Annotated in this window: 51 protein-coding genes (2 of these 51 only partly in view); 20 read left to right on the top strand and 31 right to left on the bottom strand. The window is 57.7% G+C overall.

Annotation, left to right across the window (positions count from 1 at the left end; genetic code table 11):
* The 6 genes from AC14IB_RS06460 to AC14IB_RS06435 form a co-directional block, all read right to left on the bottom strand.
* Nucleotides 1–103 carry the beginning of a class I SAM-dependent methyltransferase gene (locus AC14IB_RS06460; protein WP_484231105.1) on the bottom strand. 728 nt of this gene lie to the left of the window's left edge, so the window shows 103 of its 831 coding nt (coding positions 1–103); the start codon lies at nucleotides 101–103; its stop codon lies beyond the left edge, outside the window.
* Nucleotide 104: 1 nt separating this feature from the next.
* Entirely contained in the window at nucleotides 105–1361 is a 1257-nt protein-coding gene (locus AC14IB_RS06455) for an FAD-dependent oxidoreductase (RefSeq protein WP_484231104.1), read from the bottom strand.
* Between the two features lie 20 nt (nucleotides 1362–1381).
* Nucleotides 1382–4858, bottom strand: a complete 3477-nt coding sequence (locus AC14IB_RS06450; protein ID WP_484231103.1) for a PAS domain-containing hybrid sensor histidine kinase/response regulator — start codon at nucleotides 4856–4858, stop codon at nucleotides 1382–1384.
* 67 nt (nucleotides 4859–4925) lie between these two features.
* The gene (gene lipB / locus AC14IB_RS06445; RefSeq protein WP_484231102.1) at nucleotides 4926–5573 is read right to left on the bottom strand and encodes a lipoyl(octanoyl) transferase LipB; all 648 of its coding nucleotides are present in this window, start codon (nucleotides 5571–5573) and stop codon (nucleotides 4926–4928) included.
* Entirely contained in the window at nucleotides 5573–5857 is a 285-nt protein-coding gene (locus AC14IB_RS06440; protein ID WP_484231101.1) for a YbeD family protein, read from the bottom strand. Before AC14IB_RS06440 ends, lipB begins: the two co-directional genes overlap by 1 nt.
* 14 nt (nucleotides 5858–5871) lie before the next feature.
* Nucleotides 5872–7023, bottom strand: a complete 1152-nt coding sequence (locus AC14IB_RS06435) for a D-alanyl-D-alanine carboxypeptidase family protein (protein ID WP_484231100.1) — start codon at nucleotides 7021–7023, stop codon at nucleotides 5872–5874.
* Between the two features lie 106 nt (nucleotides 7024–7129).
* On the opposite strand from AC14IB_RS06435, the gene AC14IB_RS06430 reads away from it, so the two are divergent.
* The 5 genes from AC14IB_RS06430 to AC14IB_RS06410 all read left to right on the top strand — a co-directional run bounded on the left by AC14IB_RS06430 (nucleotide 7130) and on the right by AC14IB_RS06410 (nucleotide 12156).
* The gene (locus tag AC14IB_RS06430) at nucleotides 7130–7714 is read left to right on the top strand and encodes an ANTAR domain-containing response regulator (RefSeq protein ID WP_068860497.1); all 585 of its coding nucleotides are present in this window, start codon (nucleotides 7130–7132) and stop codon (nucleotides 7712–7714) included.
* A gap of 220 nt (nucleotides 7715–7934) precedes the next feature.
* Entirely contained in the window at nucleotides 7935–9206 is a 1272-nt protein-coding gene (locus AC14IB_RS06425; protein WP_484231099.1) for a CmpA/NrtA family ABC transporter substrate-binding protein, read from the top strand.
* Between the two features lie 124 nt (nucleotides 9207–9330).
* Nucleotides 9331–10107, top strand: coding sequence for a nitrate ABC transporter permease (gene ntrB, locus AC14IB_RS06420; RefSeq protein WP_484231127.1), 777 nt, complete (start codon nucleotides 9331–9333; stop codon nucleotides 10105–10107).
* A gap of 14 nt (nucleotides 10108–10121) precedes the next feature.
* Nucleotides 10122–10922 (top strand): ABC transporter ATP-binding protein, encoded by an 801-nt coding sequence (locus tag AC14IB_RS06415; RefSeq protein WP_484231098.1) that lies wholly within the window; start codon nucleotides 10122–10124, stop codon nucleotides 10920–10922.
* A 34-nt stretch (nucleotides 10923–10956) separates the two neighbouring features.
* Nucleotides 10957–12156: a hypothetical protein gene (locus tag AC14IB_RS06410; RefSeq protein WP_484231097.1), complete on the top strand. Its 1200-nt coding sequence runs from the start codon at nucleotides 10957–10959 to the stop codon at nucleotides 12154–12156.
* 172 nt (nucleotides 12157–12328) lie between these two features.
* On the opposite strand, the gene AC14IB_RS06405 is transcribed toward AC14IB_RS06410, so the two are convergent.
* A complete protein-coding gene (locus AC14IB_RS06405; RefSeq protein ID WP_484231096.1) occupies nucleotides 12329–14062 on the bottom strand; it encodes a bifunctional protein-serine/threonine kinase/phosphatase in 1734 nt (577 codons plus the stop codon).
* Nucleotide 14063: 1 nt separating this feature from the next.
* Nucleotides 14064–15632 carry an MFS transporter gene (locus tag AC14IB_RS06400; protein ID WP_484231095.1) on the bottom strand — a complete coding sequence of 523 codons (1569 nt, stop codon included), beginning with the start codon at nucleotides 15630–15632 and terminating at the stop codon, nucleotides 14064–14066.
* Between the two features lie 53 nt (nucleotides 15633–15685).
* Here AC14IB_RS06400 and AC14IB_RS06395 point away from each other — a divergent pair, with 53 nt between their 5' ends.
* From AC14IB_RS06395 to AC14IB_RS06375, 5 genes are read left to right on the top strand one after another with little or no spacing between them, the layout of a single operon-like run.
* The gene (locus tag AC14IB_RS06395) at nucleotides 15686–16912 is read left to right on the top strand and encodes an NAD(P)/FAD-dependent oxidoreductase (protein ID WP_484231094.1); all 1227 of its coding nucleotides are present in this window, start codon (nucleotides 15686–15688) and stop codon (nucleotides 16910–16912) included.
* Nucleotides 16896–19637 (top strand): molybdopterin-dependent oxidoreductase, encoded by a 2742-nt coding sequence (locus tag AC14IB_RS06390; protein WP_484231093.1) that lies wholly within the window; start codon nucleotides 16896–16898, stop codon nucleotides 19635–19637. The genes AC14IB_RS06395 and AC14IB_RS06390 overlap by 17 nt, the downstream gene beginning before the upstream one ends.
* Nucleotides 19634–22183 (top strand): nitrite reductase large subunit NirB, encoded by a 2550-nt coding sequence (nirB, locus tag AC14IB_RS06385; protein WP_484231092.1) that lies wholly within the window; start codon nucleotides 19634–19636, stop codon nucleotides 22181–22183. The genes AC14IB_RS06390 and nirB overlap by 4 nt, the downstream gene beginning before the upstream one ends.
* Nucleotides 22180–22530, top strand: coding sequence for a nitrite reductase small subunit NirD (nirD, locus tag AC14IB_RS06380; protein ID WP_484231091.1), 351 nt, complete (start codon nucleotides 22180–22182; stop codon nucleotides 22528–22530). The genes nirB and nirD overlap by 4 nt, the downstream gene beginning before the upstream one ends.
* Before the next feature lie 52 nt (nucleotides 22531–22582).
* Nucleotides 22583–23383: a crotonase/enoyl-CoA hydratase family protein gene (locus tag AC14IB_RS06375; RefSeq protein ID WP_484231090.1), complete on the top strand. Its 801-nt coding sequence runs from the start codon at nucleotides 22583–22585 to the stop codon at nucleotides 23381–23383.
* 9 nt (nucleotides 23384–23392) lie between these two features.
* Here the strand turns inward: AC14IB_RS06375 and AC14IB_RS06370 are convergent, their stop codons facing one another.
* From AC14IB_RS06370 to AC14IB_RS06335, 8 genes are read right to left on the bottom strand one after another with little or no spacing between them, the layout of a single operon-like run.
* On the bottom strand, nucleotides 23393–24337 hold the full coding sequence (locus tag AC14IB_RS06370) for a septal ring lytic transglycosylase RlpA family protein (protein WP_484231089.1): 945 nt from the start codon (nucleotides 24335–24337) through the stop codon (nucleotides 23393–23395).
* A 17-nt stretch (nucleotides 24338–24354) separates the two neighbouring features.
* Entirely contained in the window at nucleotides 24355–25392 is a 1038-nt protein-coding gene (mltB, locus tag AC14IB_RS06365; RefSeq protein WP_484231088.1) for a lytic murein transglycosylase B, read from the bottom strand.
* A gap of 12 nt (nucleotides 25393–25404) precedes the next feature.
* Entirely contained in the window at nucleotides 25405–26553 is a 1149-nt protein-coding gene (gene rodA / locus AC14IB_RS06360) for a rod shape-determining protein RodA (RefSeq protein WP_484231087.1), read from the bottom strand.
* Nucleotides 26553–28451 (bottom strand): penicillin-binding protein 2, encoded by a 1899-nt coding sequence (mrdA, locus tag AC14IB_RS06355; protein WP_484231086.1) that lies wholly within the window; start codon nucleotides 28449–28451, stop codon nucleotides 26553–26555. Before mrdA ends, rodA begins: the two co-directional genes overlap by 1 nt.
* Before the next feature lie 33 nt (nucleotides 28452–28484).
* Entirely contained in the window at nucleotides 28485–28952 is a 468-nt protein-coding gene (gene rlmH, locus AC14IB_RS06350) for a 23S rRNA (pseudouridine(1915)-N(3))-methyltransferase RlmH (protein ID WP_484231085.1), read from the bottom strand.
* The gene (gene rsfS, locus AC14IB_RS06345) at nucleotides 28952–29323 is read right to left on the bottom strand and encodes a ribosome silencing factor (RefSeq protein ID WP_484231084.1); all 372 of its coding nucleotides are present in this window, start codon (nucleotides 29321–29323) and stop codon (nucleotides 28952–28954) included. The genes rlmH and rsfS overlap by 1 nt, the downstream gene beginning before the upstream one ends.
* On the bottom strand, nucleotides 29320–29979 hold the full coding sequence (nadD, locus tag AC14IB_RS06340; RefSeq protein ID WP_484231083.1) for a nicotinate-nucleotide adenylyltransferase: 660 nt from the start codon (nucleotides 29977–29979) through the stop codon (nucleotides 29320–29322). Before nadD ends, rsfS begins: the two co-directional genes overlap by 4 nt.
* A 15-nt stretch (nucleotides 29980–29994) precedes the next feature.
* Nucleotides 29995–31251 carry a glutamate-5-semialdehyde dehydrogenase gene (locus AC14IB_RS06335; protein WP_484231082.1) on the bottom strand — a complete coding sequence of 419 codons (1257 nt, stop codon included), beginning with the start codon at nucleotides 31249–31251 and terminating at the stop codon, nucleotides 29995–29997.
* Between the two features lie 162 nt (nucleotides 31252–31413).
* Here AC14IB_RS06335 and AC14IB_RS06330 point away from each other — a divergent pair, with 162 nt between their 5' ends.
* Together AC14IB_RS06330 and AC14IB_RS06325 are read left to right on the top strand one after the other, a co-directional pair.
* Nucleotides 31414–32529, top strand: coding sequence for an META domain-containing protein (locus tag AC14IB_RS06330; RefSeq protein ID WP_484231081.1), 1116 nt, complete (start codon nucleotides 31414–31416; stop codon nucleotides 32527–32529).
* Nucleotides 32529–33038 (top strand): hypothetical protein, encoded by a 510-nt coding sequence (locus AC14IB_RS06325; protein WP_484231080.1) that lies wholly within the window; start codon nucleotides 32529–32531, stop codon nucleotides 33036–33038. The genes AC14IB_RS06330 and AC14IB_RS06325 overlap by 1 nt, the downstream gene beginning before the upstream one ends.
* On the opposite strand, the gene AC14IB_RS06320 is transcribed toward AC14IB_RS06325, so the two are convergent.
* The 4 genes from AC14IB_RS06320 to leuS are packed head-to-tail and all read right to left on the bottom strand — an operon-like array spanning nucleotide 33007 to nucleotide 38018.
* Nucleotides 33007–33807 carry an acyl-CoA thioesterase gene (locus AC14IB_RS06320; protein WP_484231079.1) on the bottom strand — a complete coding sequence of 267 codons (801 nt, stop codon included), beginning with the start codon at nucleotides 33805–33807 and terminating at the stop codon, nucleotides 33007–33009. The two genes, AC14IB_RS06325 and AC14IB_RS06320, sit on opposite strands and share 32 nt — an antisense overlap.
* A gap of 16 nt (nucleotides 33808–33823) precedes the next feature.
* Entirely contained in the window at nucleotides 33824–34846 is a 1023-nt protein-coding gene (gene holA, locus AC14IB_RS06315) for a DNA polymerase III subunit delta (protein ID WP_484231078.1), read from the bottom strand.
* Nucleotides 34843–35373: an LPS-assembly lipoprotein LptE gene (locus AC14IB_RS06310; protein ID WP_484231077.1), complete on the bottom strand. Its 531-nt coding sequence runs from the start codon at nucleotides 35371–35373 to the stop codon at nucleotides 34843–34845. Before AC14IB_RS06310 ends, holA begins: the two co-directional genes overlap by 4 nt.
* 29 nt (nucleotides 35374–35402) lie before the next feature.
* Nucleotides 35403–38018, bottom strand: a complete 2616-nt coding sequence (gene leuS, locus AC14IB_RS06305) for a leucine--tRNA ligase (RefSeq protein ID WP_484231076.1) — start codon at nucleotides 38016–38018, stop codon at nucleotides 35403–35405.
* Nucleotides 38019–38132: 114 nt separating this feature from the next.
* Between leuS and AC14IB_RS06300 the strand changes: the two genes are divergently transcribed.
* The gene (locus AC14IB_RS06300; RefSeq protein WP_484231075.1) at nucleotides 38133–38897 is read left to right on the top strand and encodes a YdcF family protein; all 765 of its coding nucleotides are present in this window, start codon (nucleotides 38133–38135) and stop codon (nucleotides 38895–38897) included.
* A 21-nt stretch (nucleotides 38898–38918) separates the two neighbouring features.
* Here AC14IB_RS06300 and AC14IB_RS06295 read toward each other — a convergent pair whose 3' ends face one another.
* Genes AC14IB_RS06295 through AC14IB_RS06280 form a run of 4 tightly spaced genes read right to left on the bottom strand, consistent with a single transcriptional unit; the run spans nucleotide 38919 to nucleotide 43313 of the window.
* Nucleotides 38919–40139 carry an ABC transporter permease gene (locus AC14IB_RS06295; protein WP_484231074.1) on the bottom strand — a complete coding sequence of 407 codons (1221 nt, stop codon included), beginning with the start codon at nucleotides 40137–40139 and terminating at the stop codon, nucleotides 38919–38921.
* Nucleotides 40136–40882 carry an ABC transporter ATP-binding protein gene (locus AC14IB_RS06290; protein WP_484231073.1) on the bottom strand — a complete coding sequence of 249 codons (747 nt, stop codon included), beginning with the start codon at nucleotides 40880–40882 and terminating at the stop codon, nucleotides 40136–40138. The genes AC14IB_RS06295 and AC14IB_RS06290 overlap by 4 nt, the downstream gene beginning before the upstream one ends.
* On the bottom strand, nucleotides 40882–42084 hold the full coding sequence (locus AC14IB_RS06285; protein WP_484231072.1) for an efflux RND transporter periplasmic adaptor subunit: 1203 nt from the start codon (nucleotides 42082–42084) through the stop codon (nucleotides 40882–40884). The genes AC14IB_RS06290 and AC14IB_RS06285 overlap by 1 nt, the downstream gene beginning before the upstream one ends.
* Entirely contained in the window at nucleotides 42081–43313 is a 1233-nt protein-coding gene (locus tag AC14IB_RS06280; RefSeq protein WP_484231071.1) for a TolC family protein, read from the bottom strand. The genes AC14IB_RS06285 and AC14IB_RS06280 overlap by 4 nt, the downstream gene beginning before the upstream one ends.
* Nucleotides 43314–43563: 250 nt before the next feature.
* Between AC14IB_RS06280 and zigA the strand changes: the two genes are divergently transcribed.
* Complete coding sequence (zigA, locus tag AC14IB_RS06275) at nucleotides 43564–44784, top strand: zinc metallochaperone GTPase ZigA (protein ID WP_484231070.1); 1221 nt, start codon at nucleotides 43564–43566, stop codon at nucleotides 44782–44784.
* 9 nt (nucleotides 44785–44793) lie between these two features.
* Here the strand turns inward: zigA and AC14IB_RS06270 are convergent, their stop codons facing one another.
* Nucleotides 44794–45735: a TIGR01777 family oxidoreductase gene (locus tag AC14IB_RS06270; protein ID WP_484231069.1), complete on the bottom strand. Its 942-nt coding sequence runs from the start codon at nucleotides 45733–45735 to the stop codon at nucleotides 44794–44796.
* A gap of 109 nt (nucleotides 45736–45844) precedes the next feature.
* Here AC14IB_RS06270 and AC14IB_RS06265 point away from each other — a divergent pair, with 109 nt between their 5' ends.
* Nucleotides 45845–46840 carry a CobW family GTP-binding protein gene (locus AC14IB_RS06265; RefSeq protein ID WP_484231068.1) on the top strand — a complete coding sequence of 332 codons (996 nt, stop codon included), beginning with the start codon at nucleotides 45845–45847 and terminating at the stop codon, nucleotides 46838–46840.
* Here the strand turns inward: AC14IB_RS06265 and lnt are convergent.
* Genes lnt through AC14IB_RS06245 form a run of 4 tightly spaced genes read right to left on the bottom strand, consistent with a single transcriptional unit; the run spans nucleotide 46820 to nucleotide 50768 of the window.
* Entirely contained in the window at nucleotides 46820–48334 is a 1515-nt protein-coding gene (lnt, locus tag AC14IB_RS06260) for an apolipoprotein N-acyltransferase (RefSeq protein WP_484231067.1), read from the bottom strand. The two genes, AC14IB_RS06265 and lnt, sit on opposite strands and share 21 nt — an antisense overlap.
* A 21-nt stretch (nucleotides 48335–48355) precedes the next feature.
* Complete coding sequence (locus tag AC14IB_RS06255) at nucleotides 48356–49186, bottom strand: HlyC/CorC family transporter (protein WP_484231066.1); 831 nt, start codon at nucleotides 49184–49186, stop codon at nucleotides 48356–48358.
* Nucleotides 49186–49725: an rRNA maturation RNase YbeY gene (gene ybeY / locus AC14IB_RS06250; RefSeq protein ID WP_484231065.1), complete on the bottom strand. Its 540-nt coding sequence runs from the start codon at nucleotides 49723–49725 to the stop codon at nucleotides 49186–49188. Before ybeY ends, AC14IB_RS06255 begins: the two co-directional genes overlap by 1 nt.
* Nucleotides 49722–50768: a PhoH family protein gene (locus tag AC14IB_RS06245; protein WP_484231064.1), complete on the bottom strand. Its 1047-nt coding sequence runs from the start codon at nucleotides 50766–50768 to the stop codon at nucleotides 49722–49724. The genes ybeY and AC14IB_RS06245 overlap by 4 nt, the downstream gene beginning before the upstream one ends.
* Before the next feature lie 161 nt (nucleotides 50769–50929).
* Here AC14IB_RS06245 and AC14IB_RS06240 point away from each other — a divergent pair, with 161 nt between their 5' ends.
* Genes AC14IB_RS06240 through AC14IB_RS06225 form a run of 4 tightly spaced genes read left to right on the top strand, consistent with a single transcriptional unit; the run spans nucleotide 50930 to nucleotide 53898 of the window.
* Nucleotides 50930–51919 (top strand): alpha/beta hydrolase, encoded by a 990-nt coding sequence (locus AC14IB_RS06240; RefSeq protein ID WP_484231063.1) that lies wholly within the window; start codon nucleotides 50930–50932, stop codon nucleotides 51917–51919.
* A gap of 32 nt (nucleotides 51920–51951) precedes the next feature.
* A complete protein-coding gene (locus AC14IB_RS06235) occupies nucleotides 51952–52743 on the top strand; it encodes a TrmH family RNA methyltransferase (protein ID WP_484231062.1) in 792 nt (263 codons plus the stop codon).
* A 15-nt stretch (nucleotides 52744–52758) separates the two neighbouring features.
* The gene (locus AC14IB_RS06230) at nucleotides 52759–53682 is read left to right on the top strand and encodes a glutathione S-transferase family protein (protein WP_484231061.1); all 924 of its coding nucleotides are present in this window, start codon (nucleotides 52759–52761) and stop codon (nucleotides 53680–53682) included.
* 12 nt (nucleotides 53683–53694) lie between these two features.
* Nucleotides 53695–53898, top strand: coding sequence for a tautomerase family protein (locus AC14IB_RS06225; RefSeq protein ID WP_484231060.1), 204 nt, complete (start codon nucleotides 53695–53697; stop codon nucleotides 53896–53898).
* On the opposite strand, the gene AC14IB_RS06220 is transcribed toward AC14IB_RS06225, so the two are convergent.
* Nucleotides 53855–54661 (bottom strand): alpha/beta fold hydrolase, encoded by an 807-nt coding sequence (locus AC14IB_RS06220; protein WP_484231059.1) that lies wholly within the window; start codon nucleotides 54659–54661, stop codon nucleotides 53855–53857. The genes AC14IB_RS06225 and AC14IB_RS06220 overlap by 44 nt on opposite strands.
* 1 nt (nucleotide 54662) lies before the next feature.
* Nucleotides 54663–56069 (bottom strand): tRNA (N6-isopentenyl adenosine(37)-C2)-methylthiotransferase MiaB, encoded by a 1407-nt coding sequence (gene miaB / locus AC14IB_RS06215; protein ID WP_484231058.1) that lies wholly within the window; start codon nucleotides 56067–56069, stop codon nucleotides 54663–54665.
* 119 nt (nucleotides 56070–56188) lie between these two features.
* On the opposite strand from miaB, the gene AC14IB_RS06210 reads away from it, so the two are divergent.
* Nucleotides 56189–56698 carry the 5' end (the start) of a lytic transglycosylase domain-containing protein gene (locus tag AC14IB_RS06210; protein WP_484231057.1) on the top strand. It continues 1434 nt past the right edge of the window, so only the first 510 of its 1944 coding nucleotides appear in the window; its start codon is at nucleotides 56189–56191; its stop codon lies off the right edge, out of view.

The following is a 56698-nucleotide window of genomic DNA, read 5'->3' as shown; positions in this document are numbered from 1 at the left end:
TGATGGGCGCCCCATCGGGCCGTTGCCAGCAGCCGAGATTGGTCCATGCCGGCGCTGGCATGGCGTCATCGAGTAGGGTGTGTGCAATGGCGAATGTGGCCATTTCAAGCCGGTCGAGAGGTCGGCAGCACCGCTGCGACGGCTTGTGCCGAGCGGACGGCGGACTCCAGCAGCGGCACACCCGGGTAGGCCCAAGAGCCACAAAAAAAGACGCGACGGTCGGGTTCGGCGTGCAGTTCAGCGAGGGCGGTTTGCACACTGCGCGTCCCCGCATGAACGACCGCACGAGCTAACGGAACACGGGCAATGACGTGCTCGGCCTCAGGCTCGAACGCGGGGTTCCATGTCTGTAGTACCGGCGGCGCGTTATGCAGCGACGGCTCAACCGCATTCACAAGGACTGTGAACATGGGCTCAGTGAACTGGCGGTCCATTTGAAAGTTGAGCGCGCTCCACTCACTGCGACGGCGGGGTAAGAAGCGCGTATCGCTATGCACCCACAGCTCGCCGTGATCGAAGCGAACATCAGTCAATAAGGCGCGCTCGTGGCCATACTCCGTGGCGTCCAGAAAATCGATCTGGTTCGCTTGGGTGGCCACAATGACGCGGTCAAAATCGGCCTGCTCACCGCGGGCATTGGTGACGCGCAACGAGTGTGGCTGATGGTCGTTGCGGGTAACCGACGTCACGGGGCTGCCACTGATAAAGTGAAGGCCGCGAGCTAGGCCGTCGACCAGTGCGGGGGTGCCGCCCGTGAGTCGGCGCAAGGTACTGCCATGCAAGATGGTATCCACCAAGAGCATGAGGTCGCGCGCTGGCCACGCCATGAGATGCGCTTCTCGGCAGGTGCAAATCGTGGTCAAAATGGGCAGCATCAAGCCGCGCCAAAACAGCGGTTGGAATTGCTCCTCAGCGAGAAACTGTTGCAGCAAGCGCGTGTCGTTTGGGCTATTGCGCAGTCGCTCGGTGGCTGCGCGCAGTTGCCGCAGGCCTTGTGCCAGCATCAGGGTTTTGCCATTGAGATGACGCCAGGAGCCAATCCAAGGCCAATTCACGCCGGGCAACCGGCTGCTGCGAAACCAGGTGCTGCCATCATCCCAGCTACAAGAGGTGAAGGTATCGACGGGGAAGCTGCTCACGCCGACTTGCTCGGCCAGTGTCAGCACACTCTGCCAAGCCAAGGGGCTCATGACGCGTAAAGGCACGTCCACCAAGCCGCCATGAATGTGCAGGCTGTGGGCATCCATGCCGCGTTGCGGATGCGCTTCAAATACCGTCACGCGATGACCCGCTAAGAGCGCTAATCTCGCGGCGGCCAAGCCCGCCATGCCGCTACCAATAACGGCAATTTGTTCACTCATGCCCAGCATACTCCGGAGCGTTAGCGCCGCTGCGCACTCAGGAACGCGCGCAGAGCGGCAGGTTTGATGGGCTTGCGGAGCAGGCCTAAGCCCGCCTCACGAACGCGATGGGCTACTGCATCGGTATGGTCTGCGGTCACCAAAGCGCCTGCGCGTCCCACACTGAGTTCGCATAGGAGCAACAAGCCGTCTTCATTGTCGGTAAGATGATAATCGGCCAGTACCACTTGTGGGTCTTTTTCTTGCAGCAGTTGTTTCGCAGTTGGCCCATCCGGCGCGAGAAATACGGTACAGCCCCAGCGACTGAGCAAGGCACTCATGCCGGCCAGTATGTCGGGCTCGTTATCAATGCAAAGTACACGCAGGCCTTGCAGGTTACCTTCTTGCTGAAGGTCAGCAGCCAACGGGTGTTTATGGCTAGGTGTGTGGATGGCTTCGGGCATCAAAATGCTGAAGCAGGCGCCGCGTCCCGGTGTTGAACGAACGGTGACGGGGTGCTGCAGTAGACGAGCCATGCGGTCAACAATCGCTAGCCCTAGCCCCAGACCTTTTTCGCCCCAGGGTGACGCTTCTCCACCGCGTTGAAACTCTTCAAATATATGCGCTTGTTTGCCGAAAGGAATTCCCGGGCCTGTATCCAATACATCAACACGCCAAGTCGATTGACCATTCGTTTGACGCGCACGGAGTCCAATCAAGACACCACCTTCTCGGGTGTAGCGTAGGGCATTATTGATAAAGTTTTGCAGGATACGACGTAGCCATTGCCGGTCGCTGACCACCCAAACCGGCGCTTCCGGCAAATGAAGACGCAATTGCAAGTGGCGTTGCTGGGCCACAGGCCGCACCTGCTCCGCCAACTCGCGCAAAAGGTCGCTAAGGGCAATGGGTTCTTGATGTGGATTGAGTGCACCTGCATCCAGCCGTGAAATATCGAGCAATGCCGAGAGCAGCTCCTCGGCACCGCGTAAAGAGCTATCCACTTGTTTGGCCAGTTGTTGGGCGTCCCCACTCAGGGCGGGATGCAGGCTGAGCGCGGATGAGAATAGTCGTGCCGCATTCATGGGCTGAAGTAAGTCATGGCTGGCAGCCGCTAGAAAGTGAGTTTTAGACTGATTAGCGTGTTCGGCCTGCTGCTTAGCTTGTTGCTGGGCTATCAACGCGGCTTCCAGCTCTGCGGTTCGTTGAGCCACCCTCAGTTCCAGTGCTGCTTTGGCCTCTGAAAGCGCGCTCTCGGTGAGCTTAAAGTGCGTGATGTCGGCGAAGGTGGTAACAAAGCCGCCGCCCGGGATGGGCTGGCCACGAAGTTCAAGGACTTTGCCATCGGCGCGCTGACGCTCGACCACATGAGCACCGCCGTTGCGCATGTGATCCAGTCGTTTCTTGACGTGCGCATCAATATCGCCAGGACCACACTCGCCGCGTTGGGCGTTGTAGCGAATGAGATCAGCCACTGGGCAGCCGGCGTAGACCATGCCTTCAGGGTAGTCAAATAGCTCTAAATAGCGGCTATTCCACGCCACCAGCTTCATCTCAGCATCGACCACGCTGATGCCCTGCTCAATGTGCTCCATCATGGTGCTCAGCACGCCACGATTAAAGCGTTGTAATTGCGAGCTTTGGTCAAGCAATGCTACGACCTGGCCGATTTCTAGGCCGGAGCCGCGCAATGCAGTGGTCAACAAGGTGCGTGCCGATGAAGTGCCCATCGCGCCTGCCAAGAGTCGCTCTGAAAACTGCACCCAGCCCCGGCTGGCAGGCCGACGCAAATCTAAGTGCTGCATGCGTCCACGAGCAAATTGCTCAAAGGCTTGCTGTGTCGCCTCTTGGCCTAGAATGCGAGCAACTAAGGTGTGAAGTTCACGGAGGGGTAGTCGATGCCATTCGGCCGTGTGCAGATTGTCAGCCTCATCCGCGTAGGGATCTAAAAAGGGGGCTGCCTCCAGTTGCTCACGAATGCTGGGTCGGAACCGTAATGAAACGAGTACGAACAACGAAATATTGATGAGCAGCGACCAAAAAACACCGTGCGTCAGGGTGTCCCAGCCGGTGAGGCCAAACAGGGCGTAAGGCTTGAACCAATCGACACCGAATAGACCGTGAGTTAGCCAGTCATTATCAAAGCCGAGTGCGGGCAACAAGGCCGGTAACATCAGTGTATATAGCCAGATGGCGAAACCAGCGATGAGGCCTGCCATGACGCCCTGCCGAGAGCCTCCTCGCCAAAATAGCCCCCCGATCAATGCGGGGGCAAATTGCGCCACGGCGGAAAAGGCTAGCAAGCCCACGGATGCGAGTTGAGAAAACTCGGCTAGCAAGCGGTAGTAGCCATAGCCGAGGAGTGCCAACGATAAAATGGCCCAGCGCCGAATCCATAGAAGTAAGCGTGGCATCGGCTGCCGTCCAAAACGGCCAAAACGCAGGAGCAAAGGCACCACGAGATCATTGCAAATCATTGTAGATAACGCGACAGAGGCGACAATCACCATCCCAGCGGCTGCTGAAAATCCGCCAATAAACGCCAGCATGGCTAGCGCCTCTTCGCCGAGCATGAGCGGTAAGGCCAACACAGCCGTATCTGGGTGTATGCCAGCCAAGCGTGGGTCTAGCAAAGCCATGCAGGCAATCGGCAGTACGGCAAGCGTAATCAGCAGGAGATAGAGGCCAAACCAGAGTGGCGCTTGACGCACTTGTCTAACATCGTGGCACTCCACGACGGCCACGTGAAATTGTCGGGGTAAACACATCATGGCTAAGAAGGCGAGTAAGAGCTGTGCCATGAAGCCAGTAGGGAGGTTGCTGGGGCGCAGGAGTTGATTGAGACGAGCATCAGCTTGCCAGCCGGCCGGAAGTGCTTGCAAGCCACGCCAAGCAAGCCATGCAACGGCCAGTAAAGCGATCAGTTTCACCAGCGATTCAAAGGCAATCGCGAGCATAAGCCCGTGGTGGTGTTCCGTCGCGTCAATGTGGCGTGTACCAAAAAGCATAGCGAGTAGGGCCAGTAAAAGACTGGTCCAAAGTGCCGTATCGTTAGTAGGGAAGGCTTGGCCCAAACCGCCTGCACTCAGGACATCGACACTCATGGCCACGGCCTTCAGCTGTAAGGCGATATAGGGGAGGGCGCCGATAATGGCGACCACAGTGACCATCGCTGCCAGTAATTGTGCTCTGCCGTAACGCGCCGCAATGAAGTCGGCAATGCTGGTGATGGAGCGTGATTTACTGATGAGCACCATGCGCTCGAGCAGGGAGCGACCAAAGACAATAAACAGCAATGGCCCTAAGTAAATGGGTAGGTAGGCCCACCCGCCAGTGACGGTAGCGCCCACGGCACCATAAAACGTCCACGATGTGCAATACACGGCCAAGGTAAGGCTGTAGAGCAAGTTTTTGTGGGAAGTGGATAGGCTTTGGCTACGTTCATCACCCCAATAAGCGATAACAAACAGCAGGCTGATATACAGCAGCGAAATAAGCGGCAGCAGCCAATGTGGCATGCCTAACTCCCCAGCGACAGCCGTTGAATAGATTCTCTGCGACTATGGTGTAAGGCTGCGCGAGCGTCTAGCCCGTGGGGCTTAGACGAAAGTCGAGTTGTGGGAGGTATTGCTGAAGCCCACCCACGGCGGCAGCACGCGCTTGGGCCATCAGAGTCGCGTGAGCCGGCACAAAGTCGCGTAATTGGCACATGCTCAGTCCCGCATAGCCGCAGGGATTGATGCCACGAAAAGGGCTGAGGTCCATGTCGACATTGATTGAAAAGCCGTGATAGCTACAGCCGCGTCGAATGCGCATGCCTATCGAGGCAATTTTGCGACCGTCAACGTAGACCCCATGCGCCGAGCGATCGGCGACTGCCGCGATGCCAAAGCTGCGTACAGCCGCTGTTAGGCCATCTTCAACGGCCTCGACAAAGTGCCGAGTACTGATGCCTAGCCGGTCAATATCCACTAACAGGTAGCCCACGAGCTGCCCCGGACCGTGGTAGGTGACTTGCCCGCCGCGATCGGATTGCACCACCGGAATATCGCCCGTGAGCAACAGGTGCTCGGGCTTGCCTGCCTGACCTTGGGTGTAAACCGGCGGATGGTCGAGCAGCCATAGTTGGTCTGGGCTGCTTTGATCTCGCGTTTGCGTGAGGTCTTGCATGGCCCGCCAGATGGGCTCGTAATCTCGCCGCCCTAGCCAGCTCGTGTGCAAGACCGCGCGCATCAGAGCACCTTCTTGATCATCGGTTCGGCGGCGAGATCCGCGTAGAGACCGTTGATCTGCTCCTTGCGCTCGACGCGGAATAGCGCCCGTACGGACACATAGGTGCCCTTGGATGACGGCACGATATCGAGGCTGGCCGGGTCAAAACCAGGCACATGGCGACAAATGATGTCGGCGACTATTTGCGCCATCGGGAAGCGGGTTTCCCCCATGACCTTGAGCGGATAGTCCATGGGGAACTGCCAGAGTTCCTCATGCAAAATATCAGTTGGTTTGCGTTCCATAGCGAATCTCTCGTTTAGAACAAGTTGCTCAGGAAGCGCTTCAAGTGGTGCCACAGGCGAACCACGAAGTTGGTTTCCTCCACAGCTTCCATGGCGACCACATCTTGTGTGGCGATGGTTTTGCCATCCAGCGTCACCACGACTTCACCGACTTTCTGACCCTTGGCAATGGGGGCTTCCAGGTCGGGCATCAAGCGAGTCACGGCTTGGACTTTGTCTTTCTGGCCACGGGGCAGGGTGATAGACAGATCACGATCCAGACCGGCTTTGACGAGGTCTTCCCGACCAAACCACACCTGCGCGTCGCCCAGCACTTTGCCTGCAGCCAGCGGCTTAATGGTCTCGTAGCTGCTAAAGCCCCAGTTAAACAGCGCGCGTGTTTGATCGGCGCGGGCCTGCATACTGTTGGTGCCCATGACCACTGAAATCAAACGCATATTGCCGCGCTTGCTGGAGGCCACTAAGCAGAAGCCGGCATTTTCCGTGTGACCCGTTTTCAGGCCATCCACCGTGGGGTCGGTGTAGAGCAAGGCGTTACGGTTGCCCTGCTTGATGTTGTTGTAGGTGAATTCTTTTTCCGCGTAGATCGGGTAGTACTTGGGGTTATCGCGAATGATGGCCTGAGCCAAAATCGCCATGTCACGCGCGGTGCTGAGGTGGGCGGGATCAGGCAGGCCAGTGGCATTCATGAAATTCGTGTTTTTCATGCCCAAGCGTTTAGCTTCTGCATTCATGATTTCGGCGAACGCAGGCTCTGAGCCGCCAATGTGCTCTGCCAAAGCTTTCGAGGCATCGTTGCCGGACTGAATAATGACGCCACGAAGCATGTCGATGACGGAGGCAGAGCCGTTCAATGGCAGGTACATGCAAGACTCGGCACTGGTGCCGCGACACCACGCATGCTCGCTGACCAACACAGGGTCCGACTCTTTTAGGCGACCGTTCGCCAATGAATGCTCAACAATATAGCTGGTCATCATTTTGGTGAGTGACGCCGGCTCAAGTTGCACGTCGGCATTGCTGGCGGCCAGTACGCGTCCTGAGTCAGCGTCCATGACCACATAGGATTTGTTTTCCAGTGCAGGCGGGGAGGGCACAACAAAGGCGTTAGCAAAGCCACTGCTTAGCAATACAGCAAGGAAGGTCGTGGAGAGGATGCGGTTCATCTGAAGGGTCCGAACTAGTGATCTGAATGCAGTCATTCTAATGCAGGTAAAACAGCGATGGCACAGCGATTGCTTAGCTTCGGCAAAATAGCCAAAGGTTTTTCTGATGTTGCGTGTGCTTTTACTCGGTGAGCCTGGTACTCGCTCCGATTCGCTCGGGCGCTTGCTGCTGGACGCTGGGCACGCGGTGGAAACCTTGCCCGCGTCGCGCCTGATGCATCTCGAAGCATTGGTGACGGCCATGCGCCCCAATGTGGTGCTTGTCGACTACACCGACCCCTTACGCGACAGCGTGGAGCAACTCTGCTATGCCCCGTTCGGGCTCGACACCCCCTTGTTGTTATTAGGCCAAGGCTTAGATCAAGGCTTATCGCAGCGCGTCAGTCGTGCGGGATTCGCGGTTTACACGGGCTTTGGCAGTGATGTGGTGCATTTGGCGGCCTTGCTGCCGGTCTTGGATGTACTGGTGTCGCGCGAGCGCACCTTGCGTGACGAGGTCGACAGCTTGCGACAGGCATTGAGTGATCGGCGGGATATTGAGCGTGCCAAAGATTGGCTAAGCGATAGTCGCAAATGCAGCTCCCAGGCGGCTTTCGAAGCATTGCGGCAAAAAGCGATGGAGCGCGGTGAGAGCTTGGGGCATGTGGCTCGGCTGCTCTTGGCGAAGGCCGGCGACATCAGCCCGGGATAGCACTAAGCCATTTTTTGTAGAGTTGGCACAGTTTCTGCTTTAACTCAGATGTGCAGTTCAAGCCTGTACAAGCGACAACGGGTTCCCTCACGTTGTCGTCACAATTTGACTGATGTGACTCGGTAACGAGTGACATTTCGGACAACGGCGTCCGTATCGCGAAAGCGGTGCGGGCGTTTTTTTTTGAATTGAAGAAATGGCCCACAGGCGGAGTACGGACATGAGTGAAGACAGCAAATCAGTCGCCGAGACCTTAGTCAGCAATCGCCGCGACTTTATCAAAAATAGTGCATTTTTTAGCGCTGCAACCCTGGCGGGAGGCGTGGGTATGACGGTATCAAGTGGGGCGTGGGCTGCCGGTAGCGACAAGCCTGAAAAAACACAGGTGAAAGTGGGTTTCATTCCCCTCACTGACTGCGCCTCCATCGTGGTGGCGGCTGCGATGGGTTTTGATAAGAAGTACGGCATCGAGATTATCCCGAGTAAAGAAGCAAGCTGGGCCGGTGTGCGTGACAAATTGGTGAATGGCGAATTGGATGCGTCGCATGTGCTGTATGGCTTGATTTACGGGGTGCAGCTGGGCATTGGCGGCATCAAAAATGACATGGCCGTGCTCATGGGCCTAAACAATAACGGCCAGGGTATTACGCTATCGCGTCAGTTGTTGGATCAGGGCGTGAAGGATGGCCCATCGCTGGCCAAACACATTAAAGCCAACCCGCGCGAATACACCTTCGCCAACACCTTCCCGACCGGAACGCACGCCATGTGGCTGAATTACTGGCTGGCCTCGCAGGGCGTGAACCCGATCAAGGATGTTAAGAATATCGTGGTGCCGCCGCCCCAGATGGTCGCCAACATGCGCGTCGGCAATATGGACGGCTACTGCGTTGGTGAACCGTGGAATGCCCGCGCCATTGCCGACAATATTGGTTTTAGCGTGGCCACCTCGCAGGATGTTTGGGCGGATCATCCGGAGAAAGTGCTGGGCGCAACCGCGGCGTGGGTTAAAGAAAACCCCAACACGGCACGCGCTTTGATTGCGGCGGTGCTGGATGCGTCGCGTTGGATCGACAACCCCAAAAATCGCCCGTTGGTGGCCAAATTGATCTCGGATAAGTCGTATGTGAATGCCCCTGAAGCAGTCATTGCCGGTCGATTCCTGGGTCAGTACGACGACGGCATTGGGCGCAAGTGGCAGGACAAACACAGCATGGCGTTTTTCCGCGATGGCCAGACCAATTTCCCCTACCTGTCCGATGGCATGTGGTTCCTGACTCAGCACAAACGGTGGGGCCTGCTCAGCACTGATCCGGATTACCTCGGCGTGGCTAAGCAGATCAACCAAATCGATTTGTACAAGCAAGCGGCCGCCATGGCGCGGGTGCCTGTGCCCAAGCAGGTGATGCGTAGCAGCAAGTTAATTGATGGCAAGGTTTGGGATGGCAAAGACCCTAAAGCCTATGCCGCGAGCTTCGCTATTCGCGCCTAAAGCGAACGACTTAATAACGAAGTGGAACCGTTATCTGCGAGGGCGTTTGCGCCCTCGCTGGGAGAGATTTATGTTGAAATTTTCTGCGGCACTGCCGGCCAATATCGCCGCTGAATCCATCCGCATGCGCCGGCGTAAATTGCAGGCTCACGCCATGCAGGTTTTGCCGCCTCTGTTGGGCGTCTTACTGTTCCTCCTGGCCTGGCAAATGCTGGCAGGCTTTCGCAGTGACCTGCCGGGCCCCGGAGCAACGTGGGATGCGGCACTCACACTTTTTGCGGACCCCTTCTATGAAAACGGCCCGAACGACATGGGCATTGGCTGGAACGTGCTGCACTCGCTGGCCCGTGTGGGTCTGGGTTTCGGCATGGCCGCTGTGGTGGGCATTCCCTTGGGCTTTATTGTGGGCCGATCGGCGTTTATCTCCGGCATGCTGTCGCCCATCATGGGGCTGTTAAGGCCGGTATCGCCATTGGCCTGGCTACCCATTGGCTTGCTCGTCTTTCAGAAGGCTGAGCCGGCGTCGATCTGGGTCATCTTCATCTCCAGTATCTGGCCGATGATTCTCAATACCGCTGCCGGTGTGCGCCAGGTGCCGCAGGAATACCTCAATGTGGCGCGCGTGCTCAACCTCAGTGAGTGGAAGGTACTCACCACCATTCTCTTTCCTGCCGTACTGCCTTACCTGCTGACGGGTGTTCGACTGGCTATTGGTGTGGCGTGGCTGGTGATTGTCGCTGCTGAAATGCTCACCGGCGGCACCGGGCTGGGCTTCTGGGTGTGGGATGAGTGGAACAACTTAAACGTGGCACACATTCTGATCGCGATTTTTGTGGTCGGCCTAATTGGTCTGCTGTTGGAACAGACGCTGGTGTTGTTGGCCCGTCGTTTCGAATACTGAGCCGGAGAATAGTCATGAGCTTGTCGAAAAAATTCGTTGAAATCTCCGATGTGGGCATGACCTTTGAAACGGCCAAAGGCAGTTTCACCGCCCTGAAAAATATTAACCTCACCATTGAGCAGGGCGAGTTCATTACCTTGATCGGTCATTCAGGGTGTGGCAAATCCACGCTACTGAATTTGATTGCTGGCCTAACGCTTCCCAGCACCGGCCATTTAGTTTGTGCAGGCCGCGAAATTGCGGGCCCTGGCCCGGATCGCGGTGTGGTCTTTCAAAATCACTCGTTGTTGCCGTGGCTAACCTGCTACGCCAACGTCTACCTCGCCGTTGAGCGTGTTTTTTCTGCGAGCGAGAGCAAAGCGCAATTGAAAGCGCGTACCGATGCGGCGCTGGCCTTAGTGAGCCTAAGCCACGCGGCACAGAAGCGTCCGAATGAAATCTCCGGAGGCATGAAACAGCGCGTGGGCATTGCGCGGGCCTTGGCCATGGAGCCTCGTGTGCTGCTCATGGATGAGCCGTTTGGTGCCCTCGACGCACTGACCCGCGCCCACCTGCAGGATGAGCTGCTGGCTATTGTGGCCAAGACACAGTCTACGGTCGTTATGGTGACTCACGATGTCGATGAAGCCGTGCTGCTGTCTGATCGTATCGTCATGCTCAGTAACGGCCCGGCAGCGGTCATCGGCGACATCCTAACGGTTGATCTGCCGCGCCCGCGTGAGCGCCTCGCCTTGGCAGAAAATCCGGCATACCACCAGTTGCGCGCCAGCGTGCTGGAGTTCCTTTATCAGAAAGAAAAACGGCCTGCGGCCTGATTTTTGCTAAACCCCTGAACTTGGAGATGTGATCATGAAAAAACTGATTTTGACTGTGTCGCTGATGTCGCTGGCCATCGCCGAAGTGCACGCAGCAGATGTATTCACCGATGCCGTAAAAGCGGGCAAGGCGACCTTTCAGGTGCGCCCGCGTTTCGAGTTTGTTGATGATGATGGCATGGCCGCTGCTGACCCTGCGAAGGCTTTTATTGTGCGTACCGTGCTCGGCTACAAGCTGGCACCGATTGCCGGCATCACCGCCTACGCCGAGGCCGAAGACATTCGTGCGTTGGCTGACGATTACCATGTTCCTGCCGTGCAGGTGAATACGAAATATGCCACCGTGGTCGATCCCGAAAATACGGCGATCAATCAGGCTTGGCTGGCGGGTTACGGCTTCAAAATCGGCAAACAGAAAGTGGTCTACAACAATGCCCGCTTCATTGGTGATGTCGCTTTCCGTCAGGACGATCAGGTGTTCACCGCGATCAGCTACGAGAAAGCCAAGCTGCTGTCTTGGCTTGATGTGCAGGCCAGCTACGCCAACAAGGTGGCCATGATCAGTGGCCAGGACGGCGACATTCGCCTGCCCATCGTGAACCTGAAGGCGCGCACGCCGATAGGGGCGAATGTGACCCTGTTCTGGGCGGGTCTGGAAGGCAAAGAAGCGGTTGGTCAGCCGTTCTTGCTGGCTAATGCGGGCAAAGACAAGAGTCGTGAGTATCGCTTGCTGAAAGTGGATGGCAAGAAGGGCAAGTTCCTCTATGACCTCTCTTATGGTCAGCAGCGTCAATATGCAGATTCCGTTGAGGCGGTCGTGCCGAATGCCACCTATCGCGACATTCAACTTGGCTACGACTTTGGGCCGGTGCTCGTGAAGGTTCAGCGTGAAGCGCTGGAGCATGGTTTTCAGACGCCTTTGGCGACATTGCATGCCTTCAACGGTTGGGCCGATCGTTTCTTGGTGACACCTGCAGGCGGCTTGGTGGATACCAATATCAAGGCTTCCGGCAAAGTAGCGGGACTGGGATTGGCACTGGCGGTGCATCGCTTTAAGTCCAACGACAGCAGCAAGCAGTTTGGTCAGGAAATTGATGCCAGCGTAAGCAAGACCTTCACGCCAAACTGGTCAGCCATGGTCAAGGTGGCTCAGTACGATGGCAGTGGCGAAGATGCCTCGGCCACGACCAAGGATGTCGTCAAAGCCTGGGCCCAGGTCGACTACAAGTTCTAACGCCCCCGAAAAACTACCCCTGAAACAAGGGCGGCGAGGGCTAACACTGGCAGAAACCTTCATGCGGCAAGGATGGCGCATGAGAGCCTACATGGACGTACTAGCGGCGTGTTTCAGCCGGTGTTGGCCCTCGCTGGCCGATGTTCGGAGCCCAGCTGATTCGAAGCAACAGTTAAGGCATCAGTGCACGAACCAACCAAGTAACATGCCCAGCCACGGCCACCAGCGCCAACCACTTCCAGAACCTCACCGGATCACGCTCGATCCATGGCAGGCGCTGATTCGGCGTCAGACTTGGATTCGGTCGCTCCAAATCTAGCAGCAGCTCGCTAAGCGCCTCGTAGCGATTGTCGGCATTGATGGCGCAGGCCTTGCGCAGGGCTGCATCGAACCAGAGCGGCAGATGCGGGTTGTACTTGCAGGCACTGACATAGCGCAGCTGATGAAACGCCGCTGGCGTCTGAGCCTGATCGTAATCTTCACCATAGGGGTGCTGGCCGGTCAGTAACTCATAGAGTGTCACCGCCAAGGAGAACTGATCGGCCCGCGTGTCACGAGCCAGCCCCAGCGCATATTCCGGCGCGGCGTAATCAGCTGCACCCGGCCGATCCAGCACATCGCGTGGAGATGACTCCTGCAGACTGGCGACGCGCGCCGAGCCGAGGTCGATGAGCTTCAGCGTGCCATCGTTGCAGAGCAGGATGTTGTCGGGCTTCAGGTCTTGATGCAGGGTGTCACGGCGATGCAAGGCGCGCAGACCGGCAACGATCTGGCGGGCAAAGCCCACGACCACGGCAATATCCACCCGCGCTTGGCGATTATGCCAGCCTGCCAGCGACTCACCTTCGAGCCAGTCCATGATGTGGTACAGGCATTGAGGCGCTCGTGTGGGCGGATGAATGCGAATCAGGTTTTTGTGCGTGATGCGCTGGCCTATCCAACCCTCAATGGCGAAGTGCGAACGATAGTCTTCGTCATCCTCGAACTGCACGCTGGGTGCCTTCAGTGCGAAGAGTTGGCCGGTTTTGCTATCTCGTACGCGGTAGAGGTGGCTGCGTGGGCTGGCATGCACTTCGGCTTCAATGAAGTAGCCATCCAGCGTCTGCCCCGGCAGTAAGCTCGGCGGAACTGGCAAGCGTGACTGCTGCTGGCCGAGTTCGTCATGAGTGTCCAGCCCGACCGACTCCACCCGTGCGAGCTGGCAAGACAGGTTGTCGTTGCTGCCTTGCGCGAGTGCCGTGGCGAGCAGCGTATCGGCCAGTGCTTCCAGATCGTGCTGCTGTTCGCGCAACAACTGCTTTAGCTGCGGGTTGGCAATAAATCCGTGAACCCCGTCACTACAGGTCATAAAAAGGTCGCCCACTTCAATGTCACTGTGGCGATAGTCGATGTCGACACGCCAGTCCATGCCCAGTGCGCGGCTCAGGTAAGTCGTGTCGGCATTGATGCGCGTGCAGTGATCCTGAGTCAGCGGTTCCAGCGTCTCGCCGCGCAGGCGATACACGCGGGTATCGCCAATGTGCAGGATGTGTGCGCTACGGCCACGCAAGACCAGCGCCGTGAAGGTCGTCAGCCAGCCCTGATTCTCGGCATGCGCCTGACCACGGCCATGCAGCCAATGGTTGATGGCGGTCACCACGCGCTCGCCCGCGCTCTGGATCGACCAGGTGTCCGGCGTTGCGTAATAGTCGCTGAGAAAGCCTTGCACTGCGGCTTCGGCGGCTTGCCGGCCGGCATCGGCACTGCTGACACCATCGGCAATGACCAGCGCGGCACCACGATGGCGCTCGCTGGCATCAGGCAAACGAATGCCCAGGGCATCCTCGTTGCCGGGCTTGACGCCGGCAAGGGAGCGCTGGGCAACGCTGAGTTGAAGTGTCGCGGTACTGGTTTGGGCTGAAGTCACATTAGCTCACTGCAATCATTTGGACATTGCCATCTTCATCGACCTCTACGATATGCCCACGCGGCTCATCGAGAAAGTGTGCGGCAGCAAAGGCGACGGCTGACAGCCCGGCGATAACAAAGAAGAAGGTCATCGGCGAGACGAACGACAGCACGGTGAGCAAGAACACGCCACCGACGTTGCCGTAAGCACCCGCCATGCCGGCGATCTGGCCAGTCATGCGGCGCTGAATCAGCGGCACCACCGAGTACACGGCGCCACAGGCCGCCTGCACGAATACGGAGGTGCCTAGCGTCACGACGACCGCGAGTGCGATGCCCCAGCCCGCATTGACCTGCGACAGCAGCGCGTAACCGCCGGTTTGAATCGCCAGGCAAGTCATCAGCACTTTGCGACGACCGATACTGTCGGAGATTAGGCCGCCGGCCGGACGCGCCACCAAGTTCATGATGGTGAAGGAGCCGGCCATGAGGCCGAGCATCGCGGGCGTCAAGCCAAAGGTCTCGCCATAGAACATCGGCAGCATAGACACTACGGCGATTTCGGAGCCGAAGCAGGCCATGTAAGCGAGGTTGAGAATGGCGACCTGCTTGAACTTGTAACGTTGGGTGCTGGGGATGACTTCGGTCATCAGGTGGCGATTGACCTGCCAGATTTTCCACGACTGCCAGACCATCAAGAAAGTGATGATGCCGTAGCAGATTTCGGTAAAGGTTTGGCTAATGATGTCGAGTCCGGTGGGCGATAAGCGCCAGGCCAGTACATAAAGGATCAGATAAATCGGCAGGTTGACCAGCATGTAGAACACCAGATCACCCTTGCTGGTGACCTCCAGGCCGCCGGTCTTCTTCGGTTTGAAGTAGGTCGCGCCTTTCGGGGTGTCGCGCACATTATGGTAGAACACGCCGCTGTAGAGGATGGCCAGCACGCCGGTAAGGGCGATGGCATAACGCCAGCCGAACTCGCCACCAAACACGCTGACCGCAATGATGGGCATGGAGATTTTGGCGACCGCCGCACCAAAGTTGCCCCAGCCACCGTAAATGCCTTCAGCGATGCCGACTTCGCGAGCCGGGAACCATTCGCTGACGAGACGGATGCCGATGACGAAGCCGGCACCCGTGAAGCCGAGCAGGAAGCGCATAACCGCGAGCTGTTCAAAAGTCTGTGCCGCCGCGAAGCCTAAGCAGAGGAAGCCGCAGACCAGCAGTAACACGCTATAGCTACGACGCGGACCGTATTTATCCACGAGCATGCCAATCAGGATGCGCGCCGGAATGGTTAGCGCCACGTTCAGAATCAGGAAGGCTTTCACCTGATTATCGGTGAGCATCATGGTTTCTTTGATCATCGGCATCAGCGACACATGCGCGAACCAAATCAGGAAGGTGATGAAGAAGGCCATCCAGGTGTAGTGCAGGGTGCGAATGCGCGGTTCCTGCCAGTTCAATAACGGCAAGGGAAAACGAAAGGCCATGAGGTAGGTGCTCCAAGATCGACCAGTATCGGTGTGATGCGCTTTAGCAAGTGCCATGCCATAAATACGCAAAACAGCACCAGCGCAGTGCATGGCATGGCTCTTGCTTTGGGCACGGCATTACTTCGTTACTGGGAATAGGGCATATGACCCGAATGCAACTGGTGGTCATCGGCAACGGCATGGCCGGTATGCGTACGGTCGAGGAGCTTTTGCAGCTGGCACCCGACAAATACGACATCACGGTGATTGGCCGTGAGCCGCATGGCAACTACAACCGCATCATGTTGTCGCCGGTGCTGGCGGGTGAAAAATCCTTTGAAGACATCGTTATTCATCCCCTGAGTTGGTACGCCGAGCGCGGCATCACGCTGCTGGCCGGCCACACCGTGACGGCGGTGGATCGTGTTCAGCGCCGCGTCACAACGGATCAAGGCAATGACGTGAGCTATGACCGCCTGTTGCTGGCCACAGGCTCGCTGCCCTTTATGGTGCCGTTGCCCGGTCACGACCATCCAGATGTCATTAGTTTTCGCGATATCGCAGACGTTCGCCGCATGTTGGCACCCACTTCAGTGCCGGCTCGCGTCGCCGTGCTGGGTGGCGGATTGTTGGGTCTGGAAGCGGCCAATGGCCTGGTGAAGCAAGGCATGAAAGTCACGGTCGTGAATGATGCCGCCTATTTGCTGAATCGCCAGCTAGATGAGGAAGCCTCTAAATTATTGCGCTCAGCCCTTGAAGCCAATGGCATAGCGTTCAAAGTCTCGGCCATGAGCTCGCACATCAGCCATCAGGCAGAAACGGGCAAATTACAGGCTTTGCACTTCAAAGATGGTAGCGAGCTGCCCTGCGACTTATTAGTGATGGCCGTGGGTGTGCGCCCTAATGTGGCGCTGGCGCGGTCCATGGGCTTGCAGGTCGATAAAGCCATTCTGGTCAACGACACCCTACAGACCTTCGACCCCCGTGTTTATGCCGTGGGCGAGTGTGTGCAACATCGTGGTGCACTTTTTGGTCTTGTCGCACCTTTGTATGACCAAGCCAAAGTCTGCGCCAATCATCTCGCTGAAATGGGCATTAGTCGCTACATCCAAAAACCCACGGCCACCACCTTGAAAGTCAGTGGTGTGGCGTTATTTTCGGCCGGCGACTTTAACCATGAGGCGGCGGATAAGCTGATTTATCGCGACCCTGCGCGTGGCGTCTACAAAAAGCTGTGTGTGGCCGATGGTCGTTTAGTGGGCGCGGTGCTGTATGGCGATACGCAGGATGGCGCTTGGTATTTTGATTTGATTCGTGAGGGGCGCGACGTTAGCCACCTTAGGGATGACCTGTTATTTGGTGCTGGGAGCGAACATGTCGCAGCCGCTTGAACGCGTGGGCGGCACCGTGCTGCTCGACGCTAATCGTATTGCCTTGGCGGATGCCGAAGGCGCTACACATACCACCTGCGCATACTGTGGCGTGGGCTGTGGCGTGATTGCCACGGTTGAAGATGCGGCCACTCGGCAGGTTCGCATTGATGGGGACGGTGCGCATCCAGCCAATTTTGGTCGGCTGTGCTCGAAAGGTTCGGCGCTGGGCGAAACGCTCAGTTTGGAAGGGCGCCTGCTGTACCCGGAAGTGCGCGGTCAGCGCACCAGCTGGGATGAGGCCGCCAATACCATCGCCAGCGAGATCCGTCGCGTGCAGGCGCAGTACGGTCGTGATGCCGTCGCCTTCTATGTGTCGGGTCAGCTGCTGACCGAGGACTACTACGTCGCCAATAAGCTCATGAAGGGCTTTCTTGGCACCGCCAACATCGATACCAACTCACGTTTGTGTATGTCGTCGAGCGTGGCGGGGCATAAGCGCGCTTTTGGTTCGGACACTGTGCCGAATAGCTACGAAGACTTTGAGTTAGCGGATCTCATCGTGCTGACAGGCTCTAACACGGCCTGGTGTCATCCGGTGCTGTTCCAGCGCATTAAGGCCGAGAAGCTGCGTCGGCCCGAGCTGCGTATCGTCAATATTGACCCGCGCGCCACGGCGACCAACGAAATTGCTGACCTGCATTTGCCTTTGAAGCCCGGCAGCGATGTCTGGCTGTTCAACGGCCTGCTCGCGCATCTGGCGGCGCAAGGCGTGATCGATCACGACTATCTGGCGCAGCACACCACCGGCTTCGGCGTTGCGCTGGCTGAGGCCAAGGCCAGCGCCGGCAAGCTCTCGCAAGTGGCCGATGCCACCGGTCTCGACGAAGATGCCATCGCCCAGTTCTATCGCTGGTTTGCCAATACGCCGCGCAGTCTGACGCTGTATTCGCAGGGCGTGAACCAGTCCAGCGCGGGCACCGATAAGGTGAATAGCCTGCTCAACTGCCATCTCGCCACGGGCCGTATTGGTAAGCCTGGCAGTGGCCCATTTTCACTGACGGGCCAGCCCAATGCTATGGGCGGCCGCGAAGTGGGAGGGCTCGCCAACCAGCTCGCCGCGCATATGGAGCTAACCGACCCGGCGCATCTCGACCTCGTGCAGCGCTTCTGGCAGGCACCACTGATTGCCCGCAGCAACGGCCTGAAGGCGGTCGATCTATTCGAGGCGGTTCACAGCGGCAACATCAAGTTGATCTGGATCATGGGTACTAACCCCGTGGTGTCTATGCCGGATGCTGATCGCGTAAAAGCGGCGCTGGCAGGTGCTGAGTGCGTCATTGTCTCCGACTGCATAGCCGACACCGACACCAATCGCCTGGCCCACATCAAGCTGCCCGCTCGTGGCTGGGGTGAGAAGGATGGCACTGTGACCAACTCCGAGCGCCGAATCTCCCGTCAGCGCGGCTTTCTGCCGGCGCCCGGTGAGGCCATGCCGGACTGGTGGATCGTCACCCGCGTGGCTCAGGCACTGGGCTATGAGGCGGCCTTCCCGTATGAGAGCGCAGCGGAAGTATTTGCAGAACACGCGGCCTTGTCGGGCTTTGAGAATGCGCCCGATGCCATTCTGCGCGACTTTGACATCAGCGCCTTGGCGGGCTTGGATAACGAGCGCTACAACACGCTCCAGCCCGTGCAATGGCCTGTCCGCTTAGGCCGCCCGGATGGTCAAACGCGATTGTTTGCTGACGGCGGCTTCTTTACGCCGGACCGTAAGGCGCGCTTATTACCCGTGAAGCCCAAAGCGCCCCACAACCCGACCTGCGCGGAATATCCCTTTGTGCTTAACACCGGCCGTATTCGCGACCAGTGGCACACCATGACACGCACGGGCTTAACGCCGAGGTTGCTGGCGCACATCAGCGAGCCTTTTGTTGAAATGCACCCTCGCGATGCAGCGGCCCATGGCCTGCGTGACGGCGAGCTGGCACAGCTCCGTACTCGCTGGGGGCAGATGTTGGCGCGCGTGCAGTGCCATAGCGGTCAGCAGGAACGCACCGTTTTCGTGCCGATGCACTGGACTGGTGCGATTAGCACGCAGGGTCGAGTCGGGCCACTGGTCAATCCTGTTACAGACCCGTACTCCGGCCAGCCTGAAAACAAGCATACGCCCGTTGCTGTGATGCCTTGGCAGCCCGCCTGGCAGGGCTTTTGGCTGCATGTGGATGACACTGAGCTACCGGAAACGGACTATGCCGTGTCTATTCGCGGCGAGCACGGCTGGCGGCATGAACTGGCTGGTAGCCAAGTCACTGATTTGCAAGTACTAGCGGATCGCTGGCTGCCATTAACCGACGGTGAATGGTTGGAATATTCAGACTTGGCACGCGGATTGTATCGGCGTGCGGAGATTCGGGACGGTCGCTTGCATGCGGTGCTGGTTTTGGCCACGCAAACCGATGCCGTACCCGAGCGGTCCTGGCTTAGCGGCCAATTGGGCCAGCCCGTTGATGATTTGATGCGTCGAGGCTTGCTGTCAGGCCGGCCCTCGGACCCCGCGAGCGATGTGGGACGCACCGTGTGTGCTTGCTTCAGTGTCGGTGAGAAAACGATTCGTCGTGCCATCGCCGCTGAGGGTCTGGAAAGTGTTGTTGCCATTGGCCGTTGTTTAAAGGCCGGTACAAATTGCGGTTCTTGTCAGTCGGAATTGAAAAATATTCTGGCCACGTGTGGAGTACGATCATGAGTCACAAACAGCGCGTCGTTGTTATCGGTAATGGCATGGTTGGCCATAAGTTTCTGGAACAACTGGTGGAAGATAGTGCCGGCTATGCTGAGCTTGAAGTTACGGTACTGGCTGAAGAGCCACGAGCAGCCTATGACCGCGTTTATTTGTCGGCCTACTTCAGTGGTAAGACCGCAGAAGACCTGAGTCTGGTTAAAGGCAACTTCTTTGCCGACAGCGGCGTCTTTCTTCACCTGAACACAAAAGCTGTCGCCATTGATCGTGAACTCAAGCAAGTCACGGTGGCCAGTGGCGAAGTCGTGGCCTACGACAAACTGGTACTGGCCACGGGCTCCTTCCCCTTCGTGCCGCCCCTGCCGGGCAAAGATCGCGAACATTGCCTGGTCTACCGCACCATTGAAGACTTAGAAGCCATCCAAGCCGGCGCAGCCGTATCGAAAGTTGGCGTGGTGGTGGGCGGTGGCTTACTCGGTCTGGAAGCGGCCAAAGCACTGCGCGATCTCGGCTTAGAAACGCATGTGGTGGAGTTCGCCCCGCGACTGATGGCGGTTCAGGTTGATGACGGCGGTGGCCGCGTGCTGCGTCGCAAGATTGAAGCCCTCGGTGTGCACGTGCATACCGGCAAAAATACCCAAGAAATTGTCGATGGCAAAAGCGCCCGTCATGCCATGAATTTTGCGGATGGCAGCTCGCTGGAAACGGACTTGATTCTGTTCTCCGCCGGCATTCGCCCCCGCGATGAGCTGGCACGTCAGTGCGGGCTGGTTATGGGTGAGCGCGGCGCCATCGTGATTAATGATCAGTGCCAAACCTCCGACCCCGATATCTATGCGATTGGTGAGTGCGCGCTTTGGAGTGGCCGTATCTACGGTTTAGTCGCGCCCGGCTATCAGATGGCCCAAGTCGCTGCCGATCACATCATGGGCAAAACAGAAAGCGCCTTCCGTGGCGCAGACATGTCCACCAAGCTCAAGCTCATGGGCATTGATGTGGCCTCCATTGGCGACGCCCATGCCGCGACGCCTGGCTCGCTGGCCTACACCTATGTGGATGAAGCCGCTGAGGTCTACAAAAAGCTCGTGGTGTCTGCCGACAAAACGAAGCTGCTGGGGGCGATTCTGATTGGCGAGGCCGAGGCCTATGGCACCTTGCTGCAGCTCATGCTCAATGAAATGACGCTGCCCGCTAACCCAGAAAGTTTCATTCTGCCCGAAAGCGCAGGCGGCGCACCGGCGCTGGGTGCCGACGCCTTGCCAGACACGGCTCAGATTTGCTCTTGCAACAGCGTGAGCAAGGGCATGATTTGCAGCACGATTGCAGCGGGAACCTGCGATCTGGGCGAGCTAAAAGCCCTGACCAAAGCGGGCACCTCGTGTGGGGGTTGCACCGCCTTGGTCGGCCAAATTCTGAAAAGCGAGCTGGCTAAGCAAGGCATTGAAGTTAAGAAAGACCTCTGCGAACACTTCGCCTACTCGCGTCAGGAGCTTTTTCACCTGATCAAAGTCGAAAAAATCACGACCTTTGACGAGCTGCTGGAAAAGCATGGCACGGGTGAGGGCTGTGATATCTGCAAGCCCACCACGGCGTCCATTCTGGCCTCGACGTGGAATGAATACATCCTCAAGCCTAGCCACGCTGGTTTGCAGGACACCAATGATTACTTCCTCGGCAACTTGCAGAAAGATGGTACGTACTCGGTCGTGCCGCGTATGCCAGCAGGTGAAGTCACGCCGGATGGCCTCATTGCGGTGGGTTCGTTGGCGAAGAAATATGGTCTGTATACCAAGATCACCGGCGGCCAGCGTGTGGACCTGTTTGGCGCGCGTGTTGAGCAGTTGCCGCTGATTTGGGAAGAGTTAATTGCTGCCGGCTTTGAAACCGGCCATGCCTACGGCAAGTCGCTGCGTACGGTGAAGTCTTGCGTGGGCTCCACCTGGTGCCGCTACGGGGTAGGCGACTCAGTTGGCTTAGCCGTGCGCTTAGAGAATCGCTACAAGGGTCTGCGCTCCCCGCACAAGATTAAGTTTGGTGTGTCCGGCTGTACCCGTGAGTGTGCAGAGGCACAGAGCAAAGACATCGGTGTGATTGCCACTGAGCGCGGTTGGAACCTGTATGTCTGTGGTAACGGCGGCATGCGTCCACGTCACGCCGAGCTGTTTGCCAGTGATCTCGATGAGGCCACGCTGGTGCAGTACATTGACCGCGTGCTGATGTTTTATGTCCGTACCGCCGATCGCCTGCAGCGCACCAGTGTTTGGCGCGAAAACTTGGAGGGCGGTCTCGACTACCTGAAGCAAGTCGTGATTGAGAACTCTCTCGGCTTGGCTGATGAGCTGGAGAAGGACATGCAGGCTGTGGCCGACACCTACCAGTGTGAGTGGAAAACCACCGTTGAAACACCTGAACTGCGTGCTCGCTTCAACAGCTTTATCAATGCTGTCGACGTGCCCGATGACAACATCGTTTTTGTTGAAGAACGTGGTCAAATTCGCCCCGCCACGCCCGCCGAAAAAGCGGTTGATCGAATTGCGACGGTGTCGTTATGAGTGCCGCTAAGGAAATGAATATGGAACACGCTGTTGCGGTATGTACGAGTGACAAGGTTCAGGCTGGTGTTGGTGTCGCGGCACTGGTCAATGGCAAGCAAGTGGCCATTTTCCGCCTACGTGATGGTTCGCTGCATGGCATCAGCAACTTCGATCCCTTCTCGCAAGCCAATGTCTTGTCTCGAGGTATTACCGGCAGCCTGCAGGGGCGTGCGGTGGTTGCCTCGCCGGTCTACAAACAGCACTTTGACTTGCTCACCGGAGCCTGCTTAGAGGATGAGTCAGTGACGATTGCGACATTCGCCGTGATTGAGCGCGACGGTGAAGTTTTGGTCATAGGCGACTAAGCCAAGGACTGATAGGCTCAGTCCCCTAATGTTCCTGAGTAGGGTCTGAGCCATGTCACCAGTTCGTGTTGAGCATAAAGGGTCTTGGGTAGAAGTCGTTCTGGCGCGTCCAGAAAAGCACAACGCGATTGGCATCGACACGTTATCGGAACTGATTCGCGTAGGGCAGGAGCTCCGCAAAGATCGCGACATTCGTGCGGTGATTATTCGTGCTGAAGGCGCTAGCTTTTGCAGTGGTCTAGACATTCCAGGCTTCATGAAAAAGCCGTCGAAAATGCTCAGTAACTTCCTTCGCCCGCTCTGGCGCAATACCAATAACTTTCAAGAAGTAGCCTGGGTTTGGCGTCGTATTCCGGTGCCCGTGATTGCCGTCATGCACGGTCGTTGCTATGGCGCTGGCGTGCAAATCGCGCTGGCAGCGGACTTCCGTTTCGCCACGCCAGACTGTGAAATGTCCATCATGGAAGCCAAGTGGGGCCTCATTCCCGATATGTCCGGTACGGTTAGCTTTCGTGAAGTGATGCCCTTGGATGTAGCCAAGAAACTGTCGATGACGGCGGAGGTTTTTTCTGCTGAGCAGGGCAAAGCCTATGGCCTAGTAACGGAAACACATGCAGACCCATTAGCGGCGGCACATGCCCTAGTCACGGAAATTATTACGCGCTCCCCGGACTCCGTGGCAGCAACTAAATTTCTGTTCCAGCGTGCGTGGCCGGCATCGGTGAATAAAGCGTTTTGCTTGGAGCGTTGGTATCAGTTGCGTTTATTGCTAGGTCGCAATCAAAAGCAGGCGGTCAAGGCCGCACAAACCAAGCAGCCAGCGACCTACGGTTCGCGTAAGGTTGGCTGCTAAAGCGCGTTGTTATTGCGGCTTCAGTGCATTAATACGAAGAGGCTCTTCGGCGAAGTCCATACGCGATGCACGGATGCTGCGCACTAACAGTTGCACATCGAGGCTAGACGCTAACGGCCCGACAATGACCCGGTGAGCTTCAACAGGCGCAGGGCTTACCGACAAAATCACGGGGATGCCCATCGGTAAACGCTTCATCAGCTTCGCTTGTAGCAACTGGGCGGCGTGTGTGTCGTTATAGTTTCCTAGCATCAATTGATACGCAGGGGCGGTATTCAGGGCGACGCCCGCACGACGACTGCCTTCACGCTCCTCGCCTTTTACCGGCTCCAAGGAAACACGGCCGGTGCCTTTAATGCCTAGCAATTGAGCGGCTGCATACGATAAATCAATGATGCGATTGCCATGGTAGGGGCCACGATCATTGATTTTGACGATGGTGCTTCTGCCATTGCCGACATGTGTGACTCGCACATAGCTGGGTAGCGGCAGGGTGCGATGGGCAGCAGTTAAGGCATGCATATTGAATCGCTCACCGCTTGCCGTTAAACGGCCATGAAAGCCGGGGCCATACCACGACGCTTCGCCAACGTGGGGGCGGCCAACGGCTAAACGCTTGATGCGATACATTTCTCCCTGTGTGCCCAGCGAACGCCACATTCTGCGAATCTCTTCGCTGTCTAATAGTGTGTCTAGATCGTCGTAGGCTTCCGCTTGTACGTCGGGTAGGATTCCCCAGCTTTCGACAGGGGCGTCTACTATGGCCTTTGCTGCTGCTTCTGCTGCGCCCCATTGTTGCCAATTCAGTGCAGCATTTTGGCCTTCGGCGGAGGCGGGTGTGGTGCCGATAAGCTCGGTAATTTGCGCAGGGCTCAAATCGTCTGCGCTAACCGCAGCGCTGCTCAATGTGGTGATGACACACGCTAGCAGCGCGTTAGTAAAACAGAATTGCATGCAGCCTCCTGCGAGACTCAGGGCAGGAGACTGACTCCTGCATTTGCACTGACGGCGACCTGGTCTCGTTCTTGTTTTGCGGCATCGAGTGCCTGCGAAAGCTGCAGTGCGGCCATCGCGTATAGGATGCTTCTGTTATACCGCGTAATCACATAGAAGTTATTAAAACCAATCCAGAATTCGCCGCCGTTCGTCCCTTGTAAGCGAATACCTGAGGCGGGGGTATTGCCGGGCAGGGTTGCTAAATCGCGTGGCACTAAGCCCTGATTGGCCAGTTGAGCCAGCGTGCTCACGGCCTTCAACTCTGTGCTGGTGGCGTTATCGTAATTTTGGCTGGTTAGGCGAGCGCGAGCTGCCACAGGCTCGCCCGGGCGCCAGCCGTTGCCTTTAAAGTAGTTCGCGATGGAGCCAATGGCATCGACCGGGTTGTTGATGAGGTCGATGCGGCTGTCGCCATCAAAATCCACCGCCAAATTGCGCCAGCTCGACGGCATGAACTGTGGGAAGCCCATGGCTCCAGCATAGGAGCCTTTAATGGATAACGGATCCATGCCGTTTTGCTTGGTCAGAATCAGAAACTCTTTTAATTCCTTGCGGAAAAAAGGCGCACGCGGCGGGTAGTCAAACCCTAAGGTGGCCAGAGACTCAATGACCGGGTAGCTACCTTTGTTGTAACCGTACTTCGTTTCAATGCCCAGAATGGACACAATCATGCTGGCCGGTACGCCCGTCGCGCTTTCAGCCCGTGCCAGCTCTTTCTGATACGTGTCCCAGAAAACCAAGCCATCGCTGAGGCGTGATTCGGTCATGAAAATGGGACGGTAGTCGCGCCACTCCTTACTCTTTTCTGCTGGACGTGCAATCGACTCCAAGACCTTAGGCTGTCGATTCACTTGCTCAAAAAGTTTGGACAGTTCGCCCGGGGCATAAATCTTGTCCGCTTCGAGCTGCTCAATGAGAGCGCTGAGCTCTTCATACTGTGAGAAGTCACCGGCTTGTGATGTGCTGGTCAAAAATCCAAATGCGGCGAGTGCGCCATGCCACCAAGTTGCCATTATTGTTCCCTCTTAACCCATGAGTTTGCGATGTGCATGAATGGACATCAGCACGCCGAAACCAGACATCAACGTAATAATGGCGGTGCCACCGTAGCTGACAAACGGAAGCGGCACACCCACTACGGGTAAAATGCCGCCGACCATGCCGACGTTGACAAAGACATAGACAGAAAATGACAGCGTGATGGCGCCAGCCAGCAGGCGACCATACGACGTTTGCGCCTGTGTTGCGATCTGAAAGGCCCGCATCAGGATGCCGGTATAAATCATCATTAATAAGATGACACCAATAAAGCCGAACTCTTCGCTGTAAGCCGCAATAATAAAGTCGGTGTGGCCTTCGGGTAAGAAATGTAGATGGGATTGGCTCCCATCCATCCAGCCTTTGCCAAAAGCACCTCCTGAACCAATCGCGGTTTTTGATTGGATGATGTTCCAGCCATTCCCCAGTGGGTCAGACTCTGGGTCAATCAATGTCAGTACGCGACGGCGCTGATAGTCGTGCATAAAGCCCCAGCCGATGGGCGCGAGCACGACAAAGCTGCCCGCCAATCCCGCCATGAAGCGCCAAGGTAAGCCGCCCAAAAAGAGTACAAAAAAACCACTGGCGAAGACCAAAATCGACGTGCCTAAGTCGGGTTGTTCAGCAATTAATCCAACGGGCACCATAATCAAAGCTAAGGAAATGCCAACGTCCTTCATGCTCAGCGGTTGTGGACGACTTGAAATAAACCAAGCAGCCATCATGGGCATGGCCAGTTTCAAAAACTCAGAGGGTTGCACACTGGTTACGCCGGGAATCGTCAGCCAGCGCTGAGCCCCTAAGCGAATGTCGCCAATGAGCGAAACAGCCACCAGCAGTAGGATGCCGAAGCCATAAAACCACGGCGAGATATAGGCATAGGTGCTGGGCGGGATGCGCGCGAAAATCAACATGACGACGGTGCCAATCAGCATGCTAGAAGCCTGCTTAAGGGTCATGTCGAGATCGGCGCCACTGGCACTGTAGAGGGCTGTTAAGCCCAGCAAGGCCAATAAGGCGAGTAATGACCCTAGAACAGGGTCAATGTATAACTTAGACCAGACATCGCTGCCTTTGCTGAATTCAGCGCCTGTACTCGGCGCCGATCGAAGAAAGCGATTTTGTTGTTCAGTCATTATTCTGTTACCACGTCGGCATATTCACTAATGGGCGGTGGTGCGACAATTCCCATGACTTCGTAATCAAATAGGGCTTTGGCGATGGGGCCGGCAGTCGTGCTGCCATGTTTGCCATTTTCTACAATAACCGCGACTGCGATGGTGGGATTGACCAACGGTGCAAAGCCCATGAACCACGCATGATCGAGATGGCGCTCGTCAAGCTTGGACTCATCGTATTTTTCGTTTTGTTTAATGCCCTTGACCTGGGCCGTCCCGGTCTTGCCGGCCATTTCGTAGCCCTTCATGGTGCGTGCTAAATGGGTGGCAGTACCGCTGCCATGAACGACTCGGCGCATGGCCTCATGCATCTTATCCCAGTCCTCAGGCATGGCGTTAAAGGCGACTCGGGTATTGGGTTGAGGCGCGATAACTACAGGGTTTGGACCTGAGCTGCTCATGACCATTTGCGGACGCAAGTGCTGACCCTTATTGGCGATGATGGCCGTGGATAAAGCCACTTGCAGTGGGCTGGCAGTAAAGTAGCCTTGGCCAATTCCGACCGACATCATTTCGCCGCGATACCACGGCGCTTTCAGACGTTTTCGCTTCCAAGCCACGGAGGGCAGCGTACCGGATTTTTCATTGACCAGATCGATTCCGGTTTTGTGTCCAAAACCAAATTGCGACATCCAATCATGAAAGCGGTCTACGCCCATACGGTCAGACAGCTGATAAAAATAGATATCGCAAGAAATTTCCACGGCGCGTGTTAGGTCAACAATCCCATGGCCGCCTTTTTTCCAGTCACGGAATCGATGCGAGTCTCCCGGCAAGCTGAAGAAGCCAGGGTCGGAAATGCGATATTCCCAATTCACTAGGCCATAGTGCAGTCCGCCTAGGCCTTCATGGGGTTTGATCGTGGAACCAGGCGGGTAAATACCTTGCAGCGCACGATTGTAGAGCGGTCGGTCGGCATGATCTCGTAGACCGCGATAGAGAGCGCCGGGAATGCCTCCGACAAAGAGGTTGGGGTCAAAGCCCGGGTTGCTCACAAATGCTAAAACGCCACCATTGCGCGGATCAATCGCGACGATAGCGCCACGCCGCCCGGCTAATTGCTCGTGGGCAATCTGCTGCAATTTAACGTCCAAGGCGAGTCGTAAATCCGTGCCACGTACTGGCGGTGTGCGCTTGAGGACGCGAATTTGCTTGCCATAGGCATTGGTTTCAACGTGCTGATAGCCCACACGACCATGCAGCGCCGACTCGTAATACTTCTCGATGCCGATTTTGCCGATTAAATTGGTGCCCTCATAAACCGCTGGGTCCAGCGTCTTTTCTTCTTGCTCAGAAATGCGGGACACATAGCCGATAACATGCGCAAAGAGCTCGCCGTAGGGGTAGTAGCGCGAAATTTCAATTTCGGTGGTAACGCCAGGGAAGTCGTAGCGTGCCTCTGAAAAGCGGGCTAAATCTTCTTCGCTCAGGCGGGAGCGTATGGGTACTGAGTCAAACCGGCGGGATACGCGTAAGCGTTTCTTAAAGCGCGCCACTTCTTCGTCACTGAGTTGCAAAACGGGCTTGAGCCGAGCAATCAAGGTGTCGAGATCGCCGGCCGTTTGGCGATTCACGACCAGCGCAAAAACGGGGCGATTATCAGCCAGCAGTACGCCATTGCGGTCGTAAATAAAGCCACGAGGGGGTGAGATGGCCTCGAGGTGGATGCGATTATTTTCGGATAGCGTGAGATAGGTTTCGTGTTGTACTAACTGCAACCAGCCATAGCGGACCAAGAGCAGTGAAAACAAGCTCAGCACAATCATGCCAGCCAAAGAGGCGCGGGAGCGATACAGCGAGGACTCTTTCTGCTGATCGTTTAGCGTGATGCGTTCGGGCTTTTCAGGTGTGGTCATAGCGCCAGTTGGCCCAGTGGCCAGTGCAAATTACTAACGGTGGTAAGGGTGACCTTTTAACAGTGTCCAGGCCCGATACAGCTGCTCAGCCAGCAATACACGCACTAAGGGGTGCGGCAAAGTCAGGCGCGACAGTGACCACTGCTGATCGGCACGGGCACTGGCGGCTGGTGATAGGCCTTCTGGCCCGCCAATCAGCAGGCTGATATTACGACCTTCCTGCAGCCAAATGCCGAGCATTTTAGATAATTCTTCCGTGCTCAGCGCTTTGCCGCCGACCTCCAGCGCGATGACGCGATCCATGCTGCCGATGGCCGCAAGCTGAGCTTCGCCTTCTTTCTCGGTGAGCCGGATAATGTCCGCGTTTTTGCCGCGCTTACCAGCCGGAATTTCCACGACTTCGAGGCGCACATCGTCAGTGAGGCGCTTGGCATAATCGTCAAAACCGGTATTGATCCAGTCGGGCATTTTCGTGCCGACGGCGATCAGTCGAATCTTCATTATTCCGCGGAAAAGTCCGGTGCCGAGCGAGCGCCTTGCGAGCTCCATAAGCGTTCTAGGTCATAGAGCGCACGCGTCGCGGGCAGCATGACGTGAACAATCACACCGGCGAGGTCGATCAGCACCCATTCGCCTTCTTTCTCGCCTTCCATGCCGACGGGCATAAAGCCAGCGGCTTTCGCCTTCACTTGCACTTCATCGGCCAGTGCTTTGACATGGCGCGTGGACGTGCCGCTGGCGATGATCATGATGTCAGTCATGCTGGTCAGCGGGCGCACGTCGAGTGTCACCACGTTTTGTGCTTTGAGGTCAGCCAGCGCGTTGAACGCGGCTTCGTAGAGGTGTTGCGTATCTTTGTCGAGAGCATTCATGAGGATGCCGGGTTCTCCGGTTCACGGTACAGGCCGTGTTGATCAATATAGTCCCGCACGCCGGGCATCAGCCAGTCTTCGGTCTGCCGTTGGTCAGCCAAGGATGCGCGCAGGTCGGTGCTGGAAATGGGTCGCAGCGGAGTATCAAGCAGCACGAGGCTGCCGAAGGGTCGCGATTGTAGCAGCTTAGGGTCGCTAAGTTGTCGATTTTCCAACCAAATTTTCAAGGGCTCAGGGAGTGGCGCGTCGCAGTCGGGTCGACGGGCAATGAGCAGATGGGCGTAATCCGTGAGTTTTTGCCAATCCTTCCAGTGCGGTAGCTGCAGCAGGCTATCGCGCCCCATCAGGAAGGCCAGCGGCAACGTCGGGCCGACGTGGGCGCGCCAGCGTTGCAGCGTGTGGATGGTGTAGGACGGCGGGGCTGACTGCAGTTCGCTGTCATCGAGCTGCCAGTGAGACTCGGCAGTCTCGGCTAGCATCCGTTGCAACATCTCGCGGCGCTGCTCGCCAGAGGCCAAGCTGCCCGCTTTTAGCGGCGACAGCGCGGCGGGTATCCATACCACTTTGCTGGCTTTTACGGCCGCAGCTGCCGCACGGGCGGTATCGACATGGCCGCGATGCACCGGGTCGAAGGAGCCGCCGTAGAGCAGGATCATGCGCCAGCCGTAAAGTCAGCCACGAATCTGGCCATCGCCAAAGACAATCCACTTCTGCGAGGTCAGGCCTTCCAGACCAACTGGGCCACGGGCGTGGATCTTGTCGGTGGAGATGCCGATCTCGGCACCGAGGCCGTACTCGAAGCCATCGGCAAAACGCGTCGAGGCGTTGACCATGACCGAGCTGGAGTCGACTTCGGCGAGGAACTGGCGGGCACGCGTGTAGTTTTCGGTGACGATGGCATCGGTGTGGTGCGAGCCGTACTGATTGATGTGCGCGATGGCTTCGTCAACGCCGTCGACGATCTTGATCGCCAGCACGGGCGCCAGGTATTCGGTGTACCAATCGTCTTCGCTGGCCGCGATACCATCGCCAATGATCGCCAGGGTCTGTGCACAGCCGCGCAGTTCTACTCCCTTGGCACGATAAGTCGCCGCGAGGCCGGGCAGCAGCTCAGCCGCCACGGGAGTATCCACCAGCAGCGTTTCCATGGCGTTGCAGACGCCGTAGCGGTGCGTCTTGGCGTTGATGGCGATGCGCTCGGCCTTGACCGGATCAGCGTCGCGATCGAGGAAGACATGGCAGTTGCCATCGAGGTGCTTGATCACTGGCACGCGGGCTTCGCGCGAGACGCGCTCGATCAGGCCCTTGCCACCGCGCGGCACGATGACATCAACAAATTCCGGCAGCGTGATGAGCTGGCCGACGGCGGCGCGATCGGCGGTTTCCACGACTTGCACGATAGCGCGCGGCAGGCCCACAGCCTCCAGCCCGCGCTGAATGCAGGCGGCGATGGCGTTATTGCTTTGCAGGGCTTCGCTGCCGCCACGCAGGATGGTGGCATTGCCGGACTTCAGGCACAGCGACGCGGCTTCCAGCGTCACATTCGGCCGCGATTCATAAATGATGCCGATGACGCCGAGCGGCACGCGCATCTTGCCGAGCTGGATGCCGGAGGGGCGATAGGTGAAGTCGGTCATCTCGCCGATGGGGTCAGCCAGGGCGATGACCTGGCGCAGGCCTTCGAGCATGCTGTCGAAGCGGGCATCGTCGAGCGCGAGACGATCGAGCAGGGCGGCATCGAGACCTCCGGCTTTGCCGGCTGTCACGTCACGGTCATTGGCGGCAAGCACACTAGCGCGATCGCGCTGCAGCTCGTCGTGAATGGCTTGCAGTGCCGCATTCTTAGTGCCCGTATTGGCGCGAGCGATGACGCGTGAGGACTGGCGGGCGGCAGCGCCAAGGCTGCGCATGTAGGCAACGATATCCATGCCGTGGGTTCCGAAATTAGTTAAGGTCAGATTATAGCGAGCCTGCCCGCGCTGTCGCGTGCATTTACAGAACATTACTTTACAGTGTATGCAGTGCATGACAGTTTTAACGCAAGAACAACACGATAAACCCATAAGAGCGAACGCTATCGCCTAGCAGCCATGAACTCAGCCCCCTTAATCAGTCTTCCCAAGCGATTACCTAGCCTCCGTTATTGGGCGGTATTGGCATGGCTGGTGATGGGGATTTCAGGCTGTGCCTTACAGAGCGGTGGGGGTGGCAAGAATTTGCGTTCGGAGCACGTGCAAACCTGGGTAGGGGAAGTGTCTTGCCCGGGTTGCAGTGAGCGTTGGCTCGCGGTCACGCTATTCCCGGATGGGCTTTTTCGCCTGCGCGAATCTTACGTGGCAGGCAAGGGCGGTGCCGAGGAGCGCTTCTACGATGTTGGGCGCTGGTCAGCAACGCTGGGCGATGCGCGTCGGCTGCTCTTAAAAGGCGCTAGCCAGCGACAGTTTCGGCTCCTGCCGCAGGGCGATTTAGTCATGCTCGATGAGCGAGGCAATGACATCGTCTCGATTCGAGAGTATGTGCTGAAGCGCCAGCCCAAGGCCGATTTGATCACTGACGAAATGCGCTTGCTGGCCCTGTATTCTGAGCCGGCTAATTCGGGCTTGCAGGCGATGGTCACCGAATGTCTCAGCGCGCAAGTGTTGCCCTTAGCGGACTCGCCGGCGGCCGCTAAAATGCTTCAACACATTCAAACGGTTCCTGCTGATCGCCGCGCCCGAGGGCCCGTGCTTGCAGCGCTCACCGCACAATGGCAAGAACCCACAGCGAAGTCGTCGTCGGTAAAGCGCGCGTTGAATATCACCGCTTTCGAACGTTTTTGGCCGAACGAAACCTGTGCTCAGGGGCCGATTGCGCCAGCTCACCCGCTACAAGAAACCGTTTGGCGCCTGAGCAGCATTAAAGGCGTTGCAGCCCAAGAAGCCGTGCTCGGACAAACCGCTCATATTCGCTTGCGTAAAGGGGGGCGCTTAACGGGCACCACCGGCTGCAATCGGTTGCAGGGTAGCTGGCAGCTTAGTGATAACAAGCTCAATTTGACCCGTGTTAACAGCACACGAGCGTATTGTCGCGATGCCATGGCGCAGCAGGAGCGCACTCTGATCGATGTGTTGCGCGAGTCCAAACAGTATCGCCAGGTCGGCCACCAACTGGAGTTGTTGCAGGGCGATCAAGTCTTGGCTCGTTTTGTTGCAACGGAGATGATGTGATGTCGTCCCTAGAGGTGTGGGAATTACTCAGCTATGTCGTGACCGTGGTGGGTTTGCCCTTGGCAATTGCGGTGTTTTTGTATGAGCAGCGCAAGGAGCGGGAAAACGAAGAGGAAGAGGTCTTCCAATTACTGTCCGACAACTACCAAGACTTCCTGAAAATCGCGCTGGAAAATCCCGATCTCAAATTATTCTCCCTGCAACAGGCAGAAGGCTTGGATGATGAGCAGCTTGAGCGTAAGCGCATCATCTTCACCATGTTGGTATCGCTGTTTGAGCGCGCGTATTTGCTCTTATACGAAGATGACATGGCCGCCAAACAACAGCGGCGCTGGTCATCGTGGGAAGACTATCTGCAGGAATGGTGCATGCGCCCGGACTTTCGTCAGGCGCTGCCCGACTTGCTACGAGGCGAAGACCCGGAGTTTGTCGAGTATTTGAAGCGCTTATTGACGCGTAACCTGAGCGAAGAGCCGCTCAGTAAAATACCGCCACCGTTTGCTGGCTAAGCGCCACGACTTCACCGGCTGGTGACCACAGCGTTGAGCGAATGTGGGCATAGCCCTCGCTGCAGCTAATGGTATCGGCTTGATAGGCCCACCAGCCCTGCCCATCTAAATCCTCCTTAATAGGACGATAGCCAACGGCCCATGTCATAGTGCTGAGGTTGGCGGGTCCATTGCAACGCGCCACCACCGCAGGCGGCCATGCATCCACCAAGGCCAGTACCCAAGCGGGGCTCAGATCAATGGCCTCGTCCTCACGAAAACGAATCCAGCCTTTCATATTGCCGCTTTCATGCCCCGTAAAGGGCAGGCCACCTTCACTCCAACGCATATCAAAATGTTGGGTGAATTCCGGCATGAGGCCAGCAATGTAAGGCAGTGCGGGACAGTCTTCAGGGGCTTTCATGTTGGGGCGTTGCGGTGCGGGCTCTGTGAGCTGCGAGCTGCGATCTGCACCATACGTCGCCTGTAACGTAGCCACTACGGCACCGTTTTGAAGCAAGCGAGCCTCGGCTTGCAGGGCCGACTTTCCGGTGCGTAATAACTGACTTTCCACGCAGGCTTCACCGACGGCAGCGGGGCCAATGAAAGCGATTTGGGCAGCTCTCAGGGGGCGGCCTTCGCTTTGCTCAGCATCTAAATGCGTTTGCAGAAAAGCAGCGACTAAGCCGCCATAGGCTGCGCGGCCCTGCCCCCAATGGGGAGGGATCAGCAGGGTTTGCTGGGCGCCGGCTTTTTGCTGCAAGGGCTGTAAAAGTGAGGCGAACGACATAGCGCAGCTCCGAAGGTCAGACAAAAAGAGGACGGCCAGCCATGGCCATTGTTAAGCGCAGCAGGGCATCCCAGGCGCGTTCGGGCGACTGCCCTTTGATGGCTTTGTCCACGTCGATAACACCACTGGTCAAGCGTTGCAGTCGCACCAGCGAGAGGCGACGCAACGCTTGCTGTGCCGGACCTTGGCGCTTGGCCCAAAAGCCCAGTTGATTAAGCGCCTGTGAGGACAGCGCCTGCTGGCCACTTTGGCTCATTTGCTCTGCCGCTAAGGTGAGTGCTCGCAAGTCTTTTTGTAAGGCCCACAGCACAACAGATTCGGCTTGACCTTCACTCTCTAGGCCGAGCAGGAGTCGTGCCGCTCGGCTGGCATCGCCCATTAAGACGGCATCGGCCAAATCAAAAACCGAGTAGCGTGTGCTGTCACTCACGAGGCTGGCAACCGTATCAAAACCGATGTCATTGCCGTCACTGAGTAGGCGGAGCTTTTCTAAGGCCTGCGCTGCGGCGAGCAGGTTGCCTTCGGTGCGATCAGCGAGTAATTGCAAGGCCTCGGCCGGTAGACGAAGGCCAAGGCCTTGCGCGCGCTGGTTCAACCAGCCAGGAAGGGCGCTGGCATCGACGGGGTAAACGGTGATTTGAACGCCATGGTTATCCAGCGCCGTAAACCATTTCGACTTTTGCGCCGCCGCATCGAGCTTGGGTAGCGTGATGAGCAATAGCGTGTCTTCTGGCGGGCGTTGAGCAAAGTCGATTAAAACATCGGCAGCGGCGGCATCGGGCTTGCCGCTAAAGCGTAGCTCGACCAGTTTGCGTTCAGCAAATAGCGATAGCGCTTGGCTGTCGGCAATCAGGGTATCCCAAGAAAAGCCCCGCTCAATGGCATGGACTTGGCGCTCGCTATAGCCGTTTTTTGTAGCGGCCTGACGAATCAGGTCCGTGCTTTCTTGCAGCAGGAGTGGCTCGTCGCCACAGAGCACGTAAACAGATTGCAGGCCATCCATGAGGTGTCGCTGCAAGTGCTCCGGGCGCAACTTCATGGTTGTGTGGGCTGGGCCTGTGGCGTGGGCAGCGCCGTCGCATCGGGTGAAAGTGCGCTGGCTTGGGTGCGCGACAACTGGGTCAGCAGTTGGGCAATGGCCTGCTGGCGCATGTCTTCCTGCAGCGTCGTTTCTTCATCGAACTTACCCACAATACGGGTGTTATCGAATTGGTAGGTGCGGCGCAAGCGGATGGAGCGCTCGGGCTGTGCCGGTACGCCACTGGCGTATTTGAGCTGGTAGGTGAGCTCATAAAACAGCGTGTATTCCGCCGCTTTCGCGAGGCGGTCTACGGTGCTGGTTTGGCGTGTGATGGTCTCGCGGGTGATGCGCAGCTGCATCGGCGCATCGGCTGAAATGACGCCGCCCATGCGTTGGATGCCCGCACTCACGCGATCCTCTAGGGTCGGCACGGTGCTAGCCACAGCGATGGGCTGTAGCAGCGGCGGCAGCGTGAACTGCCCGCGCAGGTGGAAACCACAGGCGCTCAGGGCGACGGTCAGCAGGCTCAGCCAGACTAGGCGCATACGGTGTACTCCACGGTTAACCGGTATTTTCAAACGACGATATTGACCAGTTTCTGCTTAACCACAATCACTTTTTTCACCGGCGCGCCGGCGATGGTTCGCTGGGCATCGGCGTTGGCCAGCGCTGCGGCTTCGATGCTGGCGTTGTCGGCATCCACCGGCACTTCGATCTGGCCACGCAGCTTGCCATTGACCTGAATCATCAGTGTCAGGCTGTCGCGGGTCAGTGCACTGGCATCAACTTCGGGCCAGCGTGCGTTGAGCAGGCCATTGCCATTGCCAAAGGCTTGCAGCAGGGCGTGACTGATGTGAGGCACGATGGGCGCGAGCAGGATCACGGCGCTGTGCAGGGCTTCACGCTCAACAGCCAAAGCCTGACTATGCTGAGCATCGAGCTTTTGCACGGCATTGAGCAGCTCCATCACCGCAGCAATCGCGGTGTTGAAGGTTAGGCGGCGGCCGTAGTCATCGCCCACTTTGGTGATGGTTTCGTGCAGCTTACGGCGCAGCGCTTTCTCGTCGGCAGTGAGCGCGGCTGTATCCAGCGCCGGCACAGCGCCCTTGGCGAGATGGCCGTGCACCAGCTTCCAGAGGCGACGCAGAAAGCGATTCGCGCCTTCCACGCCGGCATCAGACCATTCCAGCGACTGCTCCGGCGGCGCGGCGAACATCATGAACAGGCGCGAGGTGTCGGCACCGAACTGGTCGATCAGCGACTGCGGATCGACACCGTTGTTCTTCGACTTCGACATCTTCTCCATGCCACCGTGGACGACGGGCTGGCCATCGGCGGCGAGCAGAGCGCCGGTGATGCGGCCCTTGTCGTCGCGCGTGAGCGTCACATCGGCCGGGTTGATCCAGTCCTTACCGCCGTTGTCCTGCTCGCGATAGAACGTGTCGGCCACGACCATGCCCTGCGTGAGCAGATTGCGGAAGGGTTCGTCGCCCTGCACTAGGCCTTCATCACGCATGAGCTTGTGAAAGAAGCGCGCATACAGCAGATGGAGGATGGCGTGCTCGATGCCGCCGATGTACTGGTCCACTGGCAGCCAATGCTGCGCGGCGGTCTGGTCGACCATGCCAGTGTCGCACTGCGGCGAGGCGTAGCGGGCGTAGTACCAGGACGACTCCACGAAGGTGTCCATGGTGTCGGTTTCGCGCTTGGCGGCGCCGCCACAGGTCGGGCAGGTGGTTTCGTAGAATTCGGGCATGCGCGCCAGCGGCGAGCCGGCACCATCGGGCACGACATGCTCGGGCAGCACCACCGGCAGCTGGTCATCCGGCACCGGCACATCACCACAGCTTGGGCAGTGAATGATGGGGATCGGGCAGCCCCAGTAGCGCTGGCGGGAGATGCCCCAATCGCGCAGACGGAACTGGGTCTTGCGAGCACCGTGACCTGACTTTTCGAGATCGGCGACGATGGCGTCGAAGGCTGCGCCGAAGTCCAGGCCGTCATATTTGCCGCTGTTGATGGTGATCAGACCGGCCTTATCACCGTACCAGTCCTGCCATTCTGTGCTGTTGAAGTTGTCATTGTCGCTGGCAGTCTTGTAGACCTGTTCAATCGGCAGTGCGTACTTGTTGGCAAAGGCAAAATCGCGCTCGTCGTGTGCGGGTACGGCCATCACCGCGCCTTCGCCATAGCCCCAGAGCACATAGTTGGCGACATAGACTGGCAGCTTGCGGCCATTAAGCGGATGGATGACGAATTGGCCGGTGGCCATGCCCTTCTTTTCCATCGTTGCCATGTCGGCTTCGGCGACCGAGCCGGCCTTGCATTCGGCGATGAAGGCGGTCAGTTCGGCATTGCCCGCTGCAGCTCGTACGGCCAAGGGATGCTCGCCGGCAACCGCAACATAGGTTGCGCCCATGAGGGTGTCCGGACGCGTGGTGTAGACCTTGAGCTGGCCGTCGATGCCGACGCTGTCCACATCGTAATCAAACTGGATGTCGGCGCCGAAGCTCTTGCCGATCCAGTTGCGCTGCATGGTTTTGACCTGTTCCGGCCAGCCGTCGAGCTGGTCTAAGTCATTGAGCAGTTGCTCGGCATATTGCGTGATGCCGAAGTAGTACATCGGGATCTCGCGCTTCTCGACCAGCGCACCGGAGCGCCAGCCGCGGCCATCGATGACCTGCTCGTTGGCGAGCACGGTTTGGTCCACCGGATCCCAGTTCACATTGCCGGACTTCTTGTAGATCACGCCTTTGCGGAACAGGCGGGTAAACAGCCATTGCTCCCAGCGGTAGTAATCCGGCTTGCAGGTGGTGACCTCGCGCGACCAGTCGATGGCCAGCCCCAGCGACTTCAGCTGTGTCTTCATGTAGTCAATGTTGGCGTAGGTCCATGCCGCGGGTGCGACCTGATTTTTCATGGCGGCGTTTTCGGCGGGCAGCCCGAAGGCATCCCAGCCCATAGGCTGCAGCACGTTGAAGCCGTTCAGATGCTTGTAGCGCGCCAGCACATCACCAATGGTGTAGTTGCGCACATGGCCCATGTGCAGCTTGCCGCTGGGATAGGGGAACATGGACAGGCAGTAGTAGCGTGGCTTGCTGCTGTTGTCATCGGCGCGGAAGGCGTCGGCATGGTTCCACTCGGTCTGGGCGGCGGCTTCCACCGCATTCGGTTGATACTGTTCTTGCATGGGGATGACTCACGAAAGCGACGGCGGTCCTGCGGAAAAGGCATTCGCCACAATGCGCCATAGAATACCCTAACATCGCCGCCCTAACGACCCGTGCGTGACAGGAGAAGCACTGTGCTATCGACGCAATTTATCCATTTACCGCTTTTGCCGCCGGGCCTTCAGTGTGTGCTCGCGGTGTTGGCATTGCTTCTGGCGTGGCAAGGTCGACGTTACAGCGCCACGGCGCTGGCTGTGCTCGCTATCGCTTCCATGTATTTGCTGGCTACACCGGTTGGCAGTAGCTGGATAGCGCGCCCCTTGGAGGCTCGCGTGCAGCCGCTCACGGATCTGACGCAGTTAAAGGCAGCCGGATATGGCGCGATTGTTGTATTGGGCGGCGGTCGGACGCCCCGTGCGCCGGAGTTTGCGGGTCTGGATGTGTCGAGCCCTTCAGTATTGGCGCGATTACGCTATGCCGCGCGTGCACAGCGCCAATCTGGCTTGCCGATTCTGGTCACGGGTGGCATGCCGCTGAGCACGCAGCGCCCGGAAGCCGAATTAATGGCGGAGAGCCTGCGCGAGGACTTTGGTGTGCCGGTGCGCTGGCTGGAGCAGGCATCGAAAACAACGGCCGAAAATGCCGAACTCACCGCCGCTATTTTACTGCCGCTGGGTATCCGCCAGGTTGTCTTAGTGAGCCATGCCAGTCATTTGCCACGGGCGGTTAAAAATTTTGAACGTGCGGGCTTTAGTGTGCTGCCAGCGCCCACGCAATTCACCACAGAAGCTCAGGCTTATAGCGTGGTTGAGCGCTGGACACCGCAGCATGAGTCTTTGGCTCATAGTCGTCGCGCCCTGCATGAGTGGCTGGGTTTGGCGCGCGACTCGCTGCGCTAGAAGAGCACTTCGACAGTGCATTTACTGATAGCGCAAGGCATCAATCGGCTTCAATTTAGCGGCACGATTGGCCGGATAGAAGCCGAAGAAAACCCCAATCGCCGCCGCCACGCCAAAGGCCAGCAGCATGGAGCTGAGGGTGACAATCACCAGTAGTTCAAAGGCCATTGCTGCGACATAAGCCCCCGCAATGCCGACGCCAACACCGATAAAGCAACCCACCAGTGAAATAAGAATCGCTTCCAACAAAAACTGCATGCGGATGGCATTTGGCCGTGCGCCAATGGCCATGCGGATGCCGATTTCACGGGTGCGCTCGGTGACCGACACCAGCATGATGTTCATGATGCCAATACCGCCCACCAGCAGGGAAATACCGGCGATGGCCCCCAGTAGCAGCGACAAAATGGCGGTGGTTTCGGCCGCCGTCTTGGCAATGGCAGTGAGGTTTTGCAGCGTAAAGTCATCCTCTGCCTCGGCACTGAGACGATGGCGCTGACGCAATTGATCGCGCAGGTCTTGTTCGACTTGCGGCATCACCGCCTCGCTTTCCGCCTGCACCATGATTAAGCGCACGGAGCTGCGAAAGCGACTGCCGGCGAGCTTGCGCTGCGCGGTGGTGATGGGGATGACGACGGTGTCATCCTGGTCGCGGCCATCGAGGCTTTGGCCTTTGCTACCAAGCACGCCGATAACCTGAAACGGGACGTTACGAATGCGCAGCGTCTCGCCAATGGGGTCGTTGTCGCCAAACAAATTGCTGGCGACTTGCTGGCCAATCAGTGCCACCTGCGCAGCCGATTGCAGCTCAGGCGTATCAAAGGCATAGCCGGAGGTCACCACCCAGTCGCGCAGGCCGAAATAGTCGGCATTACTGCCGATGATGGTGGTGTTCCAGTTCTGTGTGCCGTAAATCACCTGCGCGTTGGACTGCACAACCGGCGCAACGGCAATGACATGACGCGTGTTTTTCAGTGCCGTGGCATCTTCTACCGTGAGGTTGGGCGCACTGCCAAAACCGGTCCGCACGCCGTTTGAACTGGTGGCGCCGGGCAGAATGATGAACAGATTGGAGCCCATGCTTTTGATCGATTGCTCGATGCGCGCCTGCACGCCCTGACCGATGGCAAGCATGGCAATGACCGAGCCGACGCCAATGATCATGCCGAGCATGGTCAGGAAGCTGCGCAGTCGATTGGCTTTGAGCGCGAGCAAGGCTTCGCGCAGCATGACCAGCATCATGGCGTGTTACCCCCGTTTAGCGCAGTGCTGCTCTGCGATGCCGCGATAAGGCCTGTGGTAGTGTCGCCATCCCACGCCTTGTGGCCATCCACGAGTCGAATCAAGCGCGAGGCATGAGCCGCAATATCCGGCTCATGGGTGACTAACACCAAGGTGATGCCTTCATCCTGATTGAGACGCTTAAACAACTGCATGATTTCGTCGCTGGTGTGCGTGTCGAGGTTGCCGGTGGGCTCGTCGGCCAGAATCAGGGCGGGCCGATTAACCAGCGCGCGAGCGATGGCGACACGCTGTTGCTGACCCCCGGAAATTTGCCCGGGCAGGGCGTTTAGGCGCTGGCCCAAACCGACTTTGGCGAGCATGTCGGCGGCGCGTTGTTTGCGTTCAGCGAGGGGTATGCCGGCATAAATCAGCGGCAGCGACACGTTGTCCAGCAGCGTGCTGCGCGGCAATAGATTGAAGCCCTGAAAAACAAAGCCAATGTAGCGGTTACGTAGAACGGCCAAGGCATTGGTGTCGAGCGTGTTAACCGTTTGACCTGCCAGCGCAAAGTCGCCGCCACTGGCACTGTCGAGGCAGCCGAGAATATTCATGAGGGTGGATTTGCCGGAGCCAGAGGGCCCCATCACCGCCACAAATTCGCCAGCCTCAATATGAAGGTCAATGCCATGCAGAATACGCACCGGCCCCAGCCCACTAGGATAGTCTTTAACCAAGCCTTGCAGTCGGATGACACTGGTCATCAATCATTCATCCGGAACTTCATGCCCTTTTTGGCGATTTCTTCCGAGCTAAGCGCCTGTTCAATCACCACCTTGTCGCCAACGGTTAGCGTGCCGCCGGTAATTTCGGTGTACTGACGGTCGGTAATGCCTAGGCGAACACGGATGGGCTTCAAGCCATCCGGCGTATTAATCCAAACTTTGCCCTGCTGGCGCATGCCGCGTGCTTTAGATGATGGTTTGGTGTCGGCAGCCTTGGCTTGCTCAGTATTTTCCTGCTGCACTAGCGTGGCATTTTCTGGGGGGCGGAAGCGCAGAGCGGCGGTAGGCACACGCAAGACATTTTTTTTGCTTTGAGTGTTGATGGTGACGTAGGCCGTCATGCCCGGCAACAGGATTTGATCGGGATTTTCCACTGCGATGACAACGGCATAGGTCACTACGTTTTGTTCGGTTTTCGGATTGAGCCGAACTTGTTTTACCACGCCATCAAAGTTGCGATTGGGGTAGGCATCAACGCGAAATTGCGCGGCCTGACCCACGCGAATGTCGCCAATGTCGGACTCGGTAAAGTAGGCATCAATCACCATCTCACGCAGGTCTTTGGCGATTTTATACAGCTCGGGCGTCTGAAAGCTGGCGGCCACGGTTTGGCCAACATCCACTGCACGCAGTACCACCACGCCAGAGACCGGCGAACGAATCACTGAGTAGCTGAGATTGACGTGATCGCGTTGCACTTGCGCACGGGTCTGCGCGACACGGGCCTCGGCTTCGCGCAGGGCTTGCCGGCTTTGATCTAACTCCTGCGAGGAGGCAAAGCCTTCTTTAGCCAAGGGCTGTATGCGTGACCAGTTGCTTTGTGCCAGGGCTAGGGAGGCTTGGGCACTGGTGAGGTTGGCGCGCGATTGCGTGAGCTGTGCTTGCAAGAGGTCATCATCGAGCTGCATCAGTATCTGGCCGGCCTCCACGCGATCATTAAAGTCGGCGCTATAGGAACGCACGATGCCGGATACCTGTGTGCCTACCGACACCAGCGTGACCGGGCTGAGTTGACCGTTCGCGGCGACACGCTGTGAAATGTCACCGCGATCGACGGCTTCACTGCGATAACGCAGGCCGTCATCGCCCCCGCCACAGGCTTTTAGCCCGATGGCGAGCATCAGGAAAACGACAAGGCTTGCGCCTAACCAGCGTCGGCGAGCCGGCGTTAAAGCGATCATGGATGCATCTCCAAAGTGGCGTCGCGTACCAGTAAGCCACTGGCTTGCGCCAACGACAGGCGGGCACTGGCAAAATCAAATCGAGCGGTTGCGTGCTGTTGTTGCGCTTCAGCCAGGTTGCTTTGCGCTGTCAGCACATTAAGTAAATTGCCGAGTCCGGCGCGATAGCGGGCGAGGGCGGCACGATTCGATTCCATGGCGGCCGTGAGGAGACTGTCGGTGGCATCGATACGCGCTCGTGCGGTGTTTAATTGCTGCCATGCTAACCAAACATCCAAGCTCACCTGCTGCTGAATTCGCGTTAATTCAATATCTTGCTCGGTGCGTTGCGAGGCGGCTAAGGCATTTTGATGGCGTTGCTGAAAGCCAGTAAATAGCGGGAGCGTCGCGGTGAGTGCCAGCTGCCCATCGTCGCGTTGGCTGAGTTCATTGCGGTCGCTGGCGGTGGTGGCACTGAGTGTGAGCGAGGGCCTAGCCTGAGCGGCAATGCGATCTAGCTCAGACTGACTCGCCTCCAAGCGTCGCTGCTGCGCAATAAGGTCTGGCCGACGCGTTTGCGCGAGCGTCATCAGCTGTGAAAGCTGGGGGGGCTGAGCGCTTGCTTGTTGCCTTAACAAGTCTAATTCCTGCTCACGAAAATCGAGGCGAATCACCGTGTCTGCCGGGTATCCCGCCACTATCGCTAACTGGCCCGCACTGGCAGCAAGTTCGCCTTCGCGTTGAATCAGTATCAGTCGCGCTTGTGCTAAGGCGGTTTCCGCTTGGAGTTCATCTTCCCGCGTGGCAACTCCGATTTGCTGACGCTGGCGTGCGGCTTTCGCGGTTTCTTCGGCGGCTTGTAGTGAACTGGCTGCAGCCGTGACGCGTGCCCCTGCGCTGAGGTGATTGAACCAACTTTGCACGGCGTTTAGGGCCACCATTTGACTCAGGCGATCTTGATTGGCTTGTAAGGCCGCCAAGGTTTTCTGGGTGCTATCGAGGTTGGCGCGTCGGCCGCCAAAATCCCAGAGTAGCCACTGACTACTCAAGGCTAAACGCGTTTGCGGATCAGCGCCGGGCAGTGCGCTATCGCCGAACGACTCGCCGATGCTGACACTGGCATCTAGGGTGGGGTAATAGGCCGAGCGAGCGATGCCGACACGCTCGACTTGACTGCGGCTGCGTTGCCAGGCCGCGCGCGTGTCCGGATTGGCGCTGAGACTACGATCAATAAATTGAGCAAGGTTCATTTCGGCGGGAGGCGACAGGGGGGCGGGGGCAGTGGCCCAGCTTAGGCTCGATGTAAGTAGGAGGCAGATAGTTGCGAGCCGCATGGTGAACCTCAGTGTCTAATAGCGAAACCTTAGCACGCGTGTGGGTACGTTGAGCATAAACAGACGCTATGAGGGGTTGCGGGTTGACGCAACTGGTGCAATGAACGCGGAAAAATCAGGTCAGATGTGATATGTTATAAAGTAACAATATCTACCGGGGAAGTGCATGCAGCCTTCAGATAGTCGTCTGCCCGTTACCGTGTTGTCTGGATTCTTAGGCGCGGGCAAAACCACCGTGCTTAAGCATCTGCTTGAACAGCAGCGCTCGCTGCGCTTGGCGGTGATCGTCAACGACATGAATGAAATCAATATTGATGCTCGCTTGATTCGAGAGCAGGGGGCATTGCATCAGGGGCAGGAGCGTCTAGTCGAAATGTCTAACGGCTGCATTTGCTGCACCTTGCGCGAAGACCTGTTGATTGAGGTGGCGGAGTTGGCCAAGGCTGGGCGCTTTGATTATGTCTTGATTGAATCGTCCGGTATTTCGGAGCCTTTGCCCGTGGCTGAAACATTTACGTTCCGGGATGAGCTCGGTGTTTCGCTGTCGGACTTAGCGCGACTCGACACCTTAGTGACCGTCGTCGATGCCCTGTCATTTCCACAGGAATACTTGGCGGCCAATACGCTCCTCGACGTCGGCGCGACCACCGATGAAGAAGACATTCGCAATGTGAGCAACCTGCTCACGGAGCAAGTCGAGTTTGCCAATATCATCTTGGTGAATAAATCAGACTTGGTGTCTCCAGATGACTTAAAGGCCTTGATGGCCGTGCTCAGGCACTTAAATCGTAGCGCCCGCATCATCCCGATTGAGCAAGGCCGAGTAGATAACGACTCAGTCTTTAACACGGGCTTGTTTGATTTTGAGCAAGCTAGCCAGTCGGCAGGCTGGTTAGCTGAGCTGCGTGGCGAGCATGTGCCGGAGTCAGAAGCGTATGGGATTGAGTCGTTTGTCTACCGAGCGCGTCGCCCATTTCACCCCGAGCGTTTTTGGCAATTTCTTCACACCCCGTGGCCGGGGGGTGGACGCTTGTTACGCAGTAAGGGCTTATTCTGGCTCGCCAGCCGTTATGAAGCAGCGGGTGAGATTGCACAGGCTGGCGGGATTTTGCATTACGGTGCGGCAGGTCATTGGTGGGCGTCGGTCGCGCCTGAGCACTGGCCGGAAGACGAGGCCTCGCGCGAAGCAATCTTGGCCGAGTGGGATGCTGAGGTAGGCGATTGCCGACAAGAGATCGTGTTTATTGGCCAGTCGTTGGATACGAAAAATGCCATAGATATACTTGATGCCTGCCTACTCACCGATGCTGAAATGCAGATGGGGCCCGAAGCCTGGGCTGAGCTGTCGGACCCCTTCCCGCAATGGCTGTTAAAAAAGCCGAGCTGAGCTCGAGGGTTATGGCGTTCTGCGCTGCCCGAGTGCGGCGCGAAGAGCCTCTTCTAGACTCGCTTGGCGAAACTCATAGCCTGCCTGAAGCAGGCGGCTAGGGATAACGCGTTGGCCGTCCAGCAGCAGCGTAGACATTTCGCCCATGGCCAGTTTCAGCACGCTGGCGGGCAGTCGAATAAACGCGGGGCGTCGGAGCAATTTCGCTAGTGTTTGCGTGAATTCGGCGTTGGTAACGGGCCGAGGCCCCGTGGCATTGAACGCACCGTTGAGCGAGGTATCGTGTAGTAGGCGCAAAATAATCTGCACGATATCGGCTAGCGATACCCACGACAGGTATTGCTGGCCGGTGCCTAAGGGGCCCGCGATGCCTAAGCCAAAGAGCGGCAGTAGCTTTCGTAAAAAGCCACCGCCGGCACCCACAACAACCCCGGTTCGCAGAAGGCAAACGCGCACGCCGTGGGCTTCGGCTGCGGCTGCAGCACGCTCCCAGCTCTGGCAGAGTTCGTGGACATATTCCACATGAGGTAAGGCACCTTCTTCCAACACTTTATCGCCTTGGCTGCCGTACCAGCCAATGGCGGAGCCAGAAATGAGCACGGCGGGTTTGGATTTCGCGCTGGCGATCCACGTCACTAGAGACTCGGTGAGCGTGACCCGGCTGTCATACAGATCGCGCTTGCGATGGCTGGTCCACGGTTTGTCGGCAATGCCTTCACCCGCTAGGTTAATGACGGCGTCGTAACGGTCATCGGGTGTTAGCTCTGCGAGGGTGCCAATGACGCGTAGGTGGCCGGCAATAATGGCGTCTTGGTGCTTCACCGCGAATTTTGCGGGGCGGCGCGTCAGCACGGTAACGCGATGGCTAGCGCCGTATTCGCTGGGGTTAAGCAGCGTCGGTAACAACAGGCTGCCGATAAAGCCGGTGCCTCCGGTGAGCAGAATATTCATGGCGTCTTCGCAATAGCGTTTTAGAATGATGCCAGTCTAGCGACAGCCGGCGAAAATAGGGAAGGGGACAGGGCGTGATGTTTACACATGCAGAATTTAGAATGCTGATATGACAATTGCTACTCAAGTCATCACCGGCTTTTTAGGCGCCGGTAAAACCACCTTGATTTCGGCTCTGCTGGCACTTAAGCCCGCCGATGAGCGCTGGGCCATTATTGTGAATGAGTTTGGTCAAATAGGTATTGATCAGGTGGCCTGGGCGAAGTCTGGTGTGTGGCTAAGAGAAGTTCCCGGTGGCTGTATCTGCTGCACGCAAAATCTTCCCCTGCAAATCGCCTTGGGCCAAGTCATTGCCGAGCCTGGCATCACGCGCTTACTCATTGAACCGACGGGGCTGGGGCATCCCAGTGAACTCTTGCAGATGTTGCGCGAGCCGCACTGGCAGGCCTATTTGAAGCCCGCCGCGACGCTCTGCGCCATTGACGCGAGGCAGCTCAGTGAGCCGCGCTATACCGACCATGACGTATTTAACGCGCAGATCGATGTGGCCGATGTATTGGTGTTTACGAAGGCCGACGTGCTCAGTGATGAGGCTCGCGAGCAGGCCATTGCCCTGGCCGAGAAACGCCAAAAGCCGCTGCAATTTGCACAGCCGGGGCAGGTAGCCTTGGCGTGGTTGGATGCACCACTGAAAACGCCTGTCACCGTGCGGCGCTCTCTGCTGCATTTGCGGTCAGCTGCTTCAACCCAGGTAGCGGAGCTCCCACCGCAAACACCGCCATTCCACTACCACGAGCTGCGCCAAGGTCAAAGCGTGGGTGGCTGGATTTTGCCCCCAAGTTGGCAATTTCAGCACAACCCTTTACTCACCACCCTGCTGTCATGGCGAGTGGCGGAGCGGGTAAAGGGGGTCTTCCACACCGATCAAGGTTGGGTTTTTTTTAATGCGACCGGACAGGACCTGAGCATTAAAAGCTCAGAGTATCGCGCGGATAACCGGTTGGAAATCATCAGCTTAAGCGAGCTGGATTGGCCGGCGCTCGAGCAGGCTTTACTGGCCTGTCGAGTCGTCAGCGAGTCAGGCTTAGCGGCGGCGACTGCTTAGCAGGCCTAGGCCAAGTAACAATAAGCAGATAGCCAAAATCGGCTGCACACCGAAACGTTGCCAGAAGGTGAAGCCTAGGGCGGGATAGACCTCGCCCCGAAGCACGGCGGCAACAAAGCGCGGGGCCTGACTCACCACCTTGCCTTGGTCGTTGATAATGGCTGTGATGCCATTGTTCGTGCCGCGAAGGATGTAGCGACCGGTTTCCTTGGCGCGCATACGCACCATTTCAAAATGCTGATCTGGCCCAATGGAGCGACCAAACCAGCCGTCATTGCTAATGGTGGTGAGGAAGGCCGCGGGTTTAGAGAGGCGCTGAACCAACTCAGGGTAGGCAATTTCGTAGCAGATAAATGGAGCCATCGGCTGCGCCTTAACGAGTAACGGCGCCTGCTTGCTGGGGCCCCAGGTAAAGCTCGACATGGGCAAGTCAAAGAATGGAATTGCACCGCGCAGCCAATCTTCAAAGGGAATGTATTCGCCAATCGGGACCAATTGCTGCTTGTGGTAAAGGCCCAGGCCATCGCCCATGGCAGCAATGCTGTTGTAAAACAGCACGCCCGTGCGCTCCTTGTTCCAAGTGGCGTAAGGGATGCCTGTGACGAAGGCTGAACCTTTTTTAAGGGCATCATTTTCGATGTCCGCAAGCACATCCTGCGCTTCATGGGCAAACATGGGAATGGCCGCTTCAGGCCACAGCACGATGTCGCGACCCCACTCCGGGGCGGACAAATCGCGATAGATTTTTACGGTCTTGTCGCGCCACTCCAGCGCCCACTTGGACTCTTGCGGAATATTGCCCTGAACCAAACTGACCGACATGGCCTGGCTACGGTCAACCTGAGTCCACGAAATCGGATTGAGCAGGCCACCCCCTATCCAGAGCACGCCCAGCGTTACTAAGGGTAAATAGGCTTTTTTGCCTTCCCGCACGATCTTGAAAAGGGCAATACCGGTAATGCCGGCCGCCAAGCTCACGCCATACACGCCGAACAAGGGCGCCCAACCCGCGATGGGGGTGTCGATAAAACCATAGCCGGTCATGAGCCACGGGAAGCCCGTGAGTACCCAGCTGCGCAGCCATTCACCCACCACGAGGAGCGCCGGTAAGGTCAGCCAGGCCAGTTTGTCTAATTTAAAGCGGGCATAGACCCAGCCAATTGGAAGAAACAGCAGCGCCATGAGGGCAGCAACAAAGGTCAGCAGCGCTAGCGACAAAGGCCATGAGGTATTACCAAAGTCATGCATGGATACGACCAGCCAGCTACCCCCATGCAACCACAGGCCGAAGCCAAACAGGAAGGCGATTTTCGCGGCCCGGCGAGGGCTTTGGCCCTCCAGCAAGTCGGCGAGCAGGCCAATACCCAGCAGAGCAATTGGCCACCACGTTAAGGGGGCGAGCGCCAAGGGCATGAGCGCACCAGCGATCAGTGCCAGCCAAAATGCCGCCGGCGTTGGCCGCACGGCGTGCATGAGTTGAGACAAACGGGACATGGGGCGAGGCTCGTGGGCTGGTTAGCTGGGTTCTACTTTAAGTAGACGTATCGTGCGCGAATCCGCCGCGAGGATGGTGAATTTCCAGCGTTCCAACACGATTTGCTCATCTTTTTCCGGCAGGCGCTCAAAACCATTGATCACGATGCCCGCGATGGTATCGAAGTCGTCGTTGTTGAAGCGGCTGCCAAAGTGCTCGTTAAAATCGGCTATCGGCGTCAGGGCTTTCACCACCCATTCTTTCGGGCCGGTTTCGCGAATCAGCACGTCTTCGTCGTCTTCGTAATCGTGTTCGTCGTCAATTTCACCCACGATCTGCTCCAACGCATCTTCGAGGGTAACCAGGCCAGCAATGCCGCCGTACTCGTTAACGACAATCGCCATGTGGTTCTTCTTGCTGCGGAACTCACGGATGAGTTTGTCGAGGTGCGTCGACTCCGGCACATAGAACGCGGGGCGCAGGTAATCCTTTAGGGCAATACGGTCGCGCCCATCAAGGATGAGTTTTAGCAAATCTTTCGCAAAGAGAATGCCCAGCACTTCATCGGGGTTGTCGGCCGCCAGCACCGGAAAACGAGAGTGTGCAGACTCGATCAGGCCGGGTAGAAACTCACGTAATTCATCATCACTGCGAATAGCCACCATCTGGCCGCGCGGGATCATGATCTCGCGGACTTGCCGCTCCGAAACCTGCAGCGTGGACTCAATGATATGCAGTGCTTCAACATCCATCAGGCCACGCTTGGCTGCATCGCGGATCACGGCAATCAAATCATCACGCGTTTCCGGTTCGTCGCTCCACACATCGGTGAGTCGGCTTAACCAGGATTTCGGACTGTCGCCCTCGTTCATTACGGTAGTTCCCTTGGTGTGACTAAAGTGGGGGTATCGCTGGGCTCGTCATCGTAGGGGTTATCCCAACCCAGCGTGGCCAAAATGGCGATTTCTAATGGCTCCATACAGGCAGCATCTGCTGCTTCAATATGGTCGTGGCCGAGTAAATGCAAGACCCCGTGAACGGTCATATGCGCCCAGTGTGCCAGCAGTGACTTGCCCTGCTCTTCGGCTTCACGAGCAACCACATCGGCACAGATGGCAAGGTCGCCCAACGGAATTTCTTCCAGCTCGGCGATGAGCTCAGGGGGTAGGTCGGCAGGAAAAGACAGCACATTGGTCGACTTGTCTTTACCCCGGTAATCACGATTCAGCGCTTGGCTTTCGGCTTCGCTCACCATTCGAATATCGATGCTCACCGACTGCTCGGAGCGGCCAGCGGCACGCAGCGTAGCGTCTGCCCAGCGCTGAAAGTCGGCTTCTTTTGGCAGGCTAGCGATGAGCTCGGAGCGGCTCAGCAGCGTCTCATCAATATCCAGCCACAGGTTCAAGCTCATGATCGCTCCGGTCGCGGGGGCTGCTTCGCGTCCCACTTTTCGTAAGCATCCACGATGCGCATGACGAGCGGATGACGAACCACATCGCGAGAGGCAAAATGCGTGACGTGAATGCCATCCACACCCTCTAGCACTTTCAAGGCTTGCGATAGGCCAGACGGCTGCCCTCGCGGCAAATCCACTTGGGTGATGTCGCCGGTAATGACGGCCTTGGAGCCAAAGCCCAGGCGCGTTAAGAACATTTTCATCTGTTCCGGCGTGGTGTTTTGGCTTTCATCCAAAATAATAAAGGCATGGTTTAGCGTGCGGCCCCGCATATACGCCAGCGGAGCCACTTCAATCACTTCGCGATCAATGAGCTTGGCCACGCGTTCAAAGCCGAGCATTTCGTAGAGCGCATCGTAGAGCGGGCGCAGATACGGATTGATCTTTTCGGACAAATCGCCGGGTAAAAACCCCAGTTTCTCGCCGGCTTCAACCGCGGGGCGCACCAACAAAATGCGGCGAACCTGGTCGCGCTCCAGCGCATCCACAGCACACGCAACCGCTAAATAGGTTTTGCCCGTGCCAGCAGGCCCCACCCCGAAGCTAATGTCGTGACTCAGAATTTGCTCAACATAGCGTCGTTGATTCACACCACGCGGGCGTATGGAGCCTTTTTTGGTGATGAGCACCGGGCCGTCATCCAGGCCTTCTGCCACGATTGCCGTGCGTCGTGCCTGATGCCCGGAGGCGGGCGTGGCCGAGGCGTTATCAGCGAGTTGGCTCAGCGCAATTTGCAAGACCAAATGCACAGTCTCTGGGGCGAGAGAATTACTGGTTTCTGTTTCGTCGTAGAGGCGCAACAACACTTCTTCCGCCAGACGTGCCGCGGGCTCATCGCCGTGCACCACACAAGAATACCCACGCTGATTGATTTGCACCTGTAAGCGCTGCTCAATCAATTTGATGTGCTCATTCAGTTCGCCGCAAAGCAACGCCAAACGGCGTGGGTCTTCGGGCGTTAAGGGCAACTTGCGGTGACTGGTCGTCGGGGTATTCAAAGTGATGTGGGGCTCAGGCCATAAAGGGATGCAGGATAACTTAAAGTGCGGGAAGCGTCATAACAGGCTGCATAAACAGATCCGTGACAGACGAATGTTGGGTCTGATACTGTCGGCGAAATGACTTTACGGTCACAAAAATACAACAAGAGGACTCATCCATGCCGACACTTGCTAATGCTGCTCCGGATCAAATTGATCGTCCTCGTCATTTAATTAGCGCTCAGGCGTCTACGTTGGGCTGGGCCTTATCGCTGTCGATTCGCCCGTTGGCAACCATGGCGGCCTACTCCCCGCAATCCATGATGAATATTCGGCGCATTTTCCGCATGACCGGCGCGGTGCTGTCGCACCTGCCCAAAAACGTCAGCATCACCCCCATGCTGACGCCAGAAGTGCGAGGCGAGTGGGTGTGCGCGCCCGAAGCGGTAAAGTCAAAACAGGTTGCTTTGTACTTGCACGGCGGTGGCTACTTCTTTGGTGCGGCCGCTATGCACCGTCAAATCACCTGGCGCACCTCACGGGCATTGGAGCGTCCGGTGCTGGCCATTGATTATCGCCTAGCCCCCAAGCACACCTTTGAAGCGTGGCGGGATGATGCCGTGCAGGCCTACGAGTACTTGCTCAGCCGGGGTTATGCCGGTGAAGACATTGTGGTGGGTGGCGACTCGGCGGGCGGCCATCTCACTCTTGTGCTGCTGCAAACCTTGCGTGATCGCGGCCTGCCACTGCCCAGCGCAGCCATCTGTATTTCGCCGTGGACGGACCTGAGCTGCGAGTCGCCCTCCATTCGTGATAACGAACGCCGCGACCCCATGATTCCTGCGCCGACGCTGCGAACCTTGTCGCAATTCTTGCTGCGCGACCGTGACCCCTACGACGCCTTGGTCTCGCCGCTGCATGGCGACTTCACCGGCCTGCCGCCCATGTTCATTATTGTGGGCAGTACCGAAGTGCTGCGTGATGACTCGCGCCGTCTGGCGGCCTGCGCGCAAGCGGCAGGCGTGCCGGTGCGCTACGAAGAGTGGCATCGCATGCCGCATGTGTTCCCGATTTTCGCCGCGATATTGCCCGAGGGCCGCAGTGCCTTCGAGCATATCCGCGAGTTTGTGCGCGGTGTAGACGTGCAGAGAAAAGCACGCGCGGCGTGACGGCGAATGGCGCAAACAGGTAGCATCGCGCCATGAACTCACCTGCCCAGCAAAAAGCCCCTGAAGTCACCCGCGCTGAACAAAAGCGCGTGCGTGATTTACATAGCAAAAAAGGTCGTCGCGAACACAATGCCTTCCTCGTGGAGGGAGGCAAAAGTGTGGCCGAGCTACTCGCCGCCGACTGGCCTGTGCTTGCCGTTTACGCCAGCCACGAAGCAGCCCCAGACCTGCGGGATGCCACCGCACGTCGCGGCATGCGCTTGCACGAAGTGAGTGCCAGCTTGCTCACCAGCCTCAGCACCTTTGAAAGCAACGACAGCGCACTCGCCATTGCCGGCCAGCGCGCCTGGCCGCAGCAGGCTTTGCGCGCGGGCGAGTTAACGCTGGTGCTCGACGATATTCGCGACCCCGGCAACCTCGGCACCATTCTGCGTTTGGCCGACTGGTATGGCGTGACGCAGGTGGTTTGCTCGCCGACCACGGCCGAGTGGCAGGCACCGAAAGTGATTGCTGCCAGCATGGGCTCGTTCCTGCGGATGCCGCTGCTGGTGCGCGAACTGCCCGAGTTTCTCGCGCAGGCGCGCGCCGAGGGCGCTGACGTGTTAGGGGCAGTGCTTAACGGCGAGAATACCCATCGCTTGCGCCAGCCCGTGGCGAAAGCGGCGGGCGCGGTGCTGGTCATCGGCAATGAATCGCATGGCCTGAGCGCCGAGGTGCAAGCGCTGCTCACACGGCGGTTAACCATTCCGCGTTTTGGTCAGGCCGAGTCACTGAATGCCGGCGTGGCGACAGGGATTTTGCTGGATGGCTGGCGAAGAGGCTAATTGAGAGAAACAACCATGATCCTGCACCACTACGCGTTATCTCCCTTCTCGGAAAAGATTCGCGCCATGCTTGGCACAGCCAATTTGCCCTGGCAGTCCTGCATCACCCGTGAGCTGCCACCGCGCCCGGTATTGGCGGCGCTGGCAGGCGGGTATCGGAAAATTCCGGTGGCGCAAATCGGCGCAGATATTTTCTGTGATACCCGAGTTATCGCCAGTGAAATTGCCGCGCTGAGTGGCAAGCCGGAGCTGGCGCTGGAATCGGCGGACGAAGCCACGCAAGCCTACGCTAACGCCACCGATCTCTATGTGTTTATGGATCTGCTCACGGCGTCGGCCACGCTAACTGCTGGGCGCAAGATGCTCGCGAGCATGTCCATTCGTGACTTTATTGACTTCTTTGTGGATCGCATTCGCATCGGCTCGAAAGCGAAAGTGAAGGCGCGTAACCCCCGTCAGGCCAAGTCTCGCGTGCTGGCGCATTTAGCCGCCACCGAGCAGCGCTTACAGAGCCAGCCCTACCTGTTTGGGCAGCAAGCCACTCATGCCGACTTCTCGACCTATCACAGCCTGTGGATTGCCCGCGATGTGGCGGAGTGGTCTGCTCTCAAGGACTTTCCCTTGGTCATGGCGTGGATGGACAGGTTGCAGGCCGTCGGGCAGGGGCAGCGAACAGAAGTCAGTGCCGAGCAGGCGCTGAAGATTGCTCGTGATGCCACGCCACGCGCTATCGCGGTGGAGCATCAGCAAGACGCCAGGATCGGGAAGCGGGTTAGCATCGCGCCATCCGACTATGCCCGAGATGCCACGGTTGGCCGCTTGGTTGGCGTTACCTCCACGCGCTGGATCATCGCCCGCGAAACCCCAGATTTGGGCACCTTGCATGTGCATTTCCCACAAACCGGCTACGCGCTGCGTGACGTCGCAGAGAGCCACTAAGGAGTTCTTGTGATGCCCTACGTAAACATTAAAGTGACGGACGAAGGCGTGACCCCAGCGCAGAAGGCCGCGCTCATTCACGGCGTGACAAAATTGCTTCAGGACGTGCTGAATAAAAACCCCGCCACGACCGTGGTGGTGATTGACGAGGTGAATACTGATAACTGGGGCATTAGTGGTGAGCAGGTGACGGAGCTGCGGAAAAAGCTAAAATAGTTTTCGCCAATTCCACCGGCTGCTCCATCGGTATCAAATGCCCGGCATCGATCACGCTAAGCGTGGCGCCGGGAATTTCGTCGGCCAAAACCTGTGACAGTGCCCTAGGCACCATTTGATCTTCACGGCCCACAATGACCCGCGTACGCGCCTGAATCTGCGCCAGCTCGGCCCGAATATCCACGCGGGCGTCGAGGTCGGCCTGGCGTGCCATGCCGTTCCAGTTCGTGAATTTCACGATGGCCGCAACGCGCTTTTCCAGCACGGCGGTGGGTTGGCTGCTAAGCCACTGCGGGCTGCATCCGGTGAGCAAGATAAAGCGCGCCATCAGGGTGTGATCGCTCGCGATGAGTTCGCGCCACAGTCCAAATTGCAGTTCGCTGCGGCTGTCAGTACCACCGGCAAAACCGGCGACCAGCACCAACGAGCGCACCCGCTGGGGGTGCCCCGCTGCGAGTGCTGCGGCAATGACTGCGCCCAAGGAATAACCAACTAAATCGACGGTGGTTTGTCCGCAGGCATCGGCCACGGCAATGACTTGCGCCACCAGTTCGTCAAGCTGAAGGGCTTCGTTCAGGTCGGTGGTTTGGCCGGAGCCGGCATAGTCGGGGCAGATCACGGTGTGCGTTGGGGTGAGGTGCCGGAGCAACTGGCCCCAGTGCGAAAAGCCGTCGCCGCCGGTGCCGTGCAACAGCATCAGTGCCGGGCCGTTGCCTTCGACGGTGTAGTGAACACGGGCGTTGGCGGTGTGGGCGAATGGCATGTCAGCGCGCCTCGTGCCAGAGTGGAATGCGTCCGCTGGGTAGGCCTAAGCCGACCTGTGCTTCGGCATCCGATTCCACCCACAGCGGCGCACCGGCGCGCAGGGCGTTGATTGACTCAATGCCATCCACGAGCACATCGGCGAAACGGCCAATCAGCGAGGCATCGCCGGGGAAATGAATCCAGCGGGTGTTTTCTGCAATGCCCACAAGGTGGCCGGGGTAGCGCTTGGAGTGGCGATCCACTAGCACTCGCTGCACAGTACCCATCATGGCGTCGGTTTTCAGACCGGTATTACGCGCAATTTGTGTCTTTAAAATATTCAGTCGCGTTTTCTTAACCGAATCGGGTGTGTCGTCGGCCATTTCCGCTGCAGGCGTGCCCGGGCGCTTCGAGTAAACAAAGCTGTAGGAATGGTCGAATTCCACGAACTCGATGAGATCCATGGTGTCTTGGAAGTCCTGATCGGTCTCACCGGGAAAGCCAATGATGAAGTCTGAGCTAATGAAAATGCCGGGCTTGGCGGCTTTTAAGCGGGTGATGATGTCGCGGTACACGCTAATGTCATGGTTGCGCTTCATGGCCGCCAAGATGCGATTGGAGCCACTTTGCACGGGCAAGTGAACATGCGCGGCCAGCTCGGGAACCTCGGCGTGGGCGGCTATGAGCTCATCGCTAAACTCCAGCGGGTGCGAGGTGGTGTAGCGCACGCGAGCAATGCCGGGCACGGCGGCAACGGCCCGCAGAAGTTCCGCGAAGGAGCAGAGGTGGCCTTCATGGTGCTCACCGCGATAGCCGTTCACGTTCTGACCCAGCAGCGTGACTTCACGAACGCCTTGGCGCGCGACCTGTGCGACTTCGGTAATGACATCATCAAAAGGTCGCGAAATTTCTTCGCCACGAGTGTAAGGCACCACGCAGAACGAGCAGTACTTGGAGCAGCCTTCCATGACGGACACAAAGGCCTTGTGGCCCTCCACGCGGGGCTCGGGCAAAAAGTCGAACTTTTCATTCTCGGGGAAGCTGACATCAACCTGCGAGCGCTGCTGCAACAGGTGTTGATTCAGCATGTCCGGCAGGCGATGCAGGGTTTGCGGCCCGAACACCATGTCTACATAAGGGGCGCGCTCAAGAATAGCTTCACCTTCTTGGGAGGCGACGCAGCCACCCACGCCAATCACGAGGTCAGGGCGTGCGTTTTTCATGCGCTGCCAGCGGCCGAGTTCGGAGAACACTTTCTCTTGGGCTTTTTCACGAATGGAGCAGGTGTTCAGCAGAAGCACATCGGCTTCTTCCGGTATGGTGGTGCGGGTTAGGCCGTGGGAGCTCGCCAATAAGTCTGCCATGCGTGACGAGTCATACTCGTTCATTTGGCAGCCTTGGGATTCGATATAGAGCTTTTTTGCCATGTTGCAGTACTACCGATTTAGCCTGAGCGCGTCATTATACAGGTATGCTTGAAAACGCGTGGAGGCGCGACGCTGGGTGCGTTAACTGTCTCTATTCCGTTCCATGTTGAGGAAACACAATGACGATATCTGCCAAGCGCCCCCTGAAGTCATGGTGTTTGATGGCGCTTTATGCCTTTTCACTCACCGGCTCCACGATGGCGCGCGCCAATGATGTCGAATGGATCAATGCTCGCGCCGCTTTTCGTACCGGAGACGAGCCTGCTTTAAGTCAGGCCAAAGTTGCCATGGCGGACTCTCCCTTGGCGGTATACGCAGATTTTTGGCAGTTGTGGCGGCAGGCAAAAGACAGCGACAGCGCAGCCTTAGAGGCATTTATTGCCCGGGATGAGCGTGATTTTCTCAGCGAAAAACTGCGTGGCGAGTGGCTGCGTCAGTTGGCCAAAAAGGGCGAGTGGGGGACGTTTCGTCAGCAGTTTGCGCGTTTACAAGACCCCAGTGAGCTGGAACTGCAATGCCTCTATTGGCAGTCTGTGCTCGCCAATAACGAGCGCATCCCCAGCCCCGAGGCCAAGGCTTTGCGAACTACGTTGTGGCTGACGTCTAAAGACTTGCCCAGCGCCTGCTCG

This window comes from Perlucidibaca sp. (assembly GCF_057084925.1).
This window is presented reverse-complemented; position numbering and strand designations above follow the sequence as displayed.

What these genes read in the sequence shown, in the direction of transcription:
- AC14IB_RS06435 (WP_484231100.1), bottom strand. Translation starts at nt 7,023, where the DNA reads ATGAACCGCATCCTCTCCACGACCTTCCTTGCTGTATTGCTAAGCAGT.
- AC14IB_RS06290 (WP_484231073.1), bottom strand. Translation starts at nt 40,882, where the DNA reads ATGACCAGTGTCATCCGACTGCAAGGCTTGGTTAAAGACTATCCTAGT.
- AC14IB_RS06330 (WP_484231081.1), top strand. Translation starts at nt 31,414, where the DNA reads ATGAACTCAGCCCCCTTAATCAGTCTTCCCAAGCGATTACCTAGCCTC.
- AC14IB_RS06400 (WP_484231095.1), bottom strand. Translation starts at nt 15,632, where the DNA reads ATGCACTGCGCTGGTGCTGTTTTGCGTATTTATGGCATGGCACTTGCT.
- AC14IB_RS06430 (WP_068860497.1), top strand. Translation starts at nt 7,130, where the DNA reads ATGTTGCGTGTGCTTTTACTCGGTGAGCCTGGTACTCGCTCCGATTCG.
- mltB (WP_484231088.1), bottom strand. Translation starts at nt 25,392, where the DNA reads ATGGCAACTTGGTGGCATGGCGCACTCGCCGCATTTGGATTTTTGACC.
- AC14IB_RS06265 (WP_484231068.1), top strand. Translation starts at nt 45,845, where the DNA reads ATGACAATTGCTACTCAAGTCATCACCGGCTTTTTAGGCGCCGGTAAA.
- AC14IB_RS06310 (WP_484231077.1), bottom strand. Translation starts at nt 35,373, where the DNA reads ATGCGCCTAGTCTGGCTGAGCCTGCTGACCGTCGCCCTGAGCGCCTGT.
- AC14IB_RS06240 (WP_484231063.1), top strand. Translation starts at nt 50,930, where the DNA reads ATGCCGACACTTGCTAATGCTGCTCCGGATCAAATTGATCGTCCTCGT.
- holA (WP_484231078.1), bottom strand. Translation starts at nt 34,846, where the DNA reads ATGAAGTTGCGCCCGGAGCACTTGCAGCGACACCTCATGGATGGCCTG.
- AC14IB_RS06270 (WP_484231069.1), bottom strand. Translation starts at nt 45,735, where the DNA reads ATGAATATTCTGCTCACCGGAGGCACCGGCTTTATCGGCAGCCTGTTG.
- AC14IB_RS06235 (WP_484231062.1), top strand. Translation starts at nt 51,952, where the DNA reads ATGAACTCACCTGCCCAGCAAAAAGCCCCTGAAGTCACCCGCGCTGAA.
- AC14IB_RS06370 (WP_484231089.1), bottom strand. Translation starts at nt 24,337, where the DNA reads ATGCAATTCTGTTTTACTAACGCGCTGCTAGCGTGTGTCATCACCACA.
- AC14IB_RS06455 (WP_484231104.1), bottom strand. Translation starts at nt 1,361, where the DNA reads ATGAGTGAACAAATTGCCGTTATTGGTAGCGGCATGGCGGGCTTGGCC.
- nadD (WP_484231083.1), bottom strand. Translation starts at nt 29,979, where the DNA reads ATGATCCTGCTCTACGGCGGCTCCTTCGACCCGGTGCATCGCGGCCAT.
- AC14IB_RS06410 (WP_484231097.1), top strand. Translation starts at nt 10,957, where the DNA reads ATGAAAAAACTGATTTTGACTGTGTCGCTGATGTCGCTGGCCATCGCC.
- rodA (WP_484231087.1), bottom strand. Translation starts at nt 26,553, where the DNA reads ATGACTGAACAACAAAATCGCTTTCTTCGATCGGCGCCGAGTACAGGC.
- AC14IB_RS06225 (WP_484231060.1), top strand. Translation starts at nt 53,695, where the DNA reads ATGCCCTACGTAAACATTAAAGTGACGGACGAAGGCGTGACCCCAGCG.
- AC14IB_RS06255 (WP_484231066.1), bottom strand. Translation starts at nt 49,186, where the DNA reads ATGAACGAGGGCGACAGTCCGAAATCCTGGTTAAGCCGACTCACCGAT.
- AC14IB_RS06220 (WP_484231059.1), bottom strand. Translation starts at nt 54,661, where the DNA reads ATGCCATTCGCCCACACCGCCAACGCCCGTGTTCACTACACCGTCGAA.
- AC14IB_RS06395 (WP_484231094.1), top strand. Translation starts at nt 15,686, where the DNA reads ATGACCCGAATGCAACTGGTGGTCATCGGCAACGGCATGGCCGGTATG.
- nirD (WP_484231091.1), top strand. Translation starts at nt 22,180, where the DNA reads ATGAGTGCCGCTAAGGAAATGAATATGGAACACGCTGTTGCGGTATGT.
- mrdA (WP_484231086.1), bottom strand. Translation starts at nt 28,451, where the DNA reads ATGACCACACCTGAAAAGCCCGAACGCATCACGCTAAACGATCAGCAG.
- rsfS (WP_484231084.1), bottom strand. Translation starts at nt 29,323, where the DNA reads ATGAATGCTCTCGACAAAGATACGCAACACCTCTACGAAGCCGCGTTC.
- AC14IB_RS06375 (WP_484231090.1), top strand. Translation starts at nt 22,583, where the DNA reads ATGTCACCAGTTCGTGTTGAGCATAAAGGGTCTTGGGTAGAAGTCGTT.
- rlmH (WP_484231085.1), bottom strand. Translation starts at nt 28,952, where the DNA reads ATGAAGATTCGACTGATCGCCGTCGGCACGAAAATGCCCGACTGGATC.
- AC14IB_RS06450 (WP_484231103.1), bottom strand. Translation starts at nt 4,858, where the DNA reads ATGCCACATTGGCTGCTGCCGCTTATTTCGCTGCTGTATATCAGCCTG.
- AC14IB_RS06440 (WP_484231101.1), bottom strand. Translation starts at nt 5,857, where the DNA reads ATGGAACGCAAACCAACTGATATTTTGCATGAGGAACTCTGGCAGTTC.
- AC14IB_RS06325 (WP_484231080.1), top strand. Translation starts at nt 32,529, where the DNA reads ATGTCGTCCCTAGAGGTGTGGGAATTACTCAGCTATGTCGTGACCGTG.
- miaB (WP_484231058.1), bottom strand. Translation starts at nt 56,069, where the DNA reads ATGGCAAAAAAGCTCTATATCGAATCCCAAGGCTGCCAAATGAACGAG.
- ybeY (WP_484231065.1), bottom strand. Translation starts at nt 49,725, where the DNA reads ATGAGCTTGAACCTGTGGCTGGATATTGATGAGACGCTGCTGAGCCGC.
- zigA (WP_484231070.1), top strand. Translation starts at nt 43,564, where the DNA reads ATGCAGCCTTCAGATAGTCGTCTGCCCGTTACCGTGTTGTCTGGATTC.
- AC14IB_RS06425 (WP_484231099.1), top strand. Translation starts at nt 7,935, where the DNA reads ATGAGTGAAGACAGCAAATCAGTCGCCGAGACCTTAGTCAGCAATCGC.
- AC14IB_RS06335 (WP_484231082.1), bottom strand. Translation starts at nt 31,251, where the DNA reads ATGGATATCGTTGCCTACATGCGCAGCCTTGGCGCTGCCGCCCGCCAG.
- AC14IB_RS06285 (WP_484231072.1), bottom strand. Translation starts at nt 42,084, where the DNA reads ATGATCGCTTTAACGCCGGCTCGCCGACGCTGGTTAGGCGCAAGCCTT.
- lipB (WP_484231102.1), bottom strand. Translation starts at nt 5,573, where the DNA reads ATGCGCGCGGTCTTGCACACGAGCTGGCTAGGGCGGCGAGATTACGAG.
- AC14IB_RS06390 (WP_484231093.1), top strand. Translation starts at nt 16,896, where the DNA reads ATGTCGCAGCCGCTTGAACGCGTGGGCGGCACCGTGCTGCTCGACGCT.
- leuS (WP_484231076.1), bottom strand. Translation starts at nt 38,018, where the DNA reads ATGCAAGAACAGTATCAACCGAATGCGGTGGAAGCCGCCGCCCAGACC.
- lnt (WP_484231067.1), bottom strand. Translation starts at nt 48,334, where the DNA reads ATGTCCCGTTTGTCTCAACTCATGCACGCCGTGCGGCCAACGCCGGCG.
- AC14IB_RS06230 (WP_484231061.1), top strand. Translation starts at nt 52,759, where the DNA reads ATGATCCTGCACCACTACGCGTTATCTCCCTTCTCGGAAAAGATTCGC.
- AC14IB_RS06320 (WP_484231079.1), bottom strand. Translation starts at nt 33,807, where the DNA reads ATGTCGTTCGCCTCACTTTTACAGCCCTTGCAGCAAAAAGCCGGCGCC.
- AC14IB_RS06280 (WP_484231071.1), bottom strand. Translation starts at nt 43,313, where the DNA reads ATGAACCTTGCTCAATTTATTGATCGTAGTCTCAGCGCCAATCCGGAC.
- AC14IB_RS06415 (WP_484231098.1), top strand. Translation starts at nt 10,122, where the DNA reads ATGAGCTTGTCGAAAAAATTCGTTGAAATCTCCGATGTGGGCATGACC.
- AC14IB_RS06295 (WP_484231074.1), bottom strand. Translation starts at nt 40,139, where the DNA reads ATGATGCTGGTCATGCTGCGCGAAGCCTTGCTCGCGCTCAAAGCCAAT.
- ntrB (WP_484231127.1), top strand. Translation starts at nt 9,331, where the DNA reads ATGCGCCGGCGTAAATTGCAGGCTCACGCCATGCAGGTTTTGCCGCCT.
- nirB (WP_484231092.1), top strand. Translation starts at nt 19,634, where the DNA reads ATGAGTCACAAACAGCGCGTCGTTGTTATCGGTAATGGCATGGTTGGC.